We start from the raw sequence: 57,671 nt of genomic DNA, 5'->3' as shown, positions 1-57,671 counted from the left end.
ATCGTGTTGCTCCACACAACTCGTATATTACGCCTGAAAATATCTTAAATGGAGCTGAAAAAGTGGACGCTTCAATGATTTACCGTGAAAAAGTAAGTCAGGCTTTTTATGAACCCGATGAACGTGGTAAAATAGGCATTGAAACAAGTCAAGTTGACATTTACTACGGAAATAGTGAGTATTTCCATAATTCGTATGTGTATGATCATCAAAGTAATCGTTATGGACGACAATCGGCTGGCGTTGACACAAAGGATATGTTAACAGGCGACACATTATCATTGGCAAATGTTCTATTTTTTGAAATGAAACATCAAACTGTTGATAAAGAGGGACGCCAAGAAATTGATTTAACTTCTGGTGGAAATGCGTATGTATTTCAAAATGGCTATATGAGAGAAGTCAAATGGGCTAATATTGATGGAATACCAATGGCTGTAGAAGAGTCTGGGGAACTTGTAAAGCTAGTACCAGGGAAGTCTTGGGTTCATTTCATACCAACTTCACCAGGGTTACAAGCAATGGTGAAAACGCAGCCTTAAAGGGAGGAAAATTGCATGCAAATCGAAAAAATTCGAGGGCATCAAACAGATCAATTATTTAAAGCAGTGTTAGAGCTGAAAGACATCGAAGAATGCTATAAGTTTTTTGATGATTTATGTACGATTAGTGAAATTCAATCGCTGGCACAACGCTTTGAGGTTGCGCATTTACTACGTTTAAAGAAAACCTACGAATCCATTAAAAAGGAAACAGGTGCAAGTACTGCAACTATTTCACGTGTACGTCGTTGCTTTGATTACGGGAATGATACATATGATGAAATGCTAGGTCGTTTGTATCCAGATGAAAAGCCGTTTCAAGCACCAAAAGAATAGTAGGTAAAGAGGCTGGGTAGAGGTTCTGCTCAGTCTTTTTCATTTTTTTGTCGACAGTCATAAGCTATACTTGTAAACGAATAGATAGAAAATGATAGGTGGTAAAATAGATGGATTATTTAGAATGGAGACATGTGTTCAAACTAGACCCAGCTAAAGACATCTCAGATGAGGCACTAGAAAGAATTTGTGAGTCAGGTACAGATGTTATTATAGTTGGTGGAACAGACGGTGTAACATTAGATGGTGTATTAGATCTGCTTGTTCGTGTACGACGCTTTGAAGTACCAATTGCGCTTGAAATTTCTTCAATTGATTCGGTAACACCAGGCTATGACTATTATTTCATTCCAACTGTGTTGAATAGTGATGATCCAAAGTGGATTAAAAATCTACACCATGAGGCCATTAAGGAGTATGGAGATATTATGGTGTGGGATGAATTAGTAGCTGAAGGTTATTGTATTTTAAACCCGGACTGTAAAGTAGCAGAAGTAACGAATGCGAAAACAGATTTATCCATTGATGATGTTGTAGCTTACGCACGTATGGCTGAAAATTTCTTTAGACTACCTGTATTTTATGTAGAGTATAGCGGAACTTATGGTGATATAGACGTTGTAAGTGCTGTGAAAAAAGAGCTGAAAAATACGCGACTGTTTTACGGTGGCGGCATTACATCTGCTAAGCAAGCAGCAGAAATGGCAAAATATGCAGATACAGTAGTAGTTGGTAATATTATTTACGAAGATTTAAAAGCTGCACTTGCGACTGTTAAGGCTGTTAAAAATACGATATAATTTAACTTTTTCAGCAGGTGTCCAAACACCTGCTGAAAGAAGTTAAAGCCTCCGGCGGATGTCACGGAATCGGAAAGGAGTTCTTTGTGCAAGCACAAAGCCGATTCCGGACGCAATTATGCCGAGGCATAATTGATAAATAAATGTTTGTAAGGCGGTGCGAAATGGAGCAGTTAACGAAAAACTTATTAGCAGGTATGAACCCTGAGCAGGAAAATGCGGTTAAAACAACTGAGGGACCGCTTCTAATTATGGCGGGGGCTGGATCAGGGAAGACACGTGTATTGACACATCGTATAGCATACTTAGTAATCGAAAAAGAAGTATACCCATCAAAGATTTTAGCAATCACATTTACCAATAAAGCTGCACGTGAAATGCGTGAGCGTATTGATGGCATTCTTGGTAACGGAACTGGTGATAGTATGTGGGTATCGACCTTCCACTCAATGTGTGTGAGAATTTTACGACGCAATATTGATCAGCTAGGGATATCACGTAATTTTTCAATTTTAGATTCGACTGATCAGCTATCCGTTATTAAAAATGTTATGAAGGATGAAAATATTGACACGAAGCGTTTTGAACCACGTGCAATTTTAAATGCAATAAGTTCAGCAAAAAACGAATGTATAACTGCGGATGATTATGCAGGCCAAATCAATGAAAATAATCCTTACGAAAAAACGGTTGCCCAGGTTTATAAAGGTTATGAAAAAAGACTACGCCGCAATCAATCCCTCGATTTTGATGATTTGATTATGACAACTATTACATTATTCAAGCGTGTACCTGAAGTGCTTGAATACTATCAAAATAAATTTCAATATATTCATGTGGATGAGTATCAAGATACGAATAAATCTCAATATTTACTTGTTCAGATGCTGGCCAAGAAATTTAAAAATATTTGTGTTGTAGGTGATTCAGACCAATCGATTTATCGTTGGCGTGGTGCGGACATTGGCAATATTCTTTCATTCGAAAAGGATTATCCGAATGCTAAGGCCATTATGCTTGAGCAAAATTATCGTTCAACAAAACGCATCCTACAAGCAGCAAATGACGTCATTCAAAATAATACAACACGTTATCCAAAAGAACTGCGTACAGAAAATGCAGAGGGTGAAAAAATCGTATTGTACAAAGCGTATAACGAGCAAGAGGAAGCACAATTCGTTGTACAAACAATCCAACAGCATATTCAAAAAGAAAATCGTTCATTTGATGACTTTGCGATACTCTATCGTACAAATGCTCAGTCTCGTGTGATGGAGGAAGTGCTTGTTAAGTCCAATATGGCTTATCAAATAGTTGGTGGTACTAAGTTCTATGATCGTAAAGAGATTAAGGACTTACTTGCCTACTTGCGCCTTATTGCCAATAATGATGATGATTTATCACTTGCACGTATTATCAATGAGCCAAAGCGTAGTATAGGTGCAACCTCCTTTGAAAAAATGGCGCGCTATGCGATTGAACAAGATCGCTCTATTTTTGATGCAATGAATGATCTTGTATTCATGGGTCTAACAGGGAAGGCTGCTAATTCGGCTGAGCAGTTTTATGCGATGATTAAAGGCTTTACAGAGATGCAAGAATATTTATCTGTGACTGAAATTGTAGAGCAAGTCATTGACAAATCAGGTTATCGTGCAATGCTACAAAACGAAAAGACTATTGAAGCGGAAAGTCGCTTAGAAAATATTGAAGAGTTTTTATCAGTAACAAAGGCTTTTGAGGAGCGTAGTGATGAAAAGAGCTTAATTGCCTTTTTAACAGATTTAGCTCTAATTGCAGATATTGATGCACTTGATAAAGAGGATACATCGAAGGGCAACATTATTTTAATGACGATGCATGCCGCAAAGGGCTTAGAATTCCCTGTGGTCTTTATCATTGGAATGGAGGAAAATATCTTCCCACATTCTCGTTCACTTGATGATATGGATGAAATGGAAGAAGAACGTCGTCTCGCTTACGTAGGTATCACACGTGCGGAGGAACGTTTGTATTTAACTAGTGCACAAAGTCGTACAATTTTTGGTCGTTCTAGCTATAACAATGTCTCTCGTTTCTTAGGTGAAATTTCTGAGGATATTACAGAATCAATGTCCAAAGGTGGTACGAAGCCTGAGGTTCCGTTTGCCTCTAGTAATCGTTCAGCAGGTGGGTACCAAAAACGTACACTTGGAGCAATTCAGAAAACACAACCAGCAACAGCTCGTTTACAAACAACCGGTGGAGACCAATTTGGCTGGAAGGCCGGGGACAAGGCGATCCATAAAAAATGGGGAACAGGTATGGTTGTCAGTGTAAAAGGTGAGGGTGATGGTACGGAGCTAGATATCGCCTTTCCACAACCAGTTGGCATTAAGCGATTATTGGCACAGTTTGCACCTATTGAAAAAGCGTAAGCGGAGGAACTTAAATGAACGAAATAGAACAGCGTATTGCGGAGTTAAATAAATTATTGCATGAATACGGTCACGCCTATTACGTGTTGGATAAACCGGTCGTAGCAGATAGTGTTTATGACCAATTATTACATGAACTTATTGCTTTAGAGGAAGCAAATCCTTCACTAATTTACCCAGATTCACCGACACAGCGTGTTGGCGGAGCAGTGGTAGAGGGCTTTAAAAAAGTGACTCACGATTACCCTATGCTAAGTCTATCAAACGCTTTTAATGAAGAAGATTTACGTGAATTTGATCGTAAAGTGCGTCAAGCAATCGGTGATAACTTTTCTTATGTTTGCGAGTTAAAAATAGATGGTCTTGCGATTTCTTTAAAATACGAAAATGGAGTTTTTGTACAAGGGGCAACGCGAGGAGACGGTGTTGTAGGGGAAGATATTACAGCAAATTTAAAAACGATTCGAGCAATACCTCTTCGATTAAAGGAACCGATCGCAATAGAAGTACGTGGTGAGGCGTATATGCCTAAAAAATCATTTGAAAAATTGAATGCCCAACGTACTGAAAACGGAGAAGAATTATTTGCTAATCCGCGAAATGCGGCTGCTGGCTCTTTACGCCAGTTAGACCCTAAAATTGCAGCGAGTCGTCAGCTATCAACCTTTATTTATGCAATTGGGGGAGATGGTGAGGCATATGGTATTGACGGCCACGCAGAGATGCTCGATTATTTAGAGGGACTAGGCTTCCCATCAAATAAAGAGCGTCAACGCTGCTCAACGATTGAGGAGGTACTAGCATTCATCGAAAAATGGACTGAAGATCGTCCGAATTTAGCCTATGAAATTGACGGTATTGTTATTAAGGTGGATCGCTATGCACAGCAGGATGAACTTGGTTATACGGCAAAGAGTCCACGTTGGGCAATTGCTTATAAATTCCCTGCTGAGGAAGTAGTCACAACATTACTTGATATTGATTTAACGGTTGGGCGTACAGGGGTTGTTACACCAACTGCTATTTTATCGCCTGTTCAAGTGGCAGGTACGACGGTTCAACGTGCATCTTTACACAATGAGGATTTAATTCGAGATAAAGATATTCGACTAGGAGATACAGTCATTATCCGAAAAGCCGGAGACATTATTCCACAAGTTGTAGGTGTACTACTGGAGCAGCGCCCTGAGGACTCAGTTCCCTACGTAATGCCCGAAAATTGTCCTGTTTGTGAGAGCGAACTTATTCGTATTGAAGGAGAAGTAGCATTACGTTGTGTAAATCCTGCATGTTTTGCACAAATTGCGGAGAGCATTAAATATTTTGTATCGCGTAATGCTATGAATATTGATGGTCTTGGTGATAAGGTCGTTGAGCAGTTTTTACGTGCAGATTTAATTCATGATGTCTCTGATTTGTATCACTTAACTGTAGAACAACTAGTCGAACTTGAGCGTATGGGTGAAAAATCAGCGACGAATTTAGTAAATGCTATTCAGGCTTCCAAGGAAAATTCGATGGAACGTTTACTAATTGGACTAGGTATACGACACGTTGGTGAAAAGGCAGCGAAAATTGTTTCAGAGGAGTTTGGAACGATGGAAGCTGTGATGGCAGCAACAGAGGAGCAGCTAGTGGAAATTTATGAGATTGGTGATAAGATGGCTTCATCGCTTGTCGAGTATTTTTCAAACGAGGATGCATGTGCAGTCATTGGCCGCCTTGCCGAAGTAGGCGTCAATATGACATATAAAGGTAAAAAGATAGAGGTAGCTGTAGGAGATAATCCTTTTGCAGGTAAAACAATTGTATTAACTGGTAAACTTGAGCAATTGACACGTAACGAAGCAAAAGCGAAAATAGAAGAGTTAGGTGGTATTGTTACAGGCAGTGTCAGCAAAAAAACTGATCTTGTCATTGCAGGAGCAGATGCGGGTTCTAAACTAACAAAAGCCGAGCAGTTAGGGATTGAAGTTTGGAATGAAGATCGCCTGATCGAACAATTTAACCTTGTCCAATAATGGATACTTTCAGGTTCATCACCAAAAGTTGTGGATGACATTTGTTAAAATGCATACCTTATATAAATTGATTGGAGTGGAGACTGGGCGACTCCTTGGGGATCAGCGATAGAGGAACGAAGGCTAAAACCATCACATCCTGTGATAACGCCTTCGTGACCAACATCATGTTGGCCCGAGACCCCCAGGAAGCTTTGCTCTGTGCGACAGCGGCAAATGTTTTATCTGTGCGAAAGCGTAGCGACAGCAACAAAGCGCCCAGTCGGAACGGAAATCAATCACACGTTATGGTGATCATCTAAATATTATAGTAAAGTAAGATGAATTGTCCGTCCTTTCCATAGAAAGGTATGAACAATTCGTCAAGCAAAATCTGAATATCAGTAAAGGAGTATTAAAATAATGAAGTCATTTCGACTCATTCCTGCAATTGTCGCTGCTGCAATGCTAGTCGGCTGTGTGCCTTCTAAAGAGAAGGAGACAGAGCTTACACAGGAGACGCAACAGGAAAAAGCGGAAACAACGATTATTCCAAGCATACAGATTGATGAATCATATTATAGAGCGCTAACTCCTTATAAAAAAAGTGCTAGCAGAGGATTAGTAGTTTCAAATATTTATACGAAATATGATATGAAGGAAGTTGAAACAGGTTTAATGCGTCTTTCTCAAAATGAGTTTGATACAAAAAACTACTTCTTCCAAGAAGGGCAATATTTAGCCGAAAGTACAGTAACCAATTACCTGAAGCGCAGTTCACAAGTTAAGGAGGGGTTAAATCCTCCAACGACGGACTCGATGACGCCAGAGGAACGTGCAACAAAGGCCCCAATCTATTTATCACATATTGTTGAGCAAAATTATTTAACAAAAACGGATGATAATAAAGTAAAATTAGGCGGTATTTCGATAGGACTTGCCTTAAACTCTATTTATTATTATCAAAAAGAGAAATATGGGGAATATTATGAGGAACCAATTTCAGAGGCAGCACTTGTCGAGCAAGGGAAGAAGATGGCTACGGAGATTGTGTCTCGCCTAAGAACTCGTGATGAATTAAAAGATGTACCGATTGTAGTAGGCTTGTTCAAGCAGCAGGCTCGCAATGACATTATTCCAGGGACGTATTTTAACTATGGTGTGGCCAAAGCTGGACAAAATGATGTAACTGATTGGAATGCTATTGATGAAGAGTATGTACTGTTCCCGACGGATGAATCACAGGATGTATATCGAGATGATAGCAGTAACTTTAAGAATTTCAAACAAGATGTAGATAAATATTTTTCTAACTATACTAGTGTGATAGGAACAGGCTTCTATCAAAATAAAAAAATTCAAAAGCTAAAAATCGAAATACCAATCCAATTCTTCGGTCAAGCTGAAATTACAGGCTTTACTCAATATTTAACAGGTGTTCTTATCAATCAATTCGATAACACCAACGTTGAAGTAAGTGTTACCGCGATGAACGATCCAATGGCATTAATCATTAAGAAAGCCAACGAAAAGGAACCATATGTGCATATCTATGAATAAAAAATAGTCAGCTTTATGCTGGCTATTTTTTTATGGATGGAAAATGAGATTTAATAATAGGCGGATAGAATTCTCGGAGCGACGGATAGAAGGCGCAAAAATGGATAGAATCTACGAAGTACCGGATAGACTCAATGAAGTGACGGATAGAAAAGCAAAAGCGCCGGATAGACTTCTTGGAGCGGCGGAAAGAGCTTTCGAAACGACGGATAGAAAAGCAAAAATGGATAGACTCCTCGAAACGACGGATAAAAGAGAGCATAGCAACACGATCCATGCCCTGCTCATGAAAAGCGAAGTCTTATGAAAGACTCTTAAGACAGTCCCTAAAGACAACACTTCGTCCTAGTAGTGAAAGTTTCTTTATTTTTGGTGAAAGTTGTGATTTTTAATATGAAAAATGTTATGATTATTTGCATGGTTAACTTTATTCAACCCTATTGTTATCGACAAAAACAATGAATGGAATGAGTATTCGGAGGTGTGAAAAAATGGCGAAATTAACAAAAGAAGAAGTTAAGCACGTGGCAAATTTAGCACGTCTTGCAATTACAGAAGAGGAAGCAGAGAAATTTGCTGAACAGCTTGGTAAAATTACGGACTTCGCAGAGCAATTAAACGAGTTAGATACAACGAATGTTGAACCAACAACTCACGTTTTACCACTAGTAAACGTAATGCGTGAAGATGTGGCAACAAAAGGCTTAGACCGTGAAGTAATGATGTTAAACGTAAAAGAACAAGAAGATGGTCAAGTAAAAGTACCAGCTATCATGTAATACTAAAACATAGGAGGATTCCTCATGACGTTATTTGAACGTTCAGCAAAGGAGCTACAAGCTGACATTAAAGCGGGTAAGCTAACAATCGCTGATTTAACAAAAGAAGCATACGAACGTGTGGCGAAGCTTGACGGCGATGTACAAGCTTTCCTTGCTTCAAACGAAGAAAAAGCAACTGCACAAGCAGCAGAAATGGACAAAGTGCCATTTGAAGAGCGTGGACCACTTTTCGGTCTTCCTATCGGTGTGAAGGACAACATCGTTACAGAAGGCTTAGAAACAACTTGTGCTTCTAAAATTTTAGAAGGCTTTATGCCAATTTACGATGCAACAGTAGTTAACAAGCTACGTGAAGCCGGTATGGTTACTATCGGTAAATTAAACATGGACGAGTTTGCAATGGGTTCTTCAAATGAAAACTCATATTATAAAACAACAAAAAATCCATGGAACTTAAACCACGTACCAGGTGGATCTTCAGGTGCGTCTGCAGCAGCAGTTGCAGCAGGAGAAGTTCCATTTTCACTTGGTTCTGATACAGGTGGTTCAATCCGTCAACCAGCAGCTTATTGCGGTGTTGTAGGGATGAAGCCTACATATGGTCGTGTATCTCGCTTTGGTCTAGTTGCCTTTGCATCTTCTTTAGATCAAATCGGGCCTATCACTCGTAATGTTGAAGACAACGCTCTTTTACTTGAAGCAATTGCAGGATTAGATGCAAACGATTCAACTTCTGCAGACGTAGAAGTACCAAACTACGCAGCAGCCCTTACAGGTGACGTAAAAGGCTTACGTATCGCTGTGCCAAAAGAATTCCTTGGTGAAGGTGTTGGCGAAGCAGCACGCCAATCAGTGCTTGAAGCATTAGAAGTATTAAAAGGCTTAGGTGCTACAGTAGAAGAAGTATCACTTCCTCATTCGAAATATGCACTTGCAGCATACTATATCCTTTCTTCTTCAGAAGCGTCTTCTAACCTTTCTCGTTTTGACGGGATCCGTTATGGTTTCCGCGCAGAAAATGTTAATAATTTGATGGACCTTTATAAAGAAACACGTGCACAAGGCTTTGGCGATGAAGTAAAACGTCGTATCATGCTTGGTACTTACTCGCTAAGTGCAGGTACGTATGATGCTTACTACAAAAAAGCTCAACAAGCACGTACGCTTATCAAAGCAGACTATGACAAAGTATTTGAAGACTTTGACGTAATCATTGGACCAACTTCTCCAACACCAGCATTTAAAATTGGTGAAAACGTCGATGATCCAATGACGATGTATGCAAATGATATTTTAACGATTCCTATGAACTTAGCTGGTGTGCCAGCCATCTCAATCCCATGTGGTATTGAAAATGGTCTACCATTAGGCTTACAAATTATCGGTAAATACTTCGATGAAGCAACAATTTACCGTGTAGCTCATGCTTTCGAACAAGCAACAGAGTTCCATAAACAAGTTCCTCAAATTTGGGAGGGAAAATAACATGAACTTTGAAACAGTCATTGGTTTAGAAGTACACGTTGAGTTAAAAACAAACTCAAAAATCTTCTCACCAGCACCAGCTCACTTCGGTGCTGAACCAAATACAAATACTACAGTTATCGACCTAGGCTATCCTGGTGTCCTTCCTGTACTTAATAAAAATGTTGTAGATTTCGCAATGCGTGCAGCACTTGCATTAAACATGGAAATCGAACAAGAAACTAAATTTGACCGTAAAAACTACTTCTATCCAGATAATCCGAAAGCTTATCAAATTTCTCAATTCGACAAGCCAATCGGTAAAAACGGCTGGGTTGATATCGAAGTAGATGGTTACACAAAACGTATCGGTATTACACGACTTCATATGGAAGAAGATGCTGGTAAACTGTCTCACAGTGGCGACCACTCTTTAGTTGACTTTAACCGTCAAGGTACACCACTTGTAGAAATCGTTTCTGAGCCAGATATTCGCACACCAAACGAAGCGTATGCGTATCTTGAAAAAGTAAAATCAATCATCCAATATGCAGATGTTTCAGACTGTAAAATGGAAGAGGGATCTTTACGTTGTGATGCCAACATCTCAATCCGCCCATATGGTCAAGAGGAATTCGGTACGAAAACAGAGCTTAAAAACCTTAACTCTTTCAACTATGTTCGCCGTGGTTTAGAGCACGAGGAATTACGCCAAGCAGATGTCCTTCTTTCAGGTGGGGAAATTGAGCAAGAAACTCGTCGCTTCGATGAAAAAACAGGTAAAACAATTCTTATGCGTATTAAAGAGGGAACAGACGACTATCGTTACTTCCCAGAGCCAGACTTAGTTCGTCTATCAATCGATGATGAATGGTTAGAGCGAGTAAAATCAGAAATTCCAGAGCTTCCAGATGCTCGTAAAAAACGCTATGTTGAGGAATTAGGCTTAACACCATATGATGCAGGAGTTCTTGTTATTTCAAAAGAAATCTCAGACTTCTTCGAGGCTATGGTAGTTAAAGGTGCGGATGCAAAACTTTCAGCAAACTGGCTTATGGGTGATGTTTCTGCATACTTAAATGCAGAACAAAAAGACCTTAAAGATACTGCATTAACACCAGAAAACCTTGCGGAAATGGTGAAATTAATCACTGATGGTACAATTTCTTCTAAAATCGGTAAAAAAGTATTTGCTGAATTAGTAGAAAAAGGCGGTTCTGCACAAGAGATCGTTAAAGCAAAAGGTTTAGTTCAAATTTCTGATGAAGGTGCATTACTTGCTATCGTTACAGAAGTTCTAGACAACAATGCACAATCAATCGAAGACTTCAAAAACGGTAAGGATCGCGCTATCGGCTTCTTAGTTGGTCAAATTATGAAAGCAACTAAAGGTCAAGCGAACCCACCAATGGTCAATAAATTATTACAACAAGAAATTGCAAAACGTTAATTGCAATTGCAATAGAAGGCCAAGAGAGCAAATTCGTTTTCTTGGCTTTTTATTTTTAAAAAGTAATACATACTAAAGATTTTTTTGGGCATCTATACAAGATAAATGCTCTGACCAGTATAGGAACAAAGCATCGCGTCCTGTTAACGCCTTCGTGACCAAAATCCCGTTGCTGATGCTGCGCTTTCGCACAAAGAACATCTGATGCCCCAAGCGGCTCAGCGGACGCCATCAAGAAAGCGCCCAGTCGGAACGGAAATCAACCAGGTTTTATGGTGATATGACTAAAAAATACCAACTTAGCACATTATAGTTGTCTAAAAAGAGTATTCATAGCAAAATATAGAATAGAGCATGATTTAACTTTAGGGGGTCAATCGATGAAAACTGAACAACAATATTTCAATGATGCGATTTCGATTCAACAATATATGGATACTATGACGACGTTAAAAGAGGAAAGCTTCCGTATTTATGATAGCTTTGAAGTGCCAACGAACGATGGCTTTATCGAGCTACTGAAGGGCAAGCAATTAAAAATTTTAACGATTACTGAGGATTGGTGCGGGGACGCAATGTTAAACAATCCAATTATTCGCCGAGTTGCAGAGACAGCAGGATTAGAAATGCGTACAGTATTACGTGATGCTGATACAGACTTAATTGATCGCTATTTAACAAACGGTGGCCGTGCAATTCCAATTTATATTATATTAGATGATGCTGGTCAGGTTGTTGGAAAATGGGGCCCACGTGCACCAGAATTACAGGAACTAGTAGTGAGTAAACGAGCTAGCTTACCTGATAAAGAAGATCCTACATTTGAAGATGCGCAAAAGGCGTTATATGTAGAAATTCGTGAAGAGAATATTACCAATAAATCATATTGGACATTTGTTTATGAGGACTTTAAAAAGCAAGTAACAGCTGCATTGCAATAATTGTAGATCACATGGCTGCATGTCAGAGAATTTTGTTTAGGACATGCTTTGTCTCTTGTTGACTAATAGAAATTCAATGCAACATTTAAACGGATAATTCGTTGAAAGAAATAGAATCTTATGAAGCAGGAAGGTATGTTATGAAACGAGCAAGAATCATTTATAATCCTACATCTGGACGTGAAGTGTTTAAAAAGCATCTACCAGAAGTATTGGAAAAATTAGAGGTAGCAGGCTATGAAACATCTTGTCACGCAACAACTGGTGAAGGCGATGCAACCATGGCAGCAAAGGATGCAGTAGAACGTGGCTTTGATATAATCATTGCAGTTGGTGGAGATGGCACATTAAATGAAGTTGTTTCAGGTGTGAGTCCATTTGAAAACCGTCCGAAAGTTGGCCTAATTCCGATGGGCACAACGAATGATTTTGCCCGTGCTGTGCATATTCCTCGAAATATTGATGCTGCCGTTGAGATCATTACTAAAGGTGAGACGTTGCCAGTTGATGTTGGTTTATTAAATGGGGAACGCTATTTCATCAATATTGCTGCTGGTGGACGCATTACAGAGTTAACCTACGAAGTGCCAAGTAAAATGAAAACAATGTTAGGACAGTTAGCTTATTACTTAAAAGCAGTGGAAATGATCCCATCGATCAAAGCTTCCCATATGCGTATCGAATATGATGGTGAAGTGTTTGATGGGGATGCTATGATGTTTTTATGTGGCTTAACAAATTCAGTAGGTGGCTTTGAAAAGCTTGCACCAGACGCAAGTATTAATGATGGCTACTTTACTTTATTAGTATTGAAAAAAGTGAGCCTACCTGAATTTATTCAGCTTGCCGCAATGGCATTAAGGGGCGAGCATTTGAATGATGATCGTGTAATTTATAAAAAGGCAAGTGTTGTAAAAGTGTCTACTGAAGACGAAGTACATTTAAACTTAGATGGTGAGTATGGTGGGGACGCACCTGCAACATTTGAAAATCTAAAGCGCCATATTGAAATTTTTGTTCCGCTAGCAGACATTCGTGAGGAAGACCGTATATAACGAACATAAAAGCAGGGCTCTGCTCAATTTAGGAGTGAGCCCTCATCGGACGCCCCTAGTCGGAACGGAAATCAACCGCACGTTATGGCGATGACCTTATATAGAGTGAATTGTTTCCTATTATTGGGATTGTGAATGAATTAAGAAAAATGTTTGGCAAATGTGCGTATATTACTTGAACAAAATTTGAAACCTTTATAATAGGCCGAAATTTCGGTCCATTATAAAGGTTTTTTTCGTTGTAATAGTGGAAAATGGGGGTATAAATAAGGGAAAGGAAGTGTTGCCGTTGTATAAGTCACAGGAAAGAAAGCTCATATGGCTAAGCTTTGGTGTTGCAATTATCATGCTACTTTCCATACTTGGAAGAATATTCGGAAGTTAGGGGGGCAATGAAATGGTGAATGAATCAGCAGTCTTTTGGAGTAGAGCATTAACGGAGCTAACTTTATCGTTCCATATTATTTATGCAACGATTGGTGTGGGTGTCCCGTTAATGATTATGATTGCACAATGGACTGGGTATAAAAAGAATGATGAGCACTATATTTTAATGGCAAGACGTTGGGCACGAGGCTTTGTCATTACAGTTGCAGTCGGAGTTGTAACAGGGACAGCAATTGGCTTACAGTTGTCTTTATTGTGGCCGAATTTTATGCAGCTCGCCGGTCAAACAATAGCATTACCACTTTTTATGGAAACGTTTGCATTTTTCTTTGAAGCTATCTTCCTTGGCATCTACTTATATACTTGGGATCGCTTCGATAGTCAGAAAAAGCATATGCTACTGTTAATTCCTGTTGCTGTTGGTGCATCGATGTCAGCTGTGTTTATAACAATTGTCAATGCGTTTATGAATGCGCCACAAGGATTTGACATTGTGGACGGACAGCTTGTAAATATTCAACCTTTTTTAGCGATGTTTAATCCAGCGATGCCGACAAAGGTAGCGCATGTTCTCGTTACAGCCTACATGACGTCCGCATTTGTATTAGCATCTATTGCAGGATACCGTCTACTTAGAGGATCTAAGCATGTATACCATAAAAAATCTTTATTACTACTTATGAAGATGGGTCTGATTTTCTCTATTGCAGCAGCGGTTATTGGAGATTTCTCAGGAAAATACTTAGCAGAATATCAGCCAGAAAAACTAGCTGCAGCTGAGTGGCATTTTGAAACAGGCGATAAAGCCTCACTTATTCTATTTGGTGTATTAGACGGTGAAGAAGTAAAATATGCTATTAAAGTACCTTATGCTCTAAGTATTTTAGCGCATAATAATCCAAACGCAGAGGTAGTCGGCTTAGATCAATTTGCTAAAGAAGATCAACCACCACTGTATATTCATTACCTCTTTGATCTCATGGTGTTTATTGGCATGTTCATGGCACTAGTTTCACTACTTTACGTAACCGGGAAAGTACGTGGATGGCAGTTTATTCATACACGTTGGTTTAGGTGGATTATCGTTGCTGGGGGGCCACTTTCAATTATTGCGATTGAAGCAGGTTGGTGGCTTGCGGAAGTTGGACGACAGCCTTGGATCTTATATGGATTAATGCGAACACCAGAAGGAGCCACAACTAGTGACCATGTGGATTTAATGCTGCTATTGTTCGCAGGTGTGTATGTTGTATTGGGAATAGGAAGTATTGTGGTTTTAGTTCGTATGTTCAAAAAGAATCCGATTGAGCGTGAAATAGAAGATCGCCATTCTGAAAAAGGCGGTGACATCTTATGACATTAGAGATTTTAGGTATTTCAGTTTTGTGGATTTTCCTATTTGGCTATGTCATTGTAGCTTCGATTGATTTTGGTGCAGGCTTTTTCAATGCCTACAGCCTACTCATCGGCAAAAATCATATTTTAACGAATATTATTAAGCGCTATTTATCACCTGTTTGGGAAGTAACCAATGTCTTTTTAGTATTCTTCTTTGTCGGGATTGTTGGATTTTTCCCACAAACAGCCTTTTATTATGGAACGATTTTACTTGTCCCAGTAAGTATTTCACTAGTGCTGCTTGCCATACGAGGCTCCTACTATGCGTTTGAATCGTATGGCTCACGTGGACATATCGGCTACACACTGACATATGGTGTAGCAGGCTTACTCATTCCAGCCTCACTGTCTGTTGTATTTGCGATTGCTGCTGGTGGCTATGTTGATCTTGTTGACGGGCAACCTGTTTTGAACTACTGGACATTGTATACGAGTCCATTTGCTTGGAGTATTGTCGTGTTAAGCATTGCAGCAGTACTCTATATTTCAGCTGTGTTTTTAACATGGTATGCTCATAAGGCAAAGGATGTAGAAGCAACAAAACTAATGCGAAAATACGCACTTGTTTGGGCAGTACCATTAATGGTGAGTGCTCTTGGCATTATGTACGAAATGAAATCCATCAATTCTGAAAGTTACAATCATATGGTTAATTTATGGTGGATGTTTGCCATTTCAGCCGTGTTATTTATTATTACTGTGGTGTTAATATGGATGCGAAAAAAATACGGCCTTGCGGTGGGACTATTGATTGCACAATTTGCCGTAGCATTCTTCGCCTATGGTATCGCTCAATATCCATATTTATTGTATCCATATTTAACGATTTACGATAGCTTTACAAGTACACAAATGGCGATTGCACTCGTCATTGCGTTTATTTTAGGACTATGTCTGCTTATTCCATCACTGTACTTATTGTTGAAATTATTCTTGTTCAACAAAAATTATGTGACCGGGAAAGAAGACAATCACGCATAGGAGGAATAAAACGATGGGGAATTTTTTAATGTTTTATGCACCATTTATAGTCGTCATCCTCGGAATAGTTGCTGCTTTCTGGTGGGCACCGAGAGATTACCACATCGTAAAGAAAGAGGGAAAGAGTCGCGAATAGCGGCTCTTTTTTCTACTCATGTAAAGGCTATCAGTTTGGGTGAGAGTCAATCACATTCTCGGCATACCTGAGGTTTGGGTTGAGAGCCGATCACATTCTCGGCATACCCTAGCAGTCGGTGGCAAGAGCTATCACTTTCTCAACACACCCGAGCCGTTAATACCAAGCCTTGTTCTTTTTTCATCTGCCACAACATGCTACAATAAGGAGATTGAAATGGAGGATGTACGAATGTCAGCACCCGTGAAAAAGAATGACCGACTAACAGTTTATATAGAAGATTTAACACATGATGGCAATGGCGTCGCAAAGGTCGATGGTTATCCATTATTTATTCAAGAGGCACTTCCTAATGAAACAGCGGAAGTACATGTTTTAAAAACCTTAAAAAATTACGGCTTTGCGAAAGTCGTAGATATTCTTAAGCCATCGCCAGACCGAGTAGAGGCTCCTTGTGCATATTTCAAGCAATGTGGCGGCTGCCAATTACAGCACCTGTCCTATGAAGGGCAGTTAAAGTGGAAAGAGAATATGGTGCGTAATGTGATGCAACGCATTGGTAAAATTGATGCGCCTGTTCTACCTGTGAAAGGCATGAAAGAGCCTTGGCATTACCGTAATAAAGCACAAATTCCTTTCTCCTCAAATGAAGCAGGACAAGCGATTGCTGGCTTCTATAAAACGAAAACGCATAGCATTGTAGATATGGAGCGTTGCTTAATTCAGACAGGCGAAGCGGACGCTATTCTTGCAGGCTTGAAAAAGGAATTAGCGGCAATCGGTATTCGACCATATAACGAACAAACACATGAGGGAATGTTGCGCCACGTAGTTATTCGTAAAGCACGAGCAACTGGTGAAGTTATGGTTGTTCTCGTAACTAAAAAGAAAAAATTCCCACAAAAAGAAGCCGCTGTTGCAACAATCCAGAAGCTTGTCCCGAATGTAACATCCATTATGCAAAACGTTAACAGCGACAAAACGAACGTTATTTTCGGTGATGAAACCGTAAACCTATGGGGTAAGGACGTTATTATTGATACAATTGGCGATGTTCGCTTTGAAATTTCAGCCCGTTCATTTTATCAAGTAAACCCTGAGCAAACGGAAGTGCTATACAAGCAAGCATTAGACTACGCTGACTTGCAGGGTGATGAACGAGTAATTGATGCTTACTGTGGTATAGGCACCATCTCCTTATTCCTTGCGCAAAAAGCAAAGGCTGTCATGGGCGTTGAAATTGTCCCACAAGCAATTGAAGATGCGAAGCGTAACGCAGAGTTAAATGGTTTTACCAACACCTATTTTGAGGCTGGGCCAGCAGAGGAAGTCATTCCACGCTGGTATAAGGAAGGCAAGGAAGCCGATGTCCTAGTTGTCGATCCACCGCGTAAAGGCTGCGATGAAGCGCTTCTTAAGACAATTTTAGAGCAACGTCCTAAACGAGTTGTATATGTATCATGTAACCCAGGAACACTTGCACGTGACCTCCGTATTTTGGAGGATGGGGGCTATCAAACACAGGAAATTCAACCTGTGGATATGTTCCCGCATTCGACGCATGTTGAGTGTGTCTCGCAACTCATTTTAAAAGAAGGCAACTAAACATGCGTTAGTTGCCTTTGTATAAAGCTTTAACCTACTTCTAAGGGATTAACGAAGGTATAGTGTATATGGATTTCACCTTCGTGTGTACAAGTAATCCGCTCAACTAATGAATGAAGAATTCGTGGAGTCAGTTCTTCTAATGAAAGATTATCCTTTAACTTTTTGCTGATAGATACTTCGAAATTTTCATATTCGTTCATTTTTTCATTAAGTTGAGTTTTTTTAGTTTGGTGTTCTTTGATTTTATTATCTGTTAGTTCGCGGTAATCGACTAATTCTTCTTTCGAGATAATATTATCAGTGAACAAATTGACGTAATCTAATTTTCTTTTGCTTCAAAGCATCACGAAGCGGTCGCATGGTTGGAGTTATAGTAGAAATAAAAAAGAGTGAATTCCAAATAAAGGGATTCGCTCTTTTTGGTTGAAATTTATAAAGAATTACAAGTTCGAATTTCATTAAAGAAAAGGTCCCCAACAAAAACTCTGTCTTTATATGCGAATAAATTTGGAGGAAATATTACAAAACCAGTAAAAACTAATTCAACATTTGTAGTTTTAATGTTGAAAGTTTACAATAACTGAGCCGATTGTTATATTAAGTGTTAATACCTAAAAATGGTAAATAAAGAATGGGAAAAGGGGTTTGAAAATGGATGTAAGATACCCAATTGGAAAATTACAAGTTCCTGAAAAAGTAACATTTGAAAATGTTCAAGAATGGTTAAAGCAAATCGAAACATACACAATTCGACTAAGAGAAACTGTTGATTCTTTAAGTGATGAGGAATTAAACAAAACTTATCGTGAAGGTGCATGGACAGTTCGTCAACTTGTACATCACATTGCAGATTCGCAGTTGAATATGTATCAACGTTTGAAGCTGGCTTTAACAGATGACAATCCAACAGTTCCAGCTTTTGATGAAGAAAAGTGGGCTGTTCAGCCGGATATAGAGCTTCCTATAGAAAGTTCTATTAAAATGTTAGAAGGCATAAATGAGCGTATCGTATCTTTAGGACAAAGTTTAACTAAAGAGCAATTAGATCGAGCATTTACTCACCAAACAAACGGCAAAATAACAGTTTCAACAAAAGTTGTAAAATTAGCTTGGCACGAAGAGCATCACTTAGCTCATATAAAATTTGCATTATCAGAATGATTAAACTTTAATATATAAAACTAGCATCGATTTACTTTATCTAAGGTGAGTCTACTACATCTTTATTTCATTACACCACCATCAGCACTCACCACATTGTGAAGCTGTTGCTTAGTTGGAGTTTGTACCTGGTAGACACGTTATTCATAAGCGATTCTGAAATATTAGAAGCTATACTATATAACTTGAAAAAGTAGACATTTTCAATCCCGACCCTAATTTTCTTGCAAATAACCATTGCGAAGTTAGGGTCTTTTTACATGGAACTTAATTGGAAAACATCTCATGTTCAGCATATATGATTAGCACACGGATTAATTCATCCGTTTCTTTTCTAGGAAAGGAACTGCTTGTATTGATTTTATATCATGAAGCCCTCCTATGCTTATTACCGGTAATCAAGTGGTTATTTATAGGGGCTTTCCAGAAGTTTCGCGACTTTTTGGAGGCCTTTATTTCATACCTATTTCAAGGAAGTTCAGAGAATAATTCTCCATTTTACCTCATGGTAAAATATATTGTCAATAATAAATTTGTAAAATTATTAAAAAATGTTATAATAGTCTTACAATTGTTTTTTTAAATCGTATTTCGAATTCCGCTGTCCTTTTTTGCAGATAGAATTTGGATACGTTTTTTTAATATCCTTTTTTAAAATCGAAGAAAAAAATTAAAACAGTTATGTGAGCTTTAAAGGAAGTTAGTTGAATAAAATAATTAATTTCTATCTAATAGTAACCGATTATTTATTCCATAAGGAGGACTAGAATAATGAATCTAATCAATAAGAAAGTTACACACAAGCGTTTTGGCATGGGTAGTATAGTTAAACATAATGATTCTAGTATTGAAATACATTTCGCATCGGAAAAGAAAATGTTTGTTTTCCCTGATGTATTTGGAAAGCACCTAAAACTACATGATAAAAGTGCTGCTAAGTCACTCGAGGAAATTATACAAAAAAAGGAAAAAGAACAAAAAGAGCAAGAACGGAAAAAGGAAGAGGAAAAAAAACTACAACGAAAGAAACTGGCCCTTCGCTTGGAACACGAAAAACTTATGAAAAACCATAAACTTCATCCCGAATCACAAATGGTTTTTTGGTGTGACACGGAAGAACAGAATAGTTCTTTTTCGGAGTGGAAAGTTTTTTCGGGCGTAATAAAAAGTGGGAATAACAAAGGGAAGCCAAACAAGCCGAGCCGCTTGCACCAAAATAGCGCTGTCCTATTAACAGCAATAGATTCCAACATGCCTGAGAAAGACAGACGTATCTTAGGTGTCTATATGGTGAATGAAGATTTTATCGGTAAGCTTTGTGAAGATGGATATATTCCTGCTCATTCAAAATACAGAATCCAACTTACAGAACAGGAATCGGATCAGCTGCTTTTCTGGCAATATTATATAAATGAAAAATCCCCCGAAAAAATGACATGGAAAACAGGTAAATACCGTTATTTTGAAAATTCATGGATGGCTCAAATTTTACTTGATATAGTTTCGTTGAAAAGTGACCCAAATGAACGAGAGCTAGCACAACAATTTTTAAAACATTTTTGTAGAATGAATCAGATAACAGTTCAAGAGTTACCAAAGCCTAATGGCGCATTAATGCGTATTTAGACGTTAGCTCAAAGATTATAAGAATGACAGGGGACTAACACATTTTTCCACCTCTCAATAATGCCGAGCATTGCCTAGCTCTGTTTGCTATTAAGCGTGTATAAATCAGTTATTTTTCTTGGGTTTTTTTGGTGTATTTATAAACAAAAGGTATATTTTGGGGGATTCTGCAACATCTGCTTTAATTTTGGCAACAAAATCTATTTTCTTTTTAGCAGTATGTTTGATTGGGGTTAGTTGATTGTAACTGCTGGGATTGTTCATGTCGTATCTAACCTGATTTAGGATTAAAATGTAAGTTATGCAGTTGTTTCAAAGGCACCAATTTTATCAAATTTAGAACCATACGTGGCCATGTTTATGGGGATAGTCATATTATAAAAATTATTCTGAGTGAGCGAACTTGGTTTGGGTTTGTGTCCACTTGAGGTAGGACCTTACCTAAGATTAAAGTATCTAGATCAACCAGAAGGTAATACGGGAACAGTCATCCTTTAATTTTAGATGTTGTGAGGATTTACACTTATACTACTATGTACTTAGTTAAAGGAACAACAGTTGAAGACGAATAAGAAAAATAGGATCGATTTCACTAAAATAGGAACCGAGCATATAAAATTAAACCCACCAGCACCTCATGTGTTGCCGCATACACTCCACACATTGTGAAGCGGTAGCTTGGTTGGAGTTGGTATAATAGAAAAGCAGTTGATATAGAAAAAATCTATACCATCTGCTTTTTTGTTTAACTTCTTTCAGCGGGTGTCCAAGCATCCGCTGAAAGAGGAACTCAGGCTAAGAGCTTCACATCCTGTGAAAACGCCTGAGTGACCAACATCGTGTTGGCCCAAAGCCTCCGGCGGATTAAAAATACCATTCAGGACCGATTTTCGTTAAAATAAATAAGCTACTAAACGAAAATGAATAAGGAATAGAGACAGAAATAAGGCACTTCCTGTTCAAAATTGAACAAGAAGTGCCTTATTTTTATCTGAAAAAGGTTCGCTTTTATGAAAACGTAAGTTTTTCAGTGCCCTCAGGAACCTCTGGGGTGTTTTTTTTAAAAGTGTTCAACTTGTAATTGCAATTTAGGTCTTTTTTTGTGTGCCTAAAAATGAAGAATAGATGTGAAATATGGCTGGATTAACATTGGGAAGTTTATTTGATGGAATCGGGGTATTTCCTCAAACTGGTTCTCGTTACGAAATTATTCCAACATGGGCAAATGAAGTAGAGAAAGCGCCTATTTTTATTACAAAAGTTATCGGAATTATGTTTTTTCTTCCACCCTATGTGTCCCATTAACATCAATTGGTTCATTAATCCGACTATTGTTAATCGACCATCTAGATAATTTTTGTGAATTCTTTTGATTGTTAAATAAAACATAACTTCGATATAAACTGATAATGCTTTTGAAAAACTCAATTAGTTTTACCTATGGATACTATAGGTAATTTGATATTGTTTACTTTTATGGCACTTTCTATAATTTAAATTAAGTAGCAATGCTACAAAAAAGTATAGGAGATGATGGTAAATGTCAAAAGCAATTTTTTATCATGCGGGTTGTCCAGTTTGTGTAGATGCGGAGCAAATGGTTCTTGATTATCTTGATAAATCAAAAATTACTCCGGAAGTAGTGCATCTTGGCACTGATCAAAATCGTATTGAAGAAGCAGAAAAGGTTGGAGTAAAATCAGTCCCAGCATTGGTGATCGGTGAAAATGTATATCATATCAATCTTGGTGCAAGTTTAGCTGATGTTAAGGGATAAGTTCTAAAAGAAGGTGCTGTTTGGGCACCTTCCCCTTTGTTCAATAAGGTTTATTAAAACATGCCTTTAATTAATCTTTTTACCACATATAATAAATAGAGAAACCTATATTATGCTTCATAGCATAATCGTTTTGATAAATTAAGTGTGGAAAGGTATGAAATGTTATGATGTTCGATTCCCAATATCGAAAAGATAATCGATCCGCAAGAATGAGCATGGCTTTATTCCGAATCTCGCAGGCAATCAAAAAAATGACACAGGCGGAAAGTGATGCACTCGGATTATCACCTGTACAAACTCAAGGACTATTATTTGCTGCGTATACTAGAAGTGATATGGCTACAGTGGGGAATTTTGCTAGTACAATCGGTACAACACATGTAACAGCAGTTAAAATACTGAATAGATTGGTAGAAAAAAAACTAATTTATAAAATACAAAAGGCAGATGATAGACGTGTGACCCTAATTTCTTTAACTGAAAAAGGACAAAAGGTCATTTCTAACCTTGATGACTGGGAGCAATCATTAGAGGATGCACTACAGTCTCTACCTGAAAATGTCTTGTCACATTTAGAACTCGGACTTGGATCTGTTGTTTCTACTTTACAGAAAAAAGGACATTTAGTTGTATCAGAACCTTGTTTAGGTTGTATTTATTTTCGCCCAAGTACTGGAGAAAAAACTGCACCGCATTATTGTCAGTTAATACAAAAATATTTAACCCATGAAGCCTCACTTAAAGAGTGTCCTGAACATACGGCTTTTTAAAAGTGAAAAGAAAAAATTGGTGAAAAGAGTTTTACTTGGGGAGTTTTGTAATTATTCTATACTCATAGGGAATAACCATCATAATAAAATAATCATAAAAATAAGTAATGATGGAATTTTAATTAAAGATTCACTAATAATGATAGGTAAAACCAATGATTGTTAGTAAAATATAGAGATTGAACTTATGATTTAAAGTGGGTAATATCGAATATAACGCAATACACTTACTTATGGGAGTATAGCCAAAGTGGAAAGGCGAAGGTCCGCAAAACCTTATATTCTGGTTCGAATCCAGATACTCCCTAATAATTCCTTTTAAAGAAATGAGGAAGTAAAATGAATTTTTTGTGGATTGAGACTACTGATGATAAAGAGACTAGAGAATGTTTTCGTCTCCTAAAGTCAATTCAACAACAGGGTATTGATCAAAATTATCCTGGGGTTGAAATGGATATACTGTCGATGGGTATGTCTGGTGATTTTGAGATAGCCATAGAAGAAGAGGCAACGCTTGTTCGAGTAGAAACTGCAATATTTGGAAAAAGAGAGTACCCTGACAGTTATTATTGGAATGAACAATTACGAATAATTAGAGATTAATTTAATAAGTAGTTAAGTTACATTAGTAAATGTCCAACAAATAGAATTCTCAAGATGTCCCTCTCGTTGTTAAGAATAACAATGAGATTTTTTAATCCACCTTACAGTAAAAAAATACAGAATATTAGATCATTAATGTTGAACTTGCATATTAAGATTGCAATGAAAAGAGTAGCTAGTGACTGATTTTCTATATGAAATAATTTATAAAATTGAATTTTAAATTAAAAATGAAAAATTACTATGTAATGAAGTTATACATCAGGGAGGAAATGTAAATGGAGAATTTGTTTAAAGAAGACCCTGCTATAGCAAAAGCAATTCGGCAGGAGCTATATCGACAGCACAATAAAATTGAATTGATTGCTTCGGAAAACTTTGTTAGTGAAGCTGTTATGGAAGCGATGGGTACAGTCCTAACAAATAAATATGCGGAAGGCTATCCTGGACAAAGATATTATGGAGGTTGTGAGCATGTTGACATAGTAGAAGAATTGGCTAGAGAAAGAGTTAAAGGTTTATTTGATGCAGAACATGCCAATGTACAGCCGCACTCAGGTTCGCAGGCTAATGCAGCAGTTTATTTTGCAGCTGTAAATCCAGGAGATACGATTTTAGGCATGAATTTATCACACGGTGGTCATTTAACACATGGAAGTCCCGTTAATTTCTCTGGTCAGCTATATCATTTTGTTTCTTATGGTGTCGACGAACAAACCCATCTAATAGACTATGATGAAGTGAGGAAACTTGCCCATGAACATAAACCTCGAATGATTGTAGTGGGAGCAAGTGCTTATCCACGTACAATAGATTTCGAAGCTTTTTCTGAAATTGCTAAAGAGGTAGATGCGTTATTTCTTGTAGATATGGCTCATATTGCTGGCATTGTTGCAGCTGGTTTACATCCAAACCCTGTACCACATGCTGATTTTGTAACAACGACAACACATAAAACACTGCGAGGTCCAAGGGGAGGAGTCATTTTATGTAAGAAATCCTGGGCACAAGCAATTGATAAAGCAGTCTTTCCAGCTATTCAGGGTGGACCGCTTATGCATATGATTGCTGCCAAAGCGATAGCATTTAAAGAAAATTCCTCCTCTGAATTTAAACAATATATGAAAAATGTACTTCAGAATGCAAAAGTATTAGCTGAAGCATTGATAGCAGAGGGTTTAAATGTTGTATCGGGAGGTACTGACAATCATCTTATCCTCTTAGATCTGCGCAATATTAAGATCACTGGAATGGATGCACAACTACTACTTGATGAGATTGGCATCACGGTAAACAAAAACGCAATTCCATTTGATCCGACAAGTCCACAAATAACAAGTGGAATTCGTCTTGGTACGCCAGCCATAACTACAAGAGGAATGGGACCAAGTGAAATGATAGAGATAGCACGTATTATTTCACAAGCATTGAAGAATCCACAAGATTCAACATTAATCAAACTACTTAGTGATGAGGTCAAAGAAATAACTTCGGGGTTCATTTTATATGAGCGGAAGATTCATTGAGAGGGGAAAATAAATGAATACAAAAAGAGTGGATTCTTACTCCAAAGCATTATTTGAACAAGCAAAAATTGTGATTCCTGGAGGAGTGAACAGCCCGGTACGTGCATTTTCGTTGGTTGACTCTCCCCCTGTTTTTATTACAGAAGGTCGAGGATCTCACATATTTGATGTTGATGGAAATGAATTTATTGATTATATATGCTCATGGGGACCTTTGATACTTGGGCATGCCCATCCAACAGTGGAGGAAGAGATACAGAAGGCAGTAAGAGATGGATCAAGCTTTGGATTATCTACTGAGATTGAAGTGAAAATGGCTAAATTAATATGTGAAATTGTTCCATCCATTGAAATGGTACGTATGGTGAACTCTGGAACAGAAGCTATAATGAGTGCGTTACGTTTAGCAAGGGGATATACAAGGCGGCAAAAAATTGTGAAATTTAAAGGTGGCTATCATGGACATGCTGACGCTTTGTTAATCAAGGCAGGTTCTGGGGTGGCCACATTAGGATTGCCCGATAGTCCGGGGGTACCCAATAATGTCACTATTGATACTATTACAGTACCTTATAACAGTATGGAGAGTATCCGTCATACCTTTGAACAATTTGGGGAACAAATCGCAGCTGTTATTGTCGAACCAGTTGCAGGAAATATGGGAGTTGTTCCTCCAAATCCTGGATTTCTCCAAGGGTTACGTGAGATTACCAAACAGTACGGTAGCTTGCTTATCTTTGATGAAGTAATGACTGGTTTTCGCGTAGACTATCATGGGGCACAGAATCTATACGGAGTCGATCCCGATATTACCTGTTTAGGAAAGATTATAGGAGGGGGATTGCCTGTGGGAGCTTATGGAGGTAAACGTGAAATCATGGAGCAAATTGCACCCGCAGGACCTATTTATCAAGCAGGTACATTATCAGGGAATCCACTTGCAATGTCAGCTGGATATAGAACTCTACGGTTACTTGAGCAGATTGAAATCTATGATGATTTGGAAAGAAAAGCGGCTAGACTAGAAGAAGGCTTCAAACAAAATGCTGAATTGACAAATGTGCCATTAAAAATTAACAGGGTAGGCTCCATGCTTTCTACCTTTTTTACAGAACAAGAGGTTGTTGATTATGAAACAGCTAAGAGTTCGGATATGCAAGTTTTTAAAAAATATTATACGAGTATGCTGAATTTTGGAATTCTGACGGCCCCTACACCTTATGAGGTGATGTTCATATCGGCAGCACACTCCGATGAAGATATTGAAGATACAATCAAGGCTCATTATCAAGCACTTAGTAATGTCAAAAGTATAGGGTGAGAATAATAATGGAATCGATCAATATGCAAAAACAATTTCCGATACTGAATCAAAAGATTCATGGGTATCCGTTGGTTTACTTAGATAACGCAGCATCAACACAGAAACCGCTCCAAGTCATTGAATCATTGCAACAATACTATGAACAAGATAATGCTAATGTACACAGAGGAGTACATACGTTAAGTTCACGTGCTACAGATGCTTATGAAGGAGCACGGAAGAAAGTAGCTAATTTCCTTAATGCAGAGACGGAAAAAGAAGTTATCTTCACTCGTGGTACGACATCTTCTATAAATCTAGTAGCTAGTAGCTATGCAAGGGCTGTCTGCAATGAAGGGGATGAAATTGTGATCTCCGCAATGGAACATCACAGTAATCTGCTTCCTTGGCAACAAGTGGCAAAAGCAACGAAAGCTAAATTAAAACATATCCCACTCCAAAATGATGGAACATTTTCTATTGGAGATGCTGAGAAAGCAATTACTAGCCACACGAAAATTGTAGCCGTTTCGCATGTTTCTAATGTATTGGGAATTGCTAATCCAGTGAAGCAAATGGCTGCAATTGCTCATAAACATGGCGCTGTCATCATGGTGGATGGTGCACAAAGTGTCCCACATATAAAGGTAGATGTTCAGGATTTGGGCTGCGATTTCTATGCCTTTTCAGGTCATAAGATGTGTGGACCAACTGGTATTGGAGTGTTGTACGGAAAAAAGCAATTGCTTGAGAAAATGGAACCGATTGAATTTGGAGGAGAAATGATCGATCATGTTGATTTACATGATGCATCTTGGAAAGAATTGCCGTGGAAATTTGAAGGAGGAACTCCAATTATTGCAGGGGCAATTGGTTTAGGTACAGCTATCGATTTTCTAGAAGGAATAGGATTAGATACGATAGAGAAGCACGATAAACAATTAACTAGCTATGCGGTAGAACGAATGAAACAAATTGAAGATGTGACAATGTATGGACCTGATGATGGACGTTTTGGGTTGGTTACGTTTAATTTAGGCAAAGTTCATCCGCATGATCTAGCCACGGTTCTCGACACTTATGGTATAGCAATACGCGCTGGGCATCATTGCTGCCAACCATTAATGCGACACTTTGAAGCTAGTGCTACGGCACGTGCCAGCTTTTACTTATACAATACAGAAGAAGATATCGAACGATTCATTTTAGCACTAGAGAAAACGAAAGAGTTTTTTAAAAAGTGATTTTATTTTAATATCCGCGTAAATACACTCTATTTCGATGGATGGGTAAACACTAGGTCACAAATTAAAGACAAAGAAAATTCAGATTCATAAACAAGAGAGGATTTGATTATATGTGGGTACCTAGAGCTTTATCAATAGCGGGTTCTGCTGCAAGAGGAGGTGCTGGGATTCAAGCTGATATAAAAACTTTCCAGGAGATGGGTGTGTTTGGTCTAAGTTCTGTCACTGGTATTGTTGCATATCATCCATTTACCAATCAAAATGTGTTTCCTATAGAATTAAGTGCTATTGAAGCACAGGTATATACAGCGCTTGACAGATCAACTTCAGCACTATCCTAGTGTACAAAATATAAGAGGGCTTGGTCTCTTAATTGGTATTGAATGCCGCGAACCGATTTCCCCAATAATTCAAGAGCTGCTGCAACAAGGACTGCTCGTACTTACTGCGGGAACCCATGTAATTCGTCTGGCACCGAGTTTATTAATTACTAAAGAAGAAATTGACCAAGCCGTTGACCTCATTGAAAACGCGCTGGAAAGTATTGAAAAGAAAGAAGATTATTCCTGATAAAACTCTAGTTAAAGCGTTCACCTTTAATTGTTTTAATCAATTGGTCCATAAAAACACGACTAGCAGCACATAAATGTTTGTTCTTTCGATAGGCAATGCCAATCTGTGTGGTGATTACCGGATCTTGAATAGGAATCGTTTTAATATGAATATTGTCAATATAATCTAAGTAAGCTTTTGGTAGTATCGTAACACCGACGCCTTTGCTTACCATTTGAATGATAGATTCCATCGTCGTCATTTCAAGTACTGGTTTGGGTGCGAAATTCATTAAGCGACACTGTTCGTTAACAACTTGTCGTAGAAAATAGGTTTCAGGTAATAAAATAGATGGTGTCTCTTTCAAAACTTGAAGTGATACACACACCTCTTTTGCAATGATGTGATCTATAGGTGCAGCAAAAGCAAGATCTTCTTTATAGAGCGGAATAGCTTCTAGGTCTTCATGTTCCAACGGTAAAAAAACGATACCCAAATCCAATTCATTTTGTAATAGTCCTTTGTAAATATCTCCAGTTCGTAACCCTTGTACAGAAAGTTCTACATTGGGATAAGCATTGTGAAACCTGATAACTGTTGGGGAAAGCAAATAATTAACAACTGTGAGTAGGGAGCCTATTTTGAGCGTACCCCTCTCTAATCCCTGAAGCTCGCTAATTGCAGCACGTGCCTGAGAAATTTCATGAAAAACATTGTAGCTGTGATGGAGCAATGTTTTACCTGCATCAGTAAGTATATTTTTTTTGCCAATACGATCAAATAAAGGCATCCCAACTTCATGTTCTAACAAGCTAATTTGTTGACTAAGAGAAGGTTGGGCAATACCTAGTTTCTCCGCCGCACGTGTAAAATGCAGCTCTTGACATAGTACGATAAAGTATTCCAATTGTTTTAGTTCCATCGAATTTCCTCCTAAGTATTTATATGTATAATGATAGGTTTTAACTATCATTATACACTAATTTATTATATATTTCTAATAGACGGAATTTTTGGGAGAAAATGGTTTAAATATTTAAGTTTATGCATTACCATCTTAAAATTGCTGAAATATGAATCAAAATTAATTTTAAAAAGGAGTTTGATATCGGTGAGTCAACCTGTGATAGATAAAATAATGGTAGGAAGGCCACAAACATTCGGAAATAAAGATGCAAAACATCCAATGGATCGTGAGTGGACCACTGGAATTGTAAAATATCCAGTTAAAGGGAAGATTTGGGCAGGGAAAACAAATCTTGGAGGGGATGGACAAGCAGATCTTAAGCGACATGGTGGACCAGAAAAGGCAATTTTTGTCTATACGGTTTCTCATTATGATTATTGGCAAAAAAAATTACAAAGGCCAGACTTTTCCGTCGGTGCATTTGGTGAAAACTTAGCTGTTAAAAACATCAATGAAGATGATTTATGTATCGGTGATGTATTTCATATTGGTGGGGCTGTCGTTCAAGTTTCGCAACCAAGGCAACCATGTTGGAGACCAGCAAGACGCTGGAAGATAAAAGATTTAGCTTTACAAATACAACAAGAGGGCTTAACGGGATGGTATTTTCGTGTTCTTAAAGAGGGGGAGATACAAGCAGGAGATTATCTCCAACTTCAAGAAAGACCATTCCCTGAATGGACTGTGGCTAAATGCAATGATGTTATGCACAATAAAAAACATGATTTAGAATTAGCAGCTAGACTTGCTGCTTGTGAACTCCTAGCACCTAACTGGCGTAATACGTTATCTAAACGTGCAGAAGGTAAAGGAAAATTGGATATTCGTAATCGTGTAATCGGTCCAAATGAATAATCATGATGTTAAAGACTACAGTGATTTGGCATTGCTGAAAATAATGCGAATTCATCTGCAAGTATAGAAGAATTATCTTCAAGCTCTTTGCAAATTATGGAAGCTACGAGGGGTATTTCTTTTATTTCTCGAGAATCAGTTGAAATGAATTAGCGATGATGAATTAAATACAATGCAAAAACTAGTTCAAGAAGAGAGGATCTTGTAGATTAAAAAAATAATGCAGAAAAATTACTTTCTTCATTAAATCATGATGTCGAAAATAAGATTGGTGTAGGTATATAAACATCTTCAGATTTATAAGTTGAATTTAAATGAAATATAAAAAGCAGACGGTTTAGAAATGGTGATATTGCACCTCTAATTCGTCTTTTTTTCATTATTTCACAGTTCAACGATTGGCTAGTCTCACTTCATTGTGAAGCGATAGTATAATAGAAAAGCAGTTGAAATCTATAGCATCTGCTCTTTTGTTTATAAAAATACCATTCAGGACCGATTTTCGTTAAAATAAATATTGCCGATTTTCACAAATTATAAATGTCCAAATGTACTTGTATTTGATAATCAGTTATTAAGCATGATATAAGTGTAAAGGAAGTGGAACATTCGGCTTTATATTTTTTGACCGAGAGTTTGAAGTTGTATCCATAGTGAGAGGATTTGAGTTTGAAAATGATAGATAATTTTTGGCGTGATTTACCACGACCATTTTTTGTACTTGCACCAATGGAAGATGTGACGGATGTTGTTTTTCGTCACGTAGTAAGTGAAGCCGGACGACCGGATGTATTTTTCACAGAGTTTACAAACTCGGATAGTTATTGTCATCCAGAGGGCATGAAAAGTGTGCGTGGCCGTTTGATTTTTACAGAAGATGAACAGCCAATGGTGGCACATATTTGGGGAGATAATCCCGAATATTTCCGTCAAATGAGTATGGGCATGGCAGAGCTAGGATTTAAAGGCATCGATATTAATATGGGCTGCCCTGTACCGAATGTGGCAACGAGAGGGAAAGGCAGTGGCCTTATTCTGCTTCCAGACGTTGCGGCAGAGCTTATTCAAGCAGCAAAAGCGGGCGGACTGCCTGTCAGCGTGAAAACACGACTTGGCTATAACGATGTAAATGAGTGGGAGGAGTGGCTATCGCATATTTTAAAACAGGATATTGCGAACCTTTCTATTCATTTACGTACAAGAAAGGAAATGAGCCAAGTAGATGCGCATTGGGAGCTAATTCCGGAAATCAAAAAATTACGTGACCGTATCGCACCAAATACGCTACTAACAATCAATGGAGACATTCCTGACCGTCAAACTGGGCTGCAGCTTGCTGAACAATATGGTATTGATGGCGTTATGATCGGGCGAGGTATTTTTAAAAATCCTTTTGCTTTTGAAAAAGAGCCAAAAGAGCATAGCAGTAAAGAGTACCTTGATCTTTTAAGGCTGCAGCTTGATCTTCAAGATCAATATGCGGAAGTACTGCCACGTTCAATCACAGGGCTTCATCGCTTTTTCAAAATTTATGTCAAAGGATTCCGTGGAGCTGGTGAATTAAGAAATCAATTGATGAACACGAAATCAACAGATGAAGTGCGTGCATTGCTTGATAACTTTGGAAAAGAATGTTGATGGGACGGGGACAATGAAATGATGTAACTCTTCAAATGTTAGAGAAAAAATGAATCACATCAACTCATGTGTACTTACCCTTGTGTTGCCACATACACTTTGCACATGTGGAGTGCTGTTCACTGTTAGTACTAAAGGACAATTAAATAGGATGTATTGGTGGAAATAGCAAGAGGGGCAATGAACCCCTCTTTTTTGTTTCCTACCTAATTTAGTTTTGTAAAGTACCTTATCTCTTCTTTGTCCATATAAAGGCCAACAGATTCGTATAGAGATAAGGCTGATTTATTTGTAGTTAATACCATGAGAATAGCTTTTTGTAGCTGATGAGACTTAAGATATCTCAAAGCTTGTGTAAGCAAATACTTGACAATACTGCGCTTTCTCCATGGTTCACGGACAAAAACGTCCTCTATTACACTGTGGTTATCTTCTTGCCATGCCATCAGTCCACCAACAATAGCATCTGTTTGACGTATGACCATGGAAGGTTAGCTATGCGAGTTTCCCTTAATAAATTTGCCTTTTGATTTCATGTGTTTATTCGCAAAAAAAACTGCGCACGTTATCAATATTATTGTGGGCCACCCAATTTGCAATATTCTTTTCCTTTAAACCAGCTTCAGAAAGTGATTTACTACTGTAGCTTTCTCCGATTACATAATGATCACTAGTTTTATCTATTTCTCAATCTCCTTCTTTATTGATACTATTTATACATTATATATTATAAAATGGTATTATATGTAACATGTTGTTAGTGTTCCTAAGTATGATTCTTTAAATAACTCTTTCTCAAAATTTCTGTTATCCATCGTATAAAAGGAGAGTCAACTATGTACAAACTTATGCTTATTGAAGACGATACTGAATTAAGTGCGCTTATTCAAGAAAACTTGGAGCGCTATGGGTATACTGTTGTACAGCCTGAAAACTTTTTGAATATAGAGAATGAGTTTACGAGAATTAAACCTGATTTAGTTTTATTGGATATTAATTTACCTTATTATGATGGCTATTATTTATGTAGGGCTTTTCGTAAGCAGTCGAATGTGCCAATTTTAATTATTTCTGCTCGTAATCAAGAGCTAGATCAGATTATGGCTATTGAACTTGGGGCTGATGACTATATTACGAAACCATTTACGTCTGAAATGCTGCAATCGAAGGTGAAGGCGACGACTAGAAGAGTTTATGGGGAATATGCAGCAAAAGGACAAAATCTTACGTGTGTTGGTCAGCTATGTATTGATGCCGATACACTTGTTCTAACTTTCCACGAGAAAAAGATTAACCTTAGCAAAAATGAATTTAAATTAATGAAAAAATTAATAGATAATAAAAATTCATTTGTATCGAGAGAAGAGCTAATCGAGGAAGTGTGGGACTCGATTACATTCGTAGAGGATAATACATTAACGGTTAATATGACGAGAATAAAGCATATACTATCTGAATTAGGATTTGATGATGTAATCAAGAGCAAAAGAGGAGTAGGGTATATGTTTCACTATTCTAATTCTACGAGGGGTTCGCAATGTTAAAGCATATTTTAATAAAATTCTTAAAAGATCGGTTGCTACTAATCATGTTTTATTTAATAAATATGATTTGCGTTATGACCTTTTTTCATCTAAATGAACCGGCAAATGATGAAATTTTTTATCCATTATCGATAGGATTATTTTTATTAACTGTGTATTTAGTAATTGATTGGCTTAACTACTATCAAACGAATAAAGCAATTGAGCTTATGTTAAGAGGACAATTTGTCGAAATACAACCATATACAGAGGAACAGAAGGCGTTTTATCAATTGCTAAAGAAAAATATAAGTGAACACACTCGAAAATATAATACAATGAAGGAACAGAAAAATGAAAGTCTATATTTTTTATCCCATTGGATGCACTTTTTAAAAACGCCTGTTTCTGTAATAGAACTGATTATTAGTAAAGGAAAAACAGAGGAAACTACTGTCCTTTTTGAAAAAATTCAGCGAGAAAACAAACGAATACATACTTCAATAGAGCAAGCGTTAACGATGGTGAGAATGGAAAGCTTTGAAACCGATTTGGACATAACTGCAGTTGATTTACTTACTACGTTGAGAAAAGTCATTAATGAGCGAAAAAGGGAATGTATTTACCATTCTATATTTCCGGTCATCGAATTTAATGAAGAAGAAGCCTTTGTTGTTACTGATGTAAAATGGAACACAATTTTATTGGACCAAATCATTTCCAACGCTATTAAATATTCAAGCTTAAAAAGCGGGAAGAAACAGCTTGTTTTCAAAATTGAACGTTTCGAGGAATACATTATATTATCTATTATTGATGAAGGGATAGGCATGCATTCTTATGATATCGATAGAGTATTTCAACCATTTTTCACAGGAGAAAATGGGAGAAGAACGCCCAATTCCACAGGTATCGGACTTTATATTAGTAAAAAAATAGCAGACAAGCTTGGGCAACCGATTACTATACAATCTGAAGTGACGAGAGGTACAACTGTAACGATTCGATGGCAAGCGACAGAAAATCATTTGTCTCAAGTATAGAGCGTAGAACCAAACCTTACAGAGTTGTAAGGTTTTTTTAGTGAATCAAATTTTTTTATAGCCACTTGTAATTTAGAATGGTATTCAATACCGATTTCCATGGAGGGAAGAATAATGGTTATTTTAGATGCGAGAAATATAGTTAAAATATACGGAGAGTCAGGGGAAGAAGGTTCCACGACGGCACTGGGCGGAATAAGCCTATCAATGAAAAAGGGTGAGTTTGTAGCCATTATGGGACCATCTGGAAGCGGAAAAACAACATTACTTAACATATTAAGTGGAATTGATAAGCCAACCTCTGGTGAAGTTGTAATTGAAGACAAAGCTATAAGTGAAATGGGTGCTGATGAATTAGCATTGTTTCGCCGACAACAATTAGGATTCGTCTTCCAAGAGTTTAATCTTTTAGATAGCCTAACGGTAAAAGAAAATATTATGTTACCAATGATCCTGGAAAAGAAAGGCGCAGCTGAAATGGAGGAGAAGGTAAAAAGTTTATCTAAGCTTTTTGGGATTGATATAATCTTGAATAAATATCCCTATAACGTATCGGGTGGACAGGGGCAGCGTACGGCTGTTAGTAGAGCCTTAGTTAACGAGCCTAGTATTATCTTTGCCGATGAACCCACGGGAAACTTGGATTCGAAAACATCAGAAGTAATTATGGAATGCTTTGAAAAGATTGTTCAAGAGCTTGAGGCAACCATTCTTCTTGTGACTCATGATGTCTTTGCAGCTAGCTATTGTCAAAAAGTAATCTTTATAAAAGATGGTGTTATTCATTCTTATATTGTGAAAAAGGGCAATAAGAAAGAATTTCTCAATCAAATCATTGATAATCTAGCCGTCTTAGGGGGAAGAGCCCATGACATTTAAGCAAGTTGTATGGAAAATGGCAAAGGTGCATTATAAAAAATATCTTTTATACTTGGTCTGTAATAGCTTTGTCGTTATGTTTTTCTTTATGTTTTCTACCCTCTATTTCAATGAGCAAATCGAACAAGTTAAAAAGCTGGAATCTCTGGATTATATGTTGAATGTACCAGGAATTGCCCTGATCGTTTTTACGATGTTTTTCATTACCTATGCACATGGTATTTTTATCAAAAGAAGAAATAGCGAGTTTGGGCTATTCATAACGTTAGGGATGACTAATCGCGATATTAGCAAACTATTACTATTAGAGAATGCCCTTATTGCTTTTCTTTCTATAGTAATTGGGCTTCTTTCAGGGGGCATATTTTCGCGGCTATTCTTTTTACTTCTCATGAATAGTGTGGGCTTAGAGGAAATTACTTTTCAGTTAAATAGCAAGATGTTTTACTTTCCCATTATCATTTTCATCATCATTTACTTTTTTGCCATAGGTAAATCACTTTATCTGATATTAAAACGAAATCTTCTACAAAGCTTAAAAAGCAATAAGGTTGCGGAATCATTTAAATTAAAAAGTCCGAAGCTTGGAGTGCTTGGACTTGTTTTGGTTATTGGATCAGTCCTAGGGCTTTTTATTACGTATATTGGTCCACATGCTGGTGAATTTCTATATATTTGGTTCACAATAACGACTGTAGGTTTATATCTTTGTCTCTCTCAGTTTATGAGTTTTTTTTTAGAGCTAGCGAAACAAAATAATGAATTTTATTATCAACGATTATTGTTATTGACGAGTATAGACTATAAATTTAAGCAACTCACCTCTATATTAATGATGGTGACAATGATGATCATGATAACCACCTTGTACAGTACTATCATATTATCCACGTATACGTTAAATGAAAAGGAAGTGTTGAATCAAAATCCTTTTGATATAGCATTCCTCCAACCGAAAACGAAAGATAATTTGTCTATAGGTGAGTTCGATGCAGTATTAAATAATGAAGAAAATCCTGTTCAAAAGCATATAGTAATTCCATTGTTTTCTTACTATGAGAAAACGTATGATGGTTGGTATAACCTTTATAACATAATGACAGTGGATCATTTTAATGCATTAACTTCTAGAGAGGTAATATTACAAGGGCGAGAATATCTTCGTTATTTGAACGTAGAACCAGCGTATGCAGGGGATGTGAAGGAAGACATTCAGGAATGGACAATTCCAAGTAGAGAAGGCGATATCACTTATTCACTAAAAAAATCTATTATTGAAAGTAATATTAATTCTCTTTTGGGTGTTTCAGATTTTATTATTGTCAGTAATTCCGAATTTGAGTTTCTTAAAGCGAATGTAAATGGTTTTGCATCGAACCTTCATTTAATTAATGTTGTCAGCTGGAAAGAGACAACAAAGGCAGTTGAGGACTTAGAGGAAAGATATAGCAATGAAAAGATCCCACCAATTGTAGATGTTAGAGGAAAGAATGTATCACAAGAGAACTCATTCAAAATTGCCTCTAAAATAGGGAGCCATTATCGTAATATCCATTCTAATGGTATGTTATTCTTTGTCATGACTTTTTTGAGTATTATCTTCTTTTTTGGTTCCTTTATTTTATTATATTTAAATCTTTTTTCAGAGATCGATAAAGAACAAGCGAAGTATCAAAAACTTTTTAATATAGGGATTACTGCAACAGAAGTAAAGCGAATGATATCTAGGGAGATGACAATCATATTCTTTATCCCAACACTAGCAGGCATGGGCTTAGCCTTTCTATATGTTATTTCTATGGCAAATGATGTAGGTGGTGTCATAAGGAATCCAGAAATACTATTACAGTTCTTTAGCGTTTCAGGAATTTATCTTATCATTCAAATAGGATTTTATCTATATGCCAGGAGGAAGATGTTTTCCCATTTAACTTAGCTTTGATGAGATTGAAAGAACGTATGAGCAAAGTCAGGCAGATCAAGAAAATTGGACAGCAACAATGTAAATAATAAACGAGAGGGTTGAGCTTTTGTGAAACAAATAGATGATTCGATGTTAAAATTCATACAGACAATGAATAAATATCTTCAAGAAATAAAATAATGAAAACACGAAAGAACGAATTCCAATCAAAGGGATTCGTTCTTTTCTTTTTTTATTTTTAATTATAATAAACCTTTTGAACGTTTTTCAGCCATTTCTACGAGGCGTTTTGTAATTTCTCCTCCGACTGAACCGTTTGCACGAGAAGAAGCTTCTGGCCCTAACTGTACATTAAATTCTTGTGCAATTTCATATTTCATCTGATCTACAGCCTCTTGTACACCAGGTACGAGAAGTTTATTTGAGCTACGATAATTGTTAGCCATTTTTCTCACCTCCTTGTGATTAGAATGGTCGAGAGTTTACTTTTAATACATTTAAAAAGAAGGAAATGCGCAGTCTAAATACTGTAGGAATTTCAGAAAGTAGCTAAAAAAGTACTGCTCTCTGTTATAATTAAGCCTGGCTTTTTATATTTGGCTTTAATAGTACATAAAGGAGGTTTTTAAATGACGAATAATGATATTTTAATTCGTTTAAGATATGCGTTAGATATTAAAAATACAGAAATGGTTAAAATTTTTAAGCTAGGTGGCATGGACTTTACGAAGGAAGAAGTATTGAACATGCTTATTAAAGTTAATGATGAGGAAGAAGCACCTGAAGAATACATCAAATGTAATAATAAAATGGTAGAGGCTTTTTTAAATGGATTTATTACATTTAAACGAGGTCCTCAAAAGCCTAAGCCTGGTCAGCCGGAAGGACCACTACCTGTTTCAGGAAAAGAGAGTCCTAATAATATGCTATTAAAGAAAGTGAAGATAGCGTTATCCTTAACGAGTGAGGAGATGCTCGATATTTTATATGATGGAGGCGTTAACGTTTCGAAAGGCGAATTAGGTGCCATTTTAAGAAATCCAAGTCATCGTAACTATAAAGAATGTGGCGATCGCTTTGTGAGAAATTTTTTAAGAGGGCTGACAGATAAATATAGAGATTAAAAACACTCTCTTTGAATTGTCAAGAGTAAATTTTGATGAAAAGCTAATGAATTAATAATTAAAAAGCAGCTACAATTTTGTAGCTGCTTTTTTGGTGAAGTAATTTGCGTAGAAATCTCTTTTTAGATAAAAATATTCTACAAAAAGCACTTTTTTCTTATTTGAATGTTGTTGACAATTTGTGACCAAAATGTGTACAATGAAATTGACATAAAGTTGTCACAAAGAGGTAAAATAAATGTTCACGAACAGAGGGGTGCTTTTATGTTTGGTTTAAACATTTTATTAGTTGCTATCGCATGTGTTACTATTCCACTTGTTGTTGCTTCAGTGATGTTAGACATTTTTTATGCAGAAAAGAAAAAAGTTCGCTTTTCATTACGCCGTACATCTATGTGGTATTCCTGTATGTTTGCTTTATCATTCATACCGTCAGTCTTATTCATGACACTAAAATAAATAACTATCTTTAATAAGAATAATCATTTAGGGGTAATTGATTATTTTAAATTATAGTAGCAGCTACAACGTTTAAAATTGCGTTGTAGCTGCTTTTGGCTTTCTGAAGGGAATATTGTGTTAATCTGAGGAGACAATCAGAAGGTTTTTTAAGCTTATTAATGCTGTGGCAAGCAACTGATTTTGTTCCTTAGACAATGTTGGACGCAATGAAGAATTAATGGGAGCAATCAAATTGAGGACATTACTAACATGAGAGCATTGATTTTCAGTGTCCTTATGTTTTTTTGTTGCATAATTCCCACATAAATTAAGAATGAAAAGATAATCGTTAGAATAAAATTTCTATTAATATGGATGAATTTTTCCTATCGAATTCTTTTTGAGGGTGGGATACGGATGAAAACCTTTTTTCTCTTATTTCTAGGGACAATCTATTTATTATTAGCAGATGCAGTCGAGACAGCTATATTTAGTAGGGTTTATTTTTTAATTGGTTTAGGGCTAGTAATAGCAGGAGTTATTCGTTATGTTAAAAAACGACATATATTTATCAGCAGGTTAAACGAAATGAAAGACGCAAGTGAAGAGGAGCTAATGGCTATCCCTCATACACATTGCATCATATCAAATGATTGCTTAAGTGCTTTATTATTAAATGAGCCTACAAATACTCTTTTTTTTGCGAGCAGAGAAGATTTGGATGAGGAACTGATAAAAAAAGAAATCTTATTCAATAAAATATATGAAGTTGCTATAGTAGAGGACGAAATGTATATTGCAAGAACTAGTAATAACTTAATAAGTGGTTCATTACTGGGGGAAGATCAGGACATCGAAGAGGAATTAGATGAAGAGGACCCTGAGTATAATACGGTGTCTCAATTGACGTTGAAAATTGTAGCTGATAATTTATCTGACCCTATTCTGGAATATGTTTTTATGGATAACGATGAGCCTATATCAAGAGAAGAGGATGATTATCAAGAGGCGCTAGAGTTATGTGAGGAATGGTTTCAGAAGATCAGTGTAATTATAAAACGTTCTGAACTTGAAAGAGTACCAATTAGACATTGCCAATAAAATCTTTAAGTAGAAACGAAAGCTATCTCGAACGTAATGTCGAGATAGCTTTTTCTGGTAGAGATTATAAATGATCAGGTCACGGCTCGAACTGCTAAGGTGAGCCGAAGAAGTGATCAGGCGCCATCTAAAACCGAGTGGATCAACCATACGTTATGGTGATGAGCTACTTGTGCTTTAAATTTTAAATTGCTGTAATTGGATGTTTAGCTCTCCAGCCATACTAGCGAGCTGATTTGCACTCTTTGAGATTTCTTCCATAGTAGCAGCTGTTTCCTCTACAGTAGCGGTTGTTTGTTCTACACCAGCTGCAGACTCTTGTGTAATAGAAGCCATTTCATCAACAGAGGCATTGATGGACTCGGAGTTTTGAGCAACTTTATTTAAGTTTCCTGAAATGGTATTGATGTTAAGAATCATATCCTCAACAGCTTCCGAAATTTGTTCAAATGTTTCATTTGTTTGATTTAGTTGTGCTGTTCCTTTTTTTACTTCCTCATAGCCTGATTGTAGGGCAGATGTTACATTGCTAGTTTCACCTTGAATACGGTTGACGATTGTTGAAATGTCAGTGACAGAGAATTGGACCTGTTCTGCAAGCTTACGAACCTCATCGGCTACAACTGCAAAGCCTTTACCATGCTCTCCTGCACGAGCTGCTTCGATGGCAGCATTTAAGGCCAGTAAATTTGTTTGATTTGAAATATCGTCAATGACTGAAACAAGCTTGGAAATTTCAGCAGATTGCTCATTTAAGCCTTCAACTTTTTTCACGGAATCTAAAACAATCTCATTAATAGTTGCCATTTGGTGTGTTGATTGTACCATTAAGCCTTTACCTGTAGTTGTTAAATTTTGTACATGACCTGAATGCTCTTTTAATTCAATGCCTTCCTGTGTTGTTTCATGGATACTGCGCTGGAAAGAAACCATTGTTTCGGCTAAATCTCCTGCTGTGGATGCTTGTGTTTCTGTGCCAGAAGCTAGCTCCTGCATAGTCACTGTAATTTGTTCTGTACCTGATTGTACCTCATTAGAAGATTGAGCAAGTTCTTCGCTACTAGCTGCAACTTTTTCGGAAACAGCATGAATAGAGCTTATCGTTTGTTTTAATTTTTCATTCATATCATTCGCTGAAAGCATTAATTGACCAATTTCATCACGGTGAGTTATTGGAAGTAGCTCATGTTGCAGATTACCATCTGCTAATTCACTCATGCGCTTTGAGACAATCGTAATAGGCTTAGAAATTTTGCTAGCAGTGACAATGGCGATTAGGATACCTGCAATTGTTAATACAATACTAACAATCATTCCAATTGTTTTATTTCTTAAACTTGTTGATACTACGTCATCTCCTACCTCAGTAATGGCGTCTGAGCGTTTGTTGGCCATTTCTTCATAACCAATACGAACTTCAGTTACAAGATTATTTATAGCAGTTAAATTTTTTAATGCTAATTCTTTATCGCCCTTTTTATAAACATCGAATACTTCGGTATTTACGCGATCGCTCCACGTACGTGCCATTTCTACTAGCGTCGCACGCTCAGGAGTATTTTCGTACTTCTCAACAATACTATTGCTTTCTTCCGCAATTTTACGATATTCATTAAAAGTTTCTATGTATTTTTCATCACCCGATTCAACATAGCTTAAAGCCGCAGATAGACGAACACTCATAGACATTGCTAAATTTTTACTTGCAGTTAAGACAATTAAATCTTCATTCACTAAACCTTCTGCTTGTTTTTCCATCTTAGTATTGGAAATGTAAGTATAGGTTGTAAAACAAACAACTAATACTATCAAAAGAAGAAATGCACTTAAAATTCGGGCTTTAAGTGTTTTAAACTGAAAAATACCTTTCATCTTTTCCCATCCTTTTATTGTTCATTTTAATGTAGAACTGTGAAAAATTGTTATAGTACAAATATATTTTATAACTAATTCTATATATACATAAGCCCTTTTAATGGGAAAATTTAAAAATGGTTTTTTAGTACAATAACAAATCATGGTTATTAATTATAGGTAGTTAAATGTATATGTCTAAATAGAAATTCTAATTTTTTTTTAATAACTTTATGTATTTATACCTAACTTAATGAAAAAGCACTTGTTGTAAAATTAATCCCCATAAAGTTTATCTAATAAGTTCATAAAAAGCTTTTATATTGTTTTTTCCTTCATTATCCATATTTTCTGTTTGAATGGTATAATATATTTAGCATTCAATTGTTTCGCAAACAATACAATTCTAGGGGGAAAGATAGTATGAACAAATGGTTCAAAATAATGGGCTTCGTGATACTTGTGAGCTTTATTGGCAATACTCCAGCACATGCGGCTTCTTCGACGTCTCTTTTTGTCAACGGTCAAGCTGAGTATGACTTTATTACGGTTGAAGGACGAACTATGGTTAAATTAAGGTCTCTGAGCGACCCGGCATGGCCTGTGCTCGCTTATGATCCTAAGACTGGTATCGTCACGATTCAAAATAAAGATAAGAGTAAGAAAGTACAGCTTGTGGCGGGAAAAAAAACAGCAACAGTTAATGGGAAAACGATAAAATTAGACGCTGCAGTAGTAAATAAAAACGGTATCACTTATGTACCGATTCGTTTCATTAGCGAGACACTTGGCGGTTATGTCTATTACAATAACAAAGATAAACGGGTTATTGTCCGTACACCTGCGGGTCAGGAAGAATACGATATACTGATGCACGGGGATCTCACGAAGGCGCGTCATATTGCGCTCGGACTAGAAAAACTCACAGAGGGAGCGCCACCTCTTCATGCTGGAGAAGGGTATAATTACTTCCATTACACGTTTCCAGAAGGAGAAGCATTGCGTTTCACGCTGGATCTCGCCGGCTATAGCGATTCTTATTATGAAGTGAATAATGAAGGTCTGGCAGTCATTAAATGGCAGAAGGATGATGTGGCTGAACGAGAGTGGGGAGCGAAACCAACCTTTAAAAGCTATGTTTATTTCTTGGACGAGTATATGGGTGGCTTATTTACTTATGGAATTGTAGACGCTCAGGGCAAAGATACGGAGCTGGGAAAATTCAGTCAGGAAAATTGCAACAACAACAATTGCAACAAACTAGTTCTAAAAATTGAAGGGGAGAAACGGACAGATCAGAGGTAGAAAGCTTGTGGTAGATTAGCGACTGAGCTCGGCTAAAAAAACATAGAAGTTTTAGAAATTACCGGATATATGTAGCAAAAAAGAAGGATGGATAAAGTCAATTTTATCTATCCTTCTTTTTTGTGTGCAACATTTAATTACTGTTTTGCTTTGCTTTTTTTGCTAGTCGTTCCCATTGTAATAATGATGGATATGGATCAAATGCCCATTCTGTACGTCCATTGAATTTGTAGATGCCATAGTGAAGATGAGGTGGGAATTTTCCGGATGTCCCTTCTTTACCATAGCCAGAGCTGCCAACATAGCCGAGAACAGTTCCTGGCTCGACAAGGTCTCCAACTTCAATTTTCTTATGATAGCTACCAAGATGGGCATAATAATGATAAGAGTTATGATTGTCTCGAATTCCTATACGCCAACCACCAAATTGGTTCCATCCCTTTACTTCCACTACTCCATAAGAAGTAGAAAGTACTGGAGTACCATAGCTAGCGAAAATATCTGTCCCTTCGTGAATACGGCGTCCACCCCAGCCTCTGTTATCTCCCCATGTACCACGATAACTGTAATCATAATTAGGTGGGACTGGGAACGTGTGAGCATCAAGCTCAGTTGTTTTAAAATGTTTATACATTTTGGAAATGGTGAAAATTTGATTTACGGCTTGCTCAGTTCCGTAATATTCCCATAAAGCTAATTTAAAGTCTTCATCAGTTGTCCCAAATTTACTTAAAAAACTAGCCATGGAGAATATTATATCAACATCATCCTTTGGACTGGCAACTCCATCACCATTACCATCTAGCCCCATTCCTCCAAAATAACTAATTGTTTCTGGGACGGTATCATCTTTTACAGGATTTAAAGCACCTGACCAATATTCATCGGAAAATTGAATGGCAATGATACTATCGCGTTTTGGGATATCTTTACGAACCGACTGCAAATTGCGTTCATATTGGTCAATTGCTGCTAAGAAGTGCCACGGAATTAGTAATTCGTCAAATTGTACGTAATAGGCCATACGTTGCTGCACAATTTCTTCTTGCGTGAGTTCTTCCTTTGCTAAAGCAACGTTGGGGAGAGTAAAACTGCATAATAGCATCCATGATAAAAGGAATATAAAATGGCGATGGCGATTCAATAAAGGACCTCCTTTCTAACGTTAGAATAACCGAATTTTTTATCTTCATTCAGCACTTTTTGTGGGAAAACGAAGCGGTAGAAATGAGTAATTTATGTAAAAAAACGGCTCATCACATAACGTAGGGTTGATTTCCGTTCCGGCTGGGCGCTTTCCAGGGGCGTCCGATGAGCCGCTTCACTCGCGTTGCTCGCTCCAGGGTCTCATCTGTGACGCTGATCCCCAAGGAGTCGCCCAGCCTCCACTCCAATCAACTTATTTACATGGCATATCTATATAATAAATGTTATCCCAAGCTTTTGGTGATGAGCCAATAAAACGTCTGGCGAAATGATTAATGATTAAATTCATTCCTTTGTCTGGCAATAAAATTCCCATTATTCAGCAGAAAAAATTATAGGCAATAAGAAGAAACTTCGACAAAGAAAAAGTATTGGGTATCATAATGTCATTTCCTTCATACTATGTTATAAATCAAGCCCTGAATGGAGGGAAGGCTATCAACATTTTAGATAAAGTGAAAAGCTATCGCGAAGAAGAAAATCGGCTGAAGTGGGAAGGAACATTTGCAGATTACTTAAACATCATCAAGGAAAGACCTGAAGTTGCTCAAACAGCCCATTCACGCGTCTACAATATGATAAAAAGTGCTGGTGTAGAGGAACGCGATGGGCAAAAAATGTACAAATTTTTTGGGCAAGAAATTTTTGGGCTTGAAACAGCAATTGAAAGACTGGTGGAGGAATATTTCCATCCAGCAGCACGAAGATTGGATGTTAGGAAACGTATTTTGTTATTAATGGGACCAGTTAGTGGTGGTAAATCGACAATTGTGACCTTGCTGAAACGCGGACTTGAGCAATTTTCGCGAATAGATGAAGGCGCAGTTTACGCTATTAAGGGATGTCCAATGCATGAGGATCCCCTACATTTAATTCCACATCATTTGCGTAATGAGTTTTACGAGGAATATGGTATACGAATTGAAGGAAGCTTATCGCCTTTAAATACAATGCGTCTTGAAAAGGAATACGATGGACGTATTGAAAATGTGATGATTGAACGTATTAGTTTTTCTGAAGACAAACGTGTGGGTATAGGAACCTTTACCCCATCAGATCCAAAATCGCAGGATATTGCTGATTTAACAGGCAGTATTGATTTCTCAACAATTGGTGAATTTGGTTCAGAATCTGACCCTCGTGCTTATCGCTTTGACGGTGAGCTAAATAAGGCAAACAGAGGTATGATGGAGTTCCAGGAAATGTTAAAGCTTGATGAAAAATTCTTGTGGAATTTATTGTCTTTAACACAGGAAGGTAACTTTAAAGCAGGCCGATTTGCATTAATTAGTGCAGATGAGTTAATTGTTGCGCATACAAACGAAACGGAGTATCGTTCATTTATTTCTAATAAAAAGAATGAGGCGTTGCATTCACGTATTATTGTCATGCCAATTCCGTATAACTTAAAAGTTAGTCAGGAAGAATTGATTTACGAAAAAATGATTAAAGAAAGTGATATGTCACATGTTCATATTGCTCCGCATGCATTAAAGGCCGCAGCAATCTTTTCGGTTCTAACAAGACTGGAAGTACCGAAAAAGCAAGGTGTGGATCTTATTAAAAAAATGCGACTGTACGACGGAGAAAATGTGGAGGGATTTAATTCCGTTGACTTAGAGGAGCTTAAAAAAGAGTTTCCAAACGAAGGCATGAACGGTATTGATCCACGGTATATTATTAATCGTATTTCTTCTGCAATTATCCGAAAAGAGATACCATCTATTAATGCGTTAGATGTTCTACGTTCACTAAAGGATGGGCTTGATCAGCACGCTTCCATTTCTCAGGAAGATCGAGAAAAATATATGAACTATATTGCAGTTGCTCGAAGAGAGTATGATGAAATTGCCAAAAACGAAGTGCAAAAGGCTTTCGTGTATTCGTATGAAGAGTCTGCAAAAACATTGATGAATAATTATCTTGATAATGTAGAAGCATTTTGTAATAAAAATAAAATTTTCGATCCATTAACTGGTGAGGAAATGAATCCCGATGAAAAATTAATGCGCTCTATTGAGGAGCAAATAGGCATTTCGGAAAATGCGAAAAAGGCATTCCGTGAGGAGATATTAATTCGAATTTCTGCTTATGCTCGAAAAGGAAAGCGTTTTGACTATAATTCTCATGAAAGATTACGAGAAGCGATACAGAAGAAATTATTTGCGGATCTCAAGGATGTCGTGAAAATTACTACTTCTTCAAAAATGCCGGATGAATCACAGCTGAAGAAAATTAATGAGGTTGTAGCAAGACTTGTCGATGAACATGGCTATAATACAACATCTGCTAATGAATTATTGCAATATGTAGGTAGTCTGTTAAATCGTTAAAGGCTTTGACCTATTCAGTGGAAATAAGACTATCGATAGGAGTGAATAGGAGTGTCCCATTTTAGGGCACTCCTTTTATCTTCATTCAGCAATGTTTTATGTAGCGAAAGCAAAGCGTCAGCTACAAATGTTTTATGTAACGTAAGTGCAAGGACGTAATTACGCCAAAACGAAATGGATGTCGTAAGTGAAGTAACAACGAAGTGTAATTGATTTCTCTAAAAAAGTTCAAGAAAGTGAATCACTAGCATAGTATAGAAAAAGCAAATTTGATAGATGGGTGAGGATAAAAATGACTGAAAACGAAAATAAACGCTTTGTCATCTCTCAGGAAAATTGGTCCCTCCATCGTAAAGGGCACCAGGACCAGCAACGTCATATGGAAAAAGTAAAAGATGCTATCAAGAATAATTTACCTGATTTAGTTAGTGAAGAAAGTATTGTGATGTCCAATGGTCGAGAGGTTATTAAAATTCCTATACGTTCACTAGATGAATATAAAATTCGATATAACTATGATAACTCCAAGCATGTTGGGCAAGGACAAGGAGATAGTAATGTAGGTGATGTGGTTGCACGTGATGCCAGTAGAGGCGATCAAGCCAATGGCAAGGGAAAGGAAGCTGGTGACAAGCCAGGCCAGGACTATTATGAAGCTGAAGTAAGCATTGAGGAAATTCAAAATGTGCTATTTCATGAGCTTGAGCTACCAAACCTACAACAGAAAGAAAAAGCAGATATTAAAACGGAAAAAATTGAGTTTAACGATATTCGAAAAAAAGGTCTGATGGGGAATGTCGATAAAAAGCGCACTATCCTCAACGCACTAAAGCGTAATGCCATGAAAGGTAAACCAGAAATTACGCCGATTCATAATGATGATCTGCGTTTTAAAACTTGGGATGAAGTGGAAAAACCTGAATCGAAGGCAGTTGTTCTTGCGATGATGGATACAAGTGGCTCGATGGGCTCCTTCGAGAAATATTGCGCTAGAAGCTTCTTCTTTTGGATGACCAAATTTTTGCGTTCAAAGTATGAAACCGTGGAAATTGAGTTTATTGCACATCATACAGAGGCAAAAGTAGTGACAGAAGAAGAATTTTTCACGAAGGGTGAAAGTGGAGGAACCATTTGTTCATCTGCCTATATAAAAGCATTGGAACTAATTCGGGATAAGTATAATCCTTCTCGCTATAATATTTATCCAGTACATTTTTCAGATGGTGAAAATATTTCAATGGATAATGAAAAATGCTTGAAGCTAGTGGGAGAGCTAATGGATGTTTCGAGCATGTTTGGATATGGTGAAGTCAATCAGCATAACCGCTTTTCTACACTTATGTACACATACAAAAAAATAGATGACGCCAAATTTAGGTATCATATTTTGAGAAAAAAAGGCGATGTTTATGATGCCTTAAAGAGCTTTTTCAAAAAAAGTGAATCTTAAATGGTAACGAGGTTGAATCATGGTAAGTAATTATGTTCAAAGGAGGGGGCGGAAAAATGGAGATGAAAGAGCTTCAACGAGCGATTGATGAAATTACAGAAATTGCTTCAAGCTTTGGCTTAGATTTCTTTCCAATGCGCTATGAAATTTGTCCAGCGGATATTATTTATACGTTTGGCGCATATGGCATGCCTACTCGATTTTCGCATTGGAGCTTCGGGAAACAATTTCATAAAATGAAGCTTCAATATGATTTAGGACTAAGCCAAATTTATGAGCTAGTGATTAACTCAAATCCATGCTATGCATTTTTACTCGATACAAATACGTTAACACAAAATAAATTAATTATTGCGCATGTATTGGCGCACTGCGATTTCTTTAAAAATAATGTACGCTTCTCCAATACTCGAAGAGATATGGTTGAGAGCATGACTGCAACAGCTGAACGGATAGCCGGCTACGAAAGGGAATATGGAAAGGATGAGGTCGAACAGTTTTTAGATGCGGTATTAGCGATTCAGGAGCATATCGATCCATCACTTTTACGACCAAAATTGCCTTGGAATACGGAGGAACTTGAAGAAGACATTCTTCCAGCGAAATCACCGTATGATGATCTATGGAGTTTAGATGATAAGGAAAAAGAGTATAAATCGATAAGGCGAAAAATAAAGAACTTCCCGCCAAAGCCAGAAAAAGATTTATTGCTATTTTTAGAGGAGCACAGTCGAGAATTGGAGGACTGGCAGAGAGATATATTAACGATGATGCGTGAGGAAATGCTTTATTTTTGGCCACAATTAGAGACGAAAATTATGAATGAAGGCTGGGCTTCTTTTTGGCATCAACGTATAATGCGTGAGCTTAAGCTAACAACAGCGGAGACGATTGAATTTGCGAAATTAAATGCAGGTGTTGTGCAGCCTTCAAAAACAACCATTAATCCTTATTACCTTGGCGTGAAAATTTTTGAGGATATTGAAAACCGCTATAATCATCCAACAGAAGAGATGAGAAAGCTAGGTGTTCAACCGAACTCAGGCCGAGAGAAAATGTATGAGGTAAGAGAGGTAGAGTCGGATATCTCCTTTATCCGCAACTACTTAACGAAGGATTTAGCGAAGCAAGAGGATCTTTATTTGTTCCAGAAAAAGGGCAATGAATACCGTATTACAGATAAGGATTATGAAATGGTACGAGATCAGCTCGTATCGATGCGTGTTAACGGGGGATTCCCATATATCGTTGTTAAAAATGGGGATTACCTTCGCAACGGAGAGCTCTATTTAGTGCATGGTTTTGAAGGAATGGAGCTCGATCCACACTATTTAGAAAACGTTTTGCCATATATTTATCAGCTATGGGGTCGTCCTGTGCATTTAGAAACATATGTAGATGGAAAGCCATTGCTTTATTCATATGATGGTACAAAAAATTATAAACGCAATGTGTGAGGCGTGATTCCTTGGTGGATAACAAAACAAAAAACTTCTATCTGTTGGTATGAAATATTTTTACAGATAGAAGTTTTTTGCTGTTTCAAATAAAGGCCTATCGCCATAACGTGGGGTTGATTTCCGCTCCGACTGGGCGCTTTGTAGCTGCCGCTTTGCTTTCGCTACAGAAAACATTTGTTGTTGTTGTTGCTGTCGCATTCGCACAGAGCAAAGCTTCCTGGGGGCGTTCGATGAGCCCAAAAACTTTAGTCGTTTTTATTTTCATCTAACAATGGAGAGGACTCATTTTCAACCTCACCAGCAATACCGCTTCTGCCGTTTCCATCTGCGAATTGAGAATTTACGTTTCTAGTATGACTGCCGTTTAGTGCATTTTGACCGCCTTGGTTGGCATTAGTACCTACATCCTTATTGATTTGTTCCCTATCTTCAGCCCGTTGTTCAAAATGGATTTCTTTATTGCCAATATTAATAGTAAGATTGATGGTAATATGATTTTTAGATGGATCCTTTGAAGGTTCATTATCAGGCATAATTTTCACCATTACTATTAAGTTATTAATCTTTCTCAAGCTTACTTGTTCATGTAGCCCTAAGATGTATAAATAATGTGAGGGGAAGGAGACTGAAAAACTGTTCCTTATCGTAAAATTTGTTAAAATGAATAGGATTTGAATATATGAAGAACTGGAACGGTGAATTAACGTTGAGAACATTTAAAAAGGTTTATATAGAAATAACGAGTGTCTGTAATTTAGCATGTAGCTTTTGTCCGCCAACTGCTCGTGCAAAGGGACTTATTAAAGTAGAACAATTTAATAAAATATTGGATGAAATACGTCCTCATACGAAATATATTTATTTGCATGTAAAAGGAGAGCCGCTTTTACACCCGCGTATTGATCAGCTGCTTGACGCAGCACATGAAAAGGGTTTTAAAGTTAATATTACAACGAACGGTACACTGATCAAAAAGAATCGTGAAAAGATACTAGGGAAACCAGCCTTACGCCAAATCAATTTTTCATTGCATAGTTTCGACGGTCATGAGGGATCGGAAAATCGTGAGAAATACTTAGGGGATATATTAGATTTTGTGCGTGATTCAAAAGATTATAATACGATTATTTCATATCGTTTATGGAATTTACAAAGGGATCAAGTATCGGATATTGCGGCACGGAGAAATCGTGAAACGCTCGAAATTCTAGAAAATGAATATAATCTTGATTATCGTATCGAAGAAAAAGTGCAGCCCGGTAAAGGTGTAAAGATTGCTAATAATATTTATTTAAATCAGGATCATGAATTTAGATGGCCGAGCTTGCTTGAGCCTGAGGATGAAGGCAAAGGCTTTTGCCATGCACTGCGAAGCCAGGCAGCTATTTTAGTGGATGGTACAGTAGTGCCTTGCTGTCTTGATGGTGAGGGCGTTATTAATTTGGGGAATGTGAATGAGAAATCTTTCACAGACATTGTTCAAGGAGAACGTGCAAATAATATTGTCGACGGATTTTCACGCAGAGAAGCAGTCGAAGAGTTATGTAGAAAATGCGGCTATCGTCAAAAATTTGGAATGTAATAGACAGATCCATTTGGTTTTAGACTAAATGGATTTTTTTATGGTCAAAACAATGACATGCCACCATTATAAAATAGGCTCATCATAGACATTTGTTAAAACATATGCCATATGGAGGTGGAGATTAATCGTATTAAAGCAGTGTATTAGCTGTGTTGATTAGGAAAAAATAGGTTTATTATTGAGCGATAAAAGGATTTTTTTATTGCTATTTTGACAAATATATTGCCATTTTTAACTGATTGGCGTAGGGCTACTCAAGTGCTCCTGTCGCTTCGCTTTCGTCGCAGAGCAAAGCTTCCCGCAGGAAAGCGAGTAGCCCGTAGCGGGAATCAGACTTCTAATTAATTAGGATGGATAAAAAATGGTTAATCAATACAACTGGCAGTGTATCAAGAATTATCGAAAAATATTTTCTAGCTGGCTGTCAAAACAGCTCCAACGTCATTGATTATTGGAGCTGTTTTTCTTTGATTGTGAATCAATAGTATCTAAAAAATCCTTCGTAATACGTACTACGTATTTTACCTCGTCTAAATTGCGCTCCCTTAATACTGATCGATGTATGTCAAGCACAAGGTTCTTTTCTTCAATATCAGTAACACCAGATAATTTTTGAAAGTTAAAAACCTCCTCAGGGGCAATGTCTAATGCTTTTATCAGCGTTTCTAAAGTGCTCAATGTGATATTAGATTGCCCATGCTCAATATTTGAGATTCGTCCTTTACTAAAACCTAACTTCCCTGTTCTTTCTGCCACTTCTTCCTGACTAAGCCCCTTGGATACCCTAATAATACGGAGTTGTTCACCTACTAGCTTTAAAAAGTCTGACATATGATTCACCTCTATGTAAAAAGCTAGTGAAAAACATTAAAAATGCCTATACTATTATAGTGGTATAATAGGGATAATGTTACTGTAAAATGGTACAATTATTAGTGGGAAGTTTTTTTAAGAGAAAAGGCTTATGGAAAACAGTGTTGATGATTCGTCAGTGGCTTGTTTTAGAGTATATATAACTAAGTTAAGGATGGAGGATTCAGGCATGGTAAAGCGTTATCGATTAGATGAAGTTGCTAAAATAGAAAAGGGGAAAATAGTACCGATGAAGAAGAATTTTACAAATGTCGGATTACCCTTAATTACAGCAAAATATTTAAAACAGTTAATGCTAAATGGTGATATTGAACAAATACCAAAGATTAATATTACATTTAAAAAAGATTTTAAGTATGCACCAGTACCGGCTAAAACCATCATTCTTACTAAAGCTAAATTGAGGGAAACAAATAAATATATATATCAATGTGAAAATGAAGTATGTGTTGCAAATGATGTCGTGGCTATTATTCCAAATGAAACAATTATTTTAAGTGATTATTTATTTCACTTTCTCAAATGGTATAAAGAATGGCATCATTTGCACCATATACCCATTGATGTTCCGATGATTGATATCCAACTTAAAATGGTAAGACTTTTAAATACGATTCAGCTTTTATTAAAAAATAAAGAGTCATTGATGACAGCGGTAGAGGGGCTACCACAGCATTTTGACAATTTTTCGATGCAGATAGAAAATCACTCGAAAAATTTACATCATGGATTTGATCAGGTTCAGTATCTTTACAATGTTATGCTTCATAAAATTTTCCAAGGGTGAGCTCTATAAAGAAATACAAGAGCCAGGACTTTTAAAGAAGATTGAGCAATCCATAAAGTGAAACTTTAATCAGAGGGGTTTTCTTCATCCTCACTGATTTTACGGGTAGTTAAGGCGAGATACAATGAATTTAGTCGGTGTAAGGGGAAAAATCCCTCACACCGACTTTTTTAAATTTCGATAATTATAGGTAAAATCATTGGTTTTCTTTTTGTTTGTGAAAAAAGATATTGGCCGACAGCTCTTTTGATCTCTCTTTTTAAGACATGTATTTGCTGCTTACCTTCTTCCTGGAGCTCATTTACGGTTTCTTTGACGAGAATATTTACTTTGTTCAAAAGGTCCTCAAAGTCTTTGGCATAAACAAAGCCTCGTGAAATTGTATCAGGTTCTGAAATAAGGGAACCTTCTACCTTATTTAGTGTTAAAACGATGACAAGCATACCGTCTTCTGAAAGCTGTTTGCGATCGCGTAAGACAATTCCTTCGACTTCACCGATACCAATACCGTCGACATACGTATCACCTGATGGAATTTTACGTGTTTGTCTAGCCATTGCATTTTCAATATCAACAACATCCCCATTTTTCACAATAAACGTATGTCCTCTTATGACACCAACGGACTCAGCTAGCAAACGATGTTGATGTAACATACGAAATTCACCATGAATCGGAATGAAAAATTTGGGTTTCATTAGTGTAAGCATTAGTTTTAAATCTTCCTGATAACCATGTCCTGAAACATGCATACCTGTGTGGCTGGAGGAGCCATAAATAACCTTTGCACCTAGTTGGAATAAGTTGTTAACGATTCGTGAAACACTCTTCTCATTCCCTGGAATAGGCGATGAGGCAAAAATAACTGTGTCATCAGGCAAAATTTTTACTTCGCGATGGTTGCCATTTGCTAGGCGAGAGAGTGCAGCTAATGGCTCACCCTGACTACCCGTACAGAGTACAACAATTTCTTCAGGTGGGAGATATTTAACCTCACGAGCATCAATTAACATGTCCTCTGGAACGTCTAAATATCCTCGCTCAAGTGCCACATCTACAACATTCACCATACTACGCCCAAGTAATGCAAGCTTTCTATTTGTAGCAATCGCTGCATTTACAATTTGTTGTATGCGATTAACATTAGAAGCAAAAGTGGAGATAACGATTTTGCGTTCGGCATGTAAAAATGCATCCTCAATATGATTACCGACAAGCTGCTCTGATGGAGTTAACCCAGGTCGTTCAGCATTCGTACTTTCAGAGATAAGCACCAGTACGCCTTTTGATCCTATTTCAGACATCTTATGAATATCTGCAAATTGATTATTTACAGGCGTTAAATCAAATTTAAAATCGCCAGTGTGCACTATATTTCCTTCAGGTGTATTAATAACGATCCCCAAGCAATCAGGTATACTATGGCTCGTTCTAAAGAAACTAACATCAGCTTGTCCGAAATTTAATGATGAATCGGAATGAATTTCTATTAAATCGGTCTCTCTTAAAAGCTTATGCTCTTTTAGCTTTAACTCGATTAAGCCAAGCGTAAAACGCGTCGCATAAACCGGAACATTTATTTTTTTTAATAGATAAGGAATTCCACCAATATGATCCTCATGTCCATGTGTCACAATTAAGGCTCTAATCTTTTCTTTATTTTCTTGTAAGTACGTAATATCAGGGATTATTAAATCAATACCTAGTAAGCTTTCGTCTGGAAACTTAGCACCACAGTCGATAATTATAATATCGTTTGCATACTGCACTCCATACATATTTTTGCCAATCTCATTAATGCCACCTAAGGCGAAAATAGATAATGTATTGTCTTTTGTGGACAAGCATATCCCCTCCTAATTTTTAAGGTCAACTACTATAGATGCACCTTTAAATGAAATTTGAATTTGTTTCGTTGCTTCAGCATTATGTAGTATAGCTTTAAGCGTTTCATCCTATACGAAAAGACAGTGGGAGATTGAATTTTCACCCGAACATTAATATTAGATTTTCAAGAAGAATAGAATAGAGGAATCGTATAGAACAAAGGAGATGTGACTGTTTGTCGAATTACGTTCAGCATGCAGTATTTGAACATAGGTTTTGGCTAGGGATATTAAGAGATCACGGACAATTTATTCATGATTCATTGTATCCATCGGAGAAAGAGGATATTAAAAGAGCGAGCTCATTTATTCATCAATTTTCTCAGCTTCTTGCCTATGTTAATTCGCTTGATGCTTCTAATGCAGTTTCCTTTTCACTTACTGTTGACGAGTCTGTGGAACAGTTCAAGCAATTTAAATTTCTTATCCTCAGACGTCAATTAACAGGAAATATTAATATTCATCTACCGCCTTCCTTTGTCAACCATATGGTGAATGAATTAGAGGAATATCAAAATGTTCTTAACTACTTAAAGAAAGGCGAAGTCCCGCCAATCTTTCATGAGCTACATCATCACTTAGTCTGGCTTTTAGATGCATCAGGACATGCAGGGATCATTCATGACGATTTAGATGGAGTAGAAAGAAGATTGAGGCAAAAAAGTACGACCTTTGCCCAACATTTTGAACAATTTTATTTAAAAGCGGTAGAGCTTACTGGATATTTGCGTTCAAATATAGACGCATTCCCCGCATTGAATCGCTTTAACCAAGATGTAGAAATAGAGATGAAATTATTTAAAATCTTTTTACGTGAATTAGAAGAAATGGAGTTAAGTGCTGAAGTATTAGGAACATTCACAGCTCCAATGGCAGATCATATGCTAAGAGAGGAGCAATACTATTTATCGAAGCTTGCACAATCTAGAGGTGAAGGTTAATTTGCACTAAGAGGTTATTTTAAGAGTGTTGAAAAACAAACACTATGTGAATTGGTTGATTGGAGTGGAGGCTGGGTGACTCCTTGGGGATCAGCAATAGAGGAACGAAGGCTAAAAGCATCACATCCTGTGATAACGCCTTCGTGACCAACCTCGGTGGCTTTCGCGCAAAAAACATCTGTTGGCCTGAGACCCTGCAGCGAAGCGGATGTTTTCTGCGCGAAAGCGTAGTGCAACGTAGCGGCAGCGACAAAAGCGGCTCATCGGACGCCCCCAGGAAGCTTTGCTCTGTGCGAAAGCGAAGCGACAGCAACAATGTTTTATCTGTGCGAAAGCGAAGCGACAGCAACAACAACAACAAATGTTTTCTGTAGCGAAAGCAAAGCGGCAGCTACAAAGCGCCCAGCCGGAACGGAAATCACCCCCTCGTTTTGACGAAGGGTCATACTTTATTTAACATGACACCTTTAATTTCATTGGCATGTTTCAACAACATGAGGCTATCTTGTTATGAGATAGCCTTGTTGATTTTTAAGGATGAATAAAAACTCCAGTGCCGATTGGGACAATGCTTGCAAGCTCTTCGACATCTTGATTATGCATGCGAATACAGCCTCGTGAAACAGCATGACCGATTGAGCTAGGATTATTAGTTCCGTGAATACCGTAATGCTCTTTAGATAAACTCATCCACATTGTCCCAAACGGACCACCAGGATTTGGAGCCTTATTAATAATTATAAAATTGCCAGTAGGTGTACCATGTAGCATCCTACCAACTGCAATCGGGTATTGCTTTTGAAGAATATTATCCTTATATAACCGTAGCCATCGATTTTCAGTAGAAATATCTATTCTATAAGGGATTGTATTTGGGTTAGGAAACCCAGGTATAACAATTTGTTGACCAATATAAAGTACATTCGGATCTATCCCAGGATTTGCAGCAATTATTGACGATAACGGCGTACGATAATTTCTAGCTATTTGAGACAAGGTTTCGCCTGCTTTAACTGTATGAATCAAAATCTTCACCTCCAATGAAATAATTGTTTTGCTTTAATACAGATTATGCCGAAGATATAGAAAAAACCTTTAATATTTTCATAAGGATAGCAACTGCAGTTAGTTGGATATGATAAGCAGTAAATAACCATATCCAGTAATCGAGGAGCTATTTATAATGAAAGAATTTAAAATTACTTATTTCTTTGATGAAATGCATTATGTTAGAAGATTTATTCATATTGATTCACAGGAAAAAGCAGAGGCATTAGTTCGAAGCGAACGAGATCAGTATATATCCTTTACAGATAGTAGAGGGATGTATCATGAGCTGCATACAAGAAATGTTCGGGTCATTCAAATATCTGAATATCACCGCATCGATAAAAGTGCGAAAACGAAAGGCACATAATTTGTCCAACATTGCACACGCTATAGATAAAGGAGGGTGAAATGATGGACATAGAAAACGTACCGCATGAGAAAAAAATATTTATGAATTTAGCTAGCAAGAACAAACCAGATATGGTCGAATCAGATACTATTAGTCTTTTCGATTTACATGAAGATATGCAAACAGTGGATGCTATACCGATTAAAGAGCTTAATAAAAAAGTGAAAAGAGAAGGCGATGAATTAATCGAAATGCAGCCTGATGAATTATAGAAGGTAGGGATTTGCATGACTGACCATAATGAAGCTCAGTTTACTTCTGCTGGAACAGATATTAATGAAGTAAAAAGAAAAAATGTAGAGGCCGGTTTATCTTATAATGAAGTGAAAAAACTGCTAGCCCAAAATGGTGGGGTAGGTACAAAAGTATATAGTGATACAGACACGGAAGAAGTAAAGCAACAGATTCGTGGGAAAAAACAATAAGCAATTTGGGAGGAGTATGAAATAATATGGTACCTGTAGTTAGGACACTTGAAAAAGAGTGTGCTAACTGCGGGTATTTTTTATATACTAGACTTTTAAGATTAAAGGACGAACTAGGGGCTACTATGAGTAAAATTATATTTTCACCAAAACAGATACTACAACTTCAAAAAAATCCAAACGTACA

56 protein-coding genes and 1 tRNA gene (1 of these 57 running past the window's edge) are annotated in these 57,671 nt (G+C 37.2%); 47 read left to right on the top strand and 10 right to left on the bottom strand.

What is annotated here, in order from left to right; all coding sequences use genetic code 11:
- The 28 genes from AN161_RS25950 to AN161_RS25820 form a co-directional block, all read left to right on the top strand.
- Positions 1-542: the 3' portion of a DUF3048 domain-containing protein gene (locus AN161_RS25950; RefSeq protein WP_082340445.1), read on the top strand. The gene continues 514 nt to the left of window position 1, outside the view; 542 of the gene's 1,056 nt are visible here — the last part of the coding sequence; the start codon falls outside the window, past its left edge; it ends in the stop codon at positions 540-542.
- Positions 543-557: 15 nt separating this feature from the next.
- A complete protein-coding gene (locus AN161_RS25945) occupies positions 558-878 on the top strand; it encodes a YerC/YecD family TrpR-related protein (RefSeq protein ID WP_004225717.1) in 321 nt (106 codons plus the stop codon).
- A 110-nt stretch (positions 879-988) separates the two neighbouring features.
- A complete protein-coding gene (locus AN161_RS25940) occupies positions 989-1,678 on the top strand; it encodes a heptaprenylglyceryl phosphate synthase (RefSeq protein ID WP_053597199.1) in 690 nt (229 codons plus the stop codon).
- Between the two features lie 164 nt (positions 1,679-1,842).
- A complete protein-coding gene (gene pcrA, locus AN161_RS25935) occupies positions 1,843-4,095 on the top strand; it encodes a DNA helicase PcrA (protein ID WP_053597198.1) in 2,253 nt (750 codons plus the stop codon).
- Positions 4,096-4,109: 14 nt separating this feature from the next.
- A complete protein-coding gene (ligA, locus tag AN161_RS25930) occupies positions 4,110-6,116 on the top strand; it encodes an NAD-dependent DNA ligase LigA (RefSeq protein WP_053597197.1) in 2,007 nt (668 codons plus the stop codon).
- Between the two features lie 402 nt (positions 6,117-6,518).
- Positions 6,519-7,655 carry a CamS family sex pheromone protein gene (locus AN161_RS25925; RefSeq protein ID WP_053597196.1) on the top strand — a complete coding sequence of 379 codons (1,137 nt, stop codon included), beginning with the start codon at positions 6,519-6,521 and terminating at the stop codon, positions 7,653-7,655.
- A 100-nt stretch (positions 7,656-7,755) separates the two neighbouring features.
- Positions 7,756-7,962, top strand: coding sequence for a hypothetical protein (locus AN161_RS25920; protein WP_053597195.1), 207 nt, complete (start codon positions 7,756-7,758; stop codon positions 7,960-7,962).
- A gap of 184 nt (positions 7,963-8,146) precedes the next feature.
- The gene (gene gatC / locus AN161_RS25915; protein WP_010857153.1) at positions 8,147-8,434 is read left to right on the top strand and encodes an Asp-tRNA(Asn)/Glu-tRNA(Gln) amidotransferase subunit GatC; all 288 of its coding nucleotides are present in this window, start codon (positions 8,147-8,149) and stop codon (positions 8,432-8,434) included.
- Positions 8,435-8,458: 24 nt separating this feature from the next.
- A complete protein-coding gene (gene gatA, locus AN161_RS25910; RefSeq protein WP_053597194.1) occupies positions 8,459-9,922 on the top strand; it encodes an Asp-tRNA(Asn)/Glu-tRNA(Gln) amidotransferase subunit GatA in 1,464 nt (487 codons plus the stop codon).
- 1 nt (position 9,923) lies between these two features.
- Positions 9,924-11,351 carry an Asp-tRNA(Asn)/Glu-tRNA(Gln) amidotransferase subunit GatB gene (gatB, locus tag AN161_RS25905; RefSeq protein ID WP_053597193.1) on the top strand — a complete coding sequence of 476 codons (1,428 nt, stop codon included), beginning with the start codon at positions 9,924-9,926 and terminating at the stop codon, positions 11,349-11,351.
- 380 nt (positions 11,352-11,731) lie between these two features.
- Entirely contained in the window at positions 11,732-12,292 is a 561-nt protein-coding gene (locus AN161_RS25900) for a thioredoxin family protein (protein ID WP_053597192.1), read from the top strand.
- Positions 12,293-12,432: 140 nt separating this feature from the next.
- Entirely contained in the window at positions 12,433-13,347 is a 915-nt protein-coding gene (locus tag AN161_RS25895; RefSeq protein ID WP_053597191.1) for a diacylglycerol kinase, read from the top strand.
- 397 nt (positions 13,348-13,744) lie between these two features.
- Entirely contained in the window at positions 13,745-15,091 is a 1,347-nt protein-coding gene (locus tag AN161_RS25890; RefSeq protein WP_053597190.1) for a cytochrome ubiquinol oxidase subunit I, read from the top strand.
- A complete protein-coding gene (locus AN161_RS25885; protein WP_053597189.1) occupies positions 15,088-16,113 on the top strand; it encodes a cytochrome d ubiquinol oxidase subunit II in 1,026 nt (341 codons plus the stop codon). Before AN161_RS25890 ends, AN161_RS25885 begins: the two co-directional genes overlap by 4 nt.
- Before the next feature lie 13 nt (positions 16,114-16,126).
- A complete protein-coding gene (locus tag AN161_RS31205; RefSeq protein ID WP_277815988.1) occupies positions 16,127-16,249 on the top strand; it encodes a hypothetical protein in 123 nt (40 codons plus the stop codon).
- A 231-nt stretch (positions 16,250-16,480) separates the two neighbouring features.
- The gene (rlmD, locus tag AN161_RS25880) at positions 16,481-17,854 is read left to right on the top strand and encodes a 23S rRNA (uracil(1939)-C(5))-methyltransferase RlmD (protein ID WP_053597220.1); all 1,374 of its coding nucleotides are present in this window, start codon (positions 16,481-16,483) and stop codon (positions 17,852-17,854) included.
- Between the two features lie 654 nt (positions 17,855-18,508).
- Complete coding sequence (locus tag AN161_RS25870) at positions 18,509-19,018, top strand: YfiT family bacillithiol transferase (protein ID WP_053597187.1); 510 nt, start codon at positions 18,509-18,511, stop codon at positions 19,016-19,018.
- Between the two features lie 771 nt (positions 19,019-19,789).
- Positions 19,790-20,644: a hypothetical protein gene (locus AN161_RS25865; RefSeq protein ID WP_053597186.1), complete on the top strand. Its 855-nt coding sequence runs from the start codon at positions 19,790-19,792 to the stop codon at positions 20,642-20,644.
- A 1,134-nt stretch (positions 20,645-21,778) separates the two neighbouring features.
- A complete protein-coding gene (locus AN161_RS29220; protein WP_241774658.1) occupies positions 21,779-21,949 on the top strand; it encodes a hypothetical protein in 171 nt (56 codons plus the stop codon).
- 235 nt (positions 21,950-22,184) lie between these two features.
- Positions 22,185-22,421, top strand: a complete 237-nt coding sequence (locus AN161_RS25860; protein WP_053597185.1) for a thioredoxin family protein — start codon at positions 22,185-22,187, stop codon at positions 22,419-22,421.
- 167 nt (positions 22,422-22,588) lie between these two features.
- Positions 22,589-23,194 (top strand): winged helix DNA-binding protein, encoded by a 606-nt coding sequence (locus AN161_RS25855; RefSeq protein ID WP_053597184.1) that lies wholly within the window; start codon positions 22,589-22,591, stop codon positions 23,192-23,194.
- A gap of 235 nt (positions 23,195-23,429) precedes the next feature.
- Positions 23,430-23,501 (top strand) — tRNA-Cys (locus AN161_RS25850).
- Between the two features lie 32 nt (positions 23,502-23,533).
- Entirely contained in the window at positions 23,534-23,797 is a 264-nt protein-coding gene (locus AN161_RS25845) for a hypothetical protein (RefSeq protein ID WP_053597183.1), read from the top strand.
- Positions 23,798-24,075: 278 nt separating this feature from the next.
- Positions 24,076-25,323 carry a serine hydroxymethyltransferase gene (glyA, locus tag AN161_RS25840; RefSeq protein ID WP_053597182.1) on the top strand — a complete coding sequence of 416 codons (1,248 nt, stop codon included), beginning with the start codon at positions 24,076-24,078 and terminating at the stop codon, positions 25,321-25,323.
- Positions 25,324-25,336: 13 nt separating this feature from the next.
- The gene (hemL, locus tag AN161_RS25835) at positions 25,337-26,644 is read left to right on the top strand and encodes a glutamate-1-semialdehyde 2,1-aminomutase (protein WP_053597181.1); all 1,308 of its coding nucleotides are present in this window, start codon (positions 25,337-25,339) and stop codon (positions 26,642-26,644) included.
- 8 nt (positions 26,645-26,652) lie between these two features.
- The gene (locus AN161_RS25830) at positions 26,653-27,870 is read left to right on the top strand and encodes a cysteine desulfurase (RefSeq protein ID WP_053597180.1); all 1,218 of its coding nucleotides are present in this window, start codon (positions 26,653-26,655) and stop codon (positions 27,868-27,870) included.
- Positions 27,871-27,983: 113 nt separating this feature from the next.
- Positions 27,984-28,214, top strand: a complete 231-nt coding sequence (locus AN161_RS25825) for a bifunctional hydroxymethylpyrimidine kinase/phosphomethylpyrimidine kinase (protein ID WP_053597179.1) — start codon at positions 27,984-27,986, stop codon at positions 28,212-28,214.
- Positions 28,186-28,443: an aminotransferase class III-fold pyridoxal phosphate-dependent enzyme gene (locus AN161_RS25820; RefSeq protein ID WP_053597178.1), complete on the top strand. Its 258-nt coding sequence runs from the start codon at positions 28,186-28,188 to the stop codon at positions 28,441-28,443. The genes AN161_RS25825 and AN161_RS25820 overlap by 29 nt, the downstream gene beginning before the upstream one ends.
- A 7-nt stretch (positions 28,444-28,450) precedes the next feature.
- Here AN161_RS25820 and AN161_RS25815 read toward each other — a convergent pair whose 3' ends face one another.
- Complete coding sequence (locus tag AN161_RS25815; RefSeq protein WP_053597177.1) at positions 28,451-29,347, bottom strand: LysR substrate-binding domain-containing protein; 897 nt, start codon at positions 29,345-29,347, stop codon at positions 28,451-28,453.
- Positions 29,348-29,536: 189 nt separating this feature from the next.
- Here AN161_RS25815 and AN161_RS25810 point away from each other — a divergent pair, with 189 nt between their 5' ends.
- Positions 29,537-30,247 (top strand): MOSC domain-containing protein, encoded by a 711-nt coding sequence (locus tag AN161_RS25810; protein WP_241774657.1) that lies wholly within the window; start codon positions 29,537-29,539, stop codon positions 30,245-30,247.
- 675 nt (positions 30,248-30,922) lie between these two features.
- Positions 30,923-31,885, top strand: a complete 963-nt coding sequence (locus AN161_RS25805) for a tRNA-dihydrouridine synthase (RefSeq protein ID WP_053597218.1) — start codon at positions 30,923-30,925, stop codon at positions 31,883-31,885.
- A 206-nt stretch (positions 31,886-32,091) separates the two neighbouring features.
- Here the strand turns inward: AN161_RS25805 and AN161_RS25800 are convergent, their stop codons facing one another.
- Positions 32,092-32,370 (bottom strand): GNAT family N-acetyltransferase, encoded by a 279-nt coding sequence (locus tag AN161_RS25800; protein WP_053597176.1) that lies wholly within the window; start codon positions 32,368-32,370, stop codon positions 32,092-32,094.
- Between the two features lie 351 nt (positions 32,371-32,721).
- Between AN161_RS25800 and AN161_RS25795 the strand changes: the two genes are divergently transcribed.
- The 4 genes from AN161_RS25795 to AN161_RS25780 all read left to right on the top strand — a co-directional run bounded on the left by AN161_RS25795 (position 32,722) and on the right by AN161_RS25780 (position 37,266).
- On the top strand, positions 32,722-33,429 hold the full coding sequence (locus AN161_RS25795; RefSeq protein WP_053597175.1) for a response regulator transcription factor: 708 nt from the start codon (positions 32,722-32,724) through the stop codon (positions 33,427-33,429).
- Positions 33,423-34,451: a sensor histidine kinase gene (locus AN161_RS25790; protein ID WP_053597174.1), complete on the top strand. Its 1,029-nt coding sequence runs from the start codon at positions 33,423-33,425 to the stop codon at positions 34,449-34,451. The genes AN161_RS25795 and AN161_RS25790 overlap by 7 nt, the downstream gene beginning before the upstream one ends.
- A 114-nt stretch (positions 34,452-34,565) precedes the next feature.
- A complete protein-coding gene (locus AN161_RS25785) occupies positions 34,566-35,330 on the top strand; it encodes an ABC transporter ATP-binding protein (RefSeq protein WP_053597173.1) in 765 nt (254 codons plus the stop codon).
- Positions 35,320-37,266, top strand: a complete 1,947-nt coding sequence (locus AN161_RS25780) for an ABC transporter permease (RefSeq protein ID WP_053597172.1) — start codon at positions 35,320-35,322, stop codon at positions 37,264-37,266. The genes AN161_RS25785 and AN161_RS25780 overlap by 11 nt, the downstream gene beginning before the upstream one ends.
- Positions 37,267-37,496: 230 nt before the next feature.
- On the opposite strand, the gene AN161_RS25775 is transcribed toward AN161_RS25780, so the two are convergent.
- Entirely contained in the window at positions 37,497-37,700 is a 204-nt protein-coding gene (locus tag AN161_RS25775) for an alpha/beta-type small acid-soluble spore protein (RefSeq protein ID WP_053597171.1), read from the bottom strand.
- A 183-nt stretch (positions 37,701-37,883) separates the two neighbouring features.
- Between AN161_RS25775 and AN161_RS25770 the strand changes: the two genes are divergently transcribed.
- The 3 genes from AN161_RS25770 (at position 37,884) to AN161_RS25760 (ending at position 39,920) form a co-directional block, all read left to right on the top strand.
- Positions 37,884-38,378, top strand: a complete 495-nt coding sequence (locus AN161_RS25770) for a DUF1456 family protein (protein ID WP_053597170.1) — start codon at positions 37,884-37,886, stop codon at positions 38,376-38,378.
- A gap of 264 nt (positions 38,379-38,642) precedes the next feature.
- Positions 38,643-38,837: a hypothetical protein gene (locus AN161_RS25765; RefSeq protein ID WP_053597169.1), complete on the top strand. Its 195-nt coding sequence runs from the start codon at positions 38,643-38,645 to the stop codon at positions 38,835-38,837.
- A gap of 399 nt (positions 38,838-39,236) precedes the next feature.
- Positions 39,237-39,920, top strand: a complete 684-nt coding sequence (locus AN161_RS25760) for a hypothetical protein (protein ID WP_053597168.1) — start codon at positions 39,237-39,239, stop codon at positions 39,918-39,920.
- Positions 39,921-40,097: 177 nt separating this feature from the next.
- On the opposite strand, the gene AN161_RS25755 is transcribed toward AN161_RS25760, so the two are convergent.
- Entirely contained in the window at positions 40,098-41,792 is a 1,695-nt protein-coding gene (locus tag AN161_RS25755; RefSeq protein WP_053597167.1) for a HAMP domain-containing methyl-accepting chemotaxis protein, read from the bottom strand.
- 405 nt (positions 41,793-42,197) lie between these two features.
- Between AN161_RS25755 and AN161_RS25750 the strand changes: the two genes are divergently transcribed.
- Positions 42,198-43,079: a copper amine oxidase N-terminal domain-containing protein gene (locus AN161_RS25750; RefSeq protein WP_053597166.1), complete on the top strand. Its 882-nt coding sequence runs from the start codon at positions 42,198-42,200 to the stop codon at positions 43,077-43,079.
- A 133-nt stretch (positions 43,080-43,212) separates the two neighbouring features.
- Here the strand turns inward: AN161_RS25750 and AN161_RS25745 are convergent, their stop codons facing one another.
- Positions 43,213-44,184, bottom strand: a complete 972-nt coding sequence (locus AN161_RS25745) for a M23 family metallopeptidase (RefSeq protein WP_053597217.1) — start codon at positions 44,182-44,184, stop codon at positions 43,213-43,215.
- Between the two features lie 484 nt (positions 44,185-44,668).
- Between AN161_RS25745 and AN161_RS25740 the strand changes: the two genes are divergently transcribed.
- The 3 genes from AN161_RS25740 to AN161_RS25730 all read left to right on the top strand — a co-directional run bounded on the left by AN161_RS25740 (position 44,669) and on the right by AN161_RS25730 (position 49,525).
- Positions 44,669-46,618, top strand: a complete 1,950-nt coding sequence (locus AN161_RS25740) for a PrkA family serine protein kinase (RefSeq protein WP_277815987.1) — start codon at positions 44,669-44,671, stop codon at positions 46,616-46,618.
- A 292-nt stretch (positions 46,619-46,910) separates the two neighbouring features.
- A complete protein-coding gene (yhbH, locus tag AN161_RS25735) occupies positions 46,911-48,068 on the top strand; it encodes a sporulation protein YhbH (RefSeq protein ID WP_053597165.1) in 1,158 nt (385 codons plus the stop codon).
- 56 nt (positions 48,069-48,124) lie between these two features.
- Positions 48,125-49,525: a SpoVR family protein gene (locus tag AN161_RS25730; protein WP_053597164.1), complete on the top strand. Its 1,401-nt coding sequence runs from the start codon at positions 48,125-48,127 to the stop codon at positions 49,523-49,525.
- Positions 49,526-49,585: 60 nt separating this feature from the next.
- Here AN161_RS25730 and AN161_RS30395 read toward each other — a convergent pair whose 3' ends face one another.
- Both AN161_RS30395 and AN161_RS25725 read right to left on the bottom strand, forming a co-directional pair.
- Entirely contained in the window at positions 49,586-49,732 is a 147-nt protein-coding gene (locus tag AN161_RS30395; protein WP_201406552.1) for a hypothetical protein, read from the bottom strand.
- A 41-nt stretch (positions 49,733-49,773) separates the two neighbouring features.
- Positions 49,774-50,061: a hypothetical protein gene (locus AN161_RS25725; protein ID WP_241774656.1), complete on the bottom strand. Its 288-nt coding sequence runs from the start codon at positions 50,059-50,061 to the stop codon at positions 49,774-49,776.
- Positions 50,062-50,234: 173 nt separating this feature from the next.
- Here AN161_RS25725 and AN161_RS25720 point away from each other — a divergent pair, with 173 nt between their 5' ends.
- Positions 50,235-51,110 carry a radical SAM/SPASM domain-containing protein gene (locus AN161_RS25720; RefSeq protein ID WP_053597215.1) on the top strand — a complete coding sequence of 292 codons (876 nt, stop codon included), beginning with the start codon at positions 50,235-50,237 and terminating at the stop codon, positions 51,108-51,110.
- Positions 51,111-51,554: 444 nt separating this feature from the next.
- Here the strand turns inward: AN161_RS25720 and AN161_RS25715 are convergent, their stop codons facing one another.
- Positions 51,555-51,944, bottom strand: coding sequence for a helix-turn-helix transcriptional regulator (locus AN161_RS25715; protein ID WP_053597163.1), 390 nt, complete (start codon positions 51,942-51,944; stop codon positions 51,555-51,557).
- Positions 51,945-52,155: 211 nt separating this feature from the next.
- Here AN161_RS25715 and AN161_RS25710 point away from each other — a divergent pair, with 211 nt between their 5' ends.
- Positions 52,156-52,773: a restriction endonuclease subunit S gene (locus AN161_RS25710; protein ID WP_053597162.1), complete on the top strand. Its 618-nt coding sequence runs from the start codon at positions 52,156-52,158 to the stop codon at positions 52,771-52,773.
- A 170-nt stretch (positions 52,774-52,943) separates the two neighbouring features.
- Here AN161_RS25710 and AN161_RS25705 read toward each other — a convergent pair whose 3' ends face one another.
- Positions 52,944-54,617: a ribonuclease J gene (locus tag AN161_RS25705; protein ID WP_053597161.1), complete on the bottom strand. Its 1,674-nt coding sequence runs from the start codon at positions 54,615-54,617 to the stop codon at positions 52,944-52,946.
- A gap of 218 nt (positions 54,618-54,835) precedes the next feature.
- Between AN161_RS25705 and AN161_RS25700 the strand changes: the two genes are divergently transcribed.
- Positions 54,836-55,600 (top strand): DUF2935 domain-containing protein, encoded by a 765-nt coding sequence (locus AN161_RS25700; protein WP_053597160.1) that lies wholly within the window; start codon positions 54,836-54,838, stop codon positions 55,598-55,600.
- 531 nt (positions 55,601-56,131) lie between these two features.
- Here AN161_RS25700 and AN161_RS25695 read toward each other — a convergent pair.
- Positions 56,132-56,626 (bottom strand): L,D-transpeptidase family protein, encoded by a 495-nt coding sequence (locus AN161_RS25695; RefSeq protein ID WP_053597159.1) that lies wholly within the window; start codon positions 56,624-56,626, stop codon positions 56,132-56,134.
- Positions 56,627-56,783: 157 nt separating this feature from the next.
- Between AN161_RS25695 and AN161_RS25690 the strand changes: the two genes are divergently transcribed.
- Genes AN161_RS25690 through AN161_RS25680 form a run of 3 tightly spaced genes read left to right on the top strand, consistent with a single transcriptional unit; the run spans position 56,784 to position 57,484 of the window.
- Positions 56,784-57,017: a hypothetical protein gene (locus AN161_RS25690; RefSeq protein ID WP_053597158.1), complete on the top strand. Its 234-nt coding sequence runs from the start codon at positions 56,784-56,786 to the stop codon at positions 57,015-57,017.
- A 44-nt stretch (positions 57,018-57,061) separates the two neighbouring features.
- Positions 57,062-57,271 carry a hypothetical protein gene (locus tag AN161_RS25685; RefSeq protein ID WP_053597157.1) on the top strand — a complete coding sequence of 70 codons (210 nt, stop codon included), beginning with the start codon at positions 57,062-57,064 and terminating at the stop codon, positions 57,269-57,271.
- A gap of 15 nt (positions 57,272-57,286) precedes the next feature.
- Positions 57,287-57,484 carry a hypothetical protein gene (locus AN161_RS25680; protein ID WP_053597156.1) on the top strand — a complete coding sequence of 66 codons (198 nt, stop codon included), beginning with the start codon at positions 57,287-57,289 and terminating at the stop codon, positions 57,482-57,484.
- Positions 57,485-57,671 lie beyond the last annotated feature (187 nt).

This window comes from Lysinibacillus sp. FJAT-14222, from assembly GCF_001278875.1.
In the GTDB taxonomy this organism is placed as follows: domain Bacteria; phylum Bacillota; class Bacilli; order Bacillales_A; family Planococcaceae; genus Lysinibacillus; species Lysinibacillus agricola.
Note: the sequence above shows the minus strand (reverse complement) of the source record. Positions and strands in the feature narration are given on the sequence as shown.

Coding starts and splice junctions, on each gene's coding strand:
- AN161_RS25885 (WP_053597189.1), top strand. CDS start 15,088: ATGACATTAGAGATTTTAGGTATTTCAGTTTTGTGGATTTTCCTATTT.
- gatB (WP_053597193.1), top strand. CDS start 9,924: ATGAACTTTGAAACAGTCATTGGTTTAGAAGTACACGTTGAGTTAAAA.
- AN161_RS25800 (WP_053597176.1), bottom strand. CDS start 32,370: ATGGTCATACGTCAAACAGATGCTATTGTTGGTGGACTGATGGCATGG.
- AN161_RS25785 (WP_053597173.1), top strand. CDS start 34,566: ATGGTTATTTTAGATGCGAGAAATATAGTTAAAATATACGGAGAGTCA.
- AN161_RS25765 (WP_053597169.1), top strand. CDS start 38,643: ATGTTTGGTTTAAACATTTTATTAGTTGCTATCGCATGTGTTACTATT.
- AN161_RS25845 (WP_053597183.1), top strand. CDS start 23,534: ATGAATTTTTTGTGGATTGAGACTACTGATGATAAAGAGACTAGAGAA.
- AN161_RS25770 (WP_053597170.1), top strand. CDS start 37,884: ATGACGAATAATGATATTTTAATTCGTTTAAGATATGCGTTAGATATT.
- gatA (WP_053597194.1), top strand. CDS start 8,459: ATGACGTTATTTGAACGTTCAGCAAAGGAGCTACAAGCTGACATTAAA.
- AN161_RS25860 (WP_053597185.1), top strand. CDS start 22,185: ATGTCAAAAGCAATTTTTTATCATGCGGGTTGTCCAGTTTGTGTAGAT.
- rlmD (WP_053597220.1), top strand. CDS start 16,481: ATGTCAGCACCCGTGAAAAAGAATGACCGACTAACAGTTTATATAGAA.
- AN161_RS25870 (WP_053597187.1), top strand. CDS start 18,509: ATGGATGTAAGATACCCAATTGGAAAATTACAAGTTCCTGAAAAAGTA.
- AN161_RS25790 (WP_053597174.1), top strand. CDS start 33,423: ATGTTAAAGCATATTTTAATAAAATTCTTAAAAGATCGGTTGCTACTA.
- AN161_RS25680 (WP_053597156.1), top strand. CDS start 57,287: ATGACTGACCATAATGAAGCTCAGTTTACTTCTGCTGGAACAGATATT.
- AN161_RS25940 (WP_053597199.1), top strand. CDS start 989: ATGGATTATTTAGAATGGAGACATGTGTTCAAACTAGACCCAGCTAAA.
- AN161_RS25745 (WP_053597217.1), bottom strand. CDS start 44,184: ATGCTATTATGCAGTTTTACTCTCCCCAACGTTGCTTTAGCAAAGGAA.
- AN161_RS31205 (WP_277815988.1), top strand. CDS start 16,127: ATGGGGAATTTTTTAATGTTTTATGCACCATTTATAGTCGTCATCCTC.
- AN161_RS25815 (WP_053597177.1), bottom strand. CDS start 29,347: ATGGAACTAAAACAATTGGAATACTTTATCGTACTATGTCAAGAGCTG.
- AN161_RS25730 (WP_053597164.1), top strand. CDS start 48,125: ATGGAGATGAAAGAGCTTCAACGAGCGATTGATGAAATTACAGAAATT.
- AN161_RS25690 (WP_053597158.1), top strand. CDS start 56,784: ATGAAAGAATTTAAAATTACTTATTTCTTTGATGAAATGCATTATGTT.
- AN161_RS25890 (WP_053597190.1), top strand. CDS start 13,745: ATGGTGAATGAATCAGCAGTCTTTTGGAGTAGAGCATTAACGGAGCTA.
- yhbH (WP_053597165.1), top strand. CDS start 46,911: ATGACTGAAAACGAAAATAAACGCTTTGTCATCTCTCAGGAAAATTGG.
- AN161_RS25925 (WP_053597196.1), top strand. CDS start 6,519: ATGAAGTCATTTCGACTCATTCCTGCAATTGTCGCTGCTGCAATGCTA.
- AN161_RS25750 (WP_053597166.1), top strand. CDS start 42,198: ATGAACAAATGGTTCAAAATAATGGGCTTCGTGATACTTGTGAGCTTT.
- AN161_RS25830 (WP_053597180.1), top strand. CDS start 26,653: ATGGAATCGATCAATATGCAAAAACAATTTCCGATACTGAATCAAAAG.
- AN161_RS29220 (WP_241774658.1), top strand. CDS start 21,779: ATGGCTGGATTAACATTGGGAAGTTTATTTGATGGAATCGGGGTATTT.
- pcrA (WP_053597198.1), top strand. CDS start 1,843: ATGGAGCAGTTAACGAAAAACTTATTAGCAGGTATGAACCCTGAGCAG.
- AN161_RS25825 (WP_053597179.1), top strand. CDS start 27,984: ATGTGGGTACCTAGAGCTTTATCAATAGCGGGTTCTGCTGCAAGAGGA.
- AN161_RS25685 (WP_053597157.1), top strand. CDS start 57,062: ATGGACATAGAAAACGTACCGCATGAGAAAAAAATATTTATGAATTTA.
- AN161_RS25725 (WP_241774656.1), bottom strand. CDS start 50,061: ATGCCTGATAATGAACCTTCAAAGGATCCATCTAAAAATCATATTACC.
- AN161_RS25710 (WP_053597162.1), top strand. CDS start 52,156: ATGGTAAAGCGTTATCGATTAGATGAAGTTGCTAAAATAGAAAAGGGG.
- glyA (WP_053597182.1), top strand. CDS start 24,076: ATGGAGAATTTGTTTAAAGAAGACCCTGCTATAGCAAAAGCAATTCGG.
- AN161_RS25865 (WP_053597186.1), top strand. CDS start 19,790: ATGAATCTAATCAATAAGAAAGTTACACACAAGCGTTTTGGCATGGGT.
- AN161_RS25740 (WP_277815987.1), top strand. CDS start 44,669: ATGTCATTTCCTTCATACTATGTTATAAATCAAGCCCTGAATGGAGGG.
- AN161_RS25900 (WP_053597192.1), top strand. CDS start 11,732: ATGAAAACTGAACAACAATATTTCAATGATGCGATTTCGATTCAACAA.
- AN161_RS25775 (WP_053597171.1), bottom strand. CDS start 37,700: ATGGCTAACAATTATCGTAGCTCAAATAAACTTCTCGTACCTGGTGTA.
- AN161_RS25780 (WP_053597172.1), top strand. CDS start 35,320: ATGACATTTAAGCAAGTTGTATGGAAAATGGCAAAGGTGCATTATAAA.
- AN161_RS25920 (WP_053597195.1), top strand. CDS start 7,756: ATGGATAGAATCTACGAAGTACCGGATAGACTCAATGAAGTGACGGAT.
- AN161_RS25715 (WP_053597163.1), bottom strand. CDS start 51,944: ATGTCAGACTTTTTAAAGCTAGTAGGTGAACAACTCCGTATTATTAGG.
- hemL (WP_053597181.1), top strand. CDS start 25,337: ATGAATACAAAAAGAGTGGATTCTTACTCCAAAGCATTATTTGAACAA.
- AN161_RS25805 (WP_053597218.1), top strand. CDS start 30,923: ATGATAGATAATTTTTGGCGTGATTTACCACGACCATTTTTTGTACTT.
- AN161_RS25895 (WP_053597191.1), top strand. CDS start 12,433: ATGAAACGAGCAAGAATCATTTATAATCCTACATCTGGACGTGAAGTG.
- AN161_RS25795 (WP_053597175.1), top strand. CDS start 32,722: ATGTACAAACTTATGCTTATTGAAGACGATACTGAATTAAGTGCGCTT.
- AN161_RS25855 (WP_053597184.1), top strand. CDS start 22,589: ATGATGTTCGATTCCCAATATCGAAAAGATAATCGATCCGCAAGAATG.
- AN161_RS25945 (WP_004225717.1), top strand. CDS start 558: ATGCAAATCGAAAAAATTCGAGGGCATCAAACAGATCAATTATTTAAA.
- AN161_RS25760 (WP_053597168.1), top strand. CDS start 39,237: ATGAAAACCTTTTTTCTCTTATTTCTAGGGACAATCTATTTATTATTA.
- ligA (WP_053597197.1), top strand. CDS start 4,110: ATGAACGAAATAGAACAGCGTATTGCGGAGTTAAATAAATTATTGCAT.
- AN161_RS25755 (WP_053597167.1), bottom strand. CDS start 41,792: ATGAAAGGTATTTTTCAGTTTAAAACACTTAAAGCCCGAATTTTAAGT.
- gatC (WP_010857153.1), top strand. CDS start 8,147: ATGGCGAAATTAACAAAAGAAGAAGTTAAGCACGTGGCAAATTTAGCA.